Origin of the sequence: Paenarthrobacter sp. AMU7 (assembly GCF_041200195.1) — a bacterium.
Classification (GTDB): Bacteria; Actinomycetota; Actinomycetes; order Actinomycetales; family Micrococcaceae; genus Arthrobacter.
This window is the reverse complement of record NZ_CP165735.1, coordinates 57,672-112,496: the sequence shown is the minus strand read 5'-3', so window position 1 is coordinate 112,496 and position 54,825 is coordinate 57,672. Positions and strand designations below refer to the sequence as shown.

The window sequence follows — 54,825 nt, the reverse complement described above, 5'->3', positions numbered from 1 at the left end:
TGGGCAATAAGAGCATCTTGGGCCGTAGACTTCCCGACACCTGGAGGGCCCGCGAGAACGATCGCTTTTCTGTTCCTCAGGACTTCCGGTTTCGAGGCTACGAAAGCCGCCAGGATCTCATTATGCAAGGCACGTCGCTCTTGGCGCGGCTGCTGCCGCTTGACGTTGAACCATTCCGGATTTTGCGTTGTCGCGTGCCGTGAATGGGCTGTCAGTGGCCCGCCCTCGGAACACAACTCCTCGAGATGAGCGCGATGTGTAGAAGCCTGGTCGTCATTAGTCACGCTTTACAGCGTAGTCACGGCGAGTCCGGAGCATCCTCAGACGCGTCCAAGATGATGTCGTAAGCGTCACCATCAATGAGACCCTTGTCGAAGGCCTCCCCAACCTCATCAAATGTGCCAGGAGGATTCGGAGGAAGAATGGCCTTCCACTCCCTGGAAAGCTGCTCCGTGTGGTCGGGGGCCTTAACGTAGGGCCAGGCAGAAAGCTGGCGGATCATCTCGTCGCGATCTATATCGCCCGCAGCGTACCGCTCAGCAATCTCGAACGGGCTGGCCCCGCTAAACCCTTCCGGAATCGCCTGCACTCCCCTGGACGCGGCCCTCGTCAACGCCTGGCTCACCGCAGACTGAGTGATCTGAAGAGCCCTGGCTATATCCCGCTGCTGCAGCCCACTTTGCACGGCTTCCTGCAACGCTCTGAAGTAATCCAAACGACCCAAGTCTTCACGCGCCAACGCACGCCGAGCCAAGTCTATGGCGTGCTCTGGTTGAGTAATCGTCATACCCACACCTCCTATATAAGCAAGCTTATCAGGACATTAGCAATCTTATATAGCGGCTCACGGTGCCCACGATTAGCGGGATTCTAGCCCTGATCCTTTAAGAAACCTCGGCATCCCACGAGGGCAACGCGTCCTGGAACGGGGTTGCAACCGCCCTACCTGCGAAGTCATAAGCAGATGAGTACGGTGGAAGGAACCCGTGTGATTCGCCCGATTCACCGGCCGAACCTACTTCTCAAGGAGGCGCCTGTGCGATTCCGAGACTTCTTCCGGCGCTCGGCCTCATCCGGAACAGAGCCCTCTCCCATTACTGCCAGTTTTCAGCATGAGCAAGCGTCAACAGAGGAATTGGCGGAACTGGAAGAAGCTTGGGCCGATCTAAACCAAGCGGCCGACGAGGCAGGAGTGATCACGTTCCGCGCCTGCATTAGAGATGGAAGTCCATGGCAGAACGATCCGGAAGCAGTCCGCATGGTAAGTGCCATGATCCGAGATTCTCACAACCAGGACCAATCGACAGCAACTGGTTGAGACCGCACCTAGACACGTGTCATTGTCTGCGGGGCAGAACATCGACCACAGACTCCCCAGGTAGGAGATCGCAGTGACGCTTGAGCCGGACGGGACTGAGTCGAGTGAGCCGAGCCCAGGCCAAGAGTGGGCCTACAGGGTTCGTGACGACGCTCCTTCTACACGGGTTCAGGTCACTGCCCTGCAGCGTGAAGGCCGCAAATTCCGCGTAGAGATACGGCACCTAGACGGCAGCGCCGCAAACACGACGGAAAATGTGCCTCGGAATCGGCTCAAAGTGCCCTGGAACGAGGTGTCGAGCTATGACGCCGTCATGGAAGGCTGGAAGGCCCTACGCAAGCAATCCATTGACGAGATTGAATCGTCAGCCATGTGGATGATCTTCGAACTCCTCGTTCCCGAAACCGTCGCTGAACTCTACCTCACGCCCGTGGACGATGCCCTAACCATTCACAACGAGAAAGCTCTGAACTCCCTCACGGGTTGCCCATGGACCGATCTGCCCGCAGATCGCTCCTGGATCACCTACGAGTCCAAGCCCCGGCTCTCCCCCTTGGCCTCTCTCTCGATTGCCGAAATGATCTGTCACAACAACCCGGGCACGGTGCTCGACCGGATCATGGCAGAAGAAGCCGAATCCAGAGAAAAAGTGAAAAGGGGTGGAGAAACCGAAGACTGGGAAACCCGTGCAACCGTCCCGACCACCCCCGAGTACGAATACCGGTCCTACCTACGCTGGAACAAACCTCGACATGAGCTCCTGCGCCAGTGGTGCGGATATCGAGCAGTCACGACTCACGAACGACTGCTGGCAGCAGAAGCCGAAGTCAACCGCCTCGACAGCCTCCTAGCGAGGACTGTGGACTGGCTCCGCGAATACAGCAAAAGCGGCGCAGAGATCATCGACAGAGAACACGAGGAAGACCGAATCACACCCCTCAACATCCGCCCCATCCCCGACCGCCCCCTCCAGCCACACGAAATCCCCGTCATCACGGTCCACAGCCGCCGACGTTGGCGCCATTAGCCAACGGCACACAGGGAGACCGGCAACGCTTGCCTGAGTTGCCCAGTATGGATGGCAGGCTCACAAATGTAGGAAGGTAGCTATTTTGTCGGAGGCCTCCCCTAGGCTCCCTTATATGCAGGAAGCAGACGACACACAGATAGCGGCGCTTAATGCCGACGCGCGGGCCCTTGAAATTTCACTCCTAGCCCGGGCCCGGACTTGGGCCAAGGATCAAGGCGTATTTGCACGAACGTTCCTTCTCCAAGAGGCACGCCTCACCGTCGTCGGCCAAGCCGACGTGACGGAGACAATTATGGAAGAAGTCACCGCGCTAAAGAAGGAAATCCTCGCCATCGGCGATGATGTCGCGATCATGTTCGACCGCTGGAGTGAAACTGCTGACTTGGAGGATGCTAAGGCCCTGGCACAAGATCCCCGAAAGACTTACCTCGCCCTAACTCAGCAGGCCCATGCCGACTTCGCCAAAGCCTTCATAGAACGGGGGTACAACCCTGGCATAGGGGCTTCTTCCTACCAAGGGACAGCGAGCTCTAATTGGTTCTTCTACATACCCGAAACCGGGACAGCCCGTAATCCAACCATGAAGTACGACCAAGGCTCACACGAAGGTATTACGGAACTATGGCACTCTTGGCGCGAGACAGCACACAAGATCGAGACCACCAAGGAACAGATTCAGCGCAATCGCGCTGCGAGCCTCTGGGACCTTGAATAATTAGTTTTGCGTTGCAGACCGGGTGGCATAAGGCTGAGGGGATTCGAGCGAAATGGTGCATATGTCAGACCAGGGTTACCTTTTAGACCTCTTACGGCGGAGCCTTGATGCGGCCGAACGACCGGAGACGTTAGTCAGCACGTTGGTCCGGCAGGCTACTCGAATAGCGTCGTTGCGGCACGACTATGCCGCCGTTTTCGCCTTCCAACTTGAGACCGCCGATGCTTCCTCCGGAGTGAAAAACACTAGGGACACCAGTGTGGTTGACAAGCTTCGAACCTTGCTAGGACGCGAGGAAGCCAACCGAACTATGACCGAGCGAGTTGAGCGTTACCTCCACAACAGGACCATGACAGGAAAGAAAGATGACATCTATGGCGGCTCTATCGATGGTGTGGAGCAGCATCTCCAAAAGCTGAGGACAGCAGCAGGTGACCCCTCAGCTGCGCAGTACATGACCCAAATCGATGCTTACTTCTACATCGAGAAACTCGACAAAGTTGGTGCGCAGCTACTCCCCCAGGTCACGTCCTTCGAAAATATCCTCAATCGAGTCCGCCAAGGCGTCCACGACTATCTGGTAGAAGCTGAATCGGAACTCTTAACAGGTCAAACCGAGTCCTCATTGTTCACCCGGGGCGAGGCGTACGTGGTCGAGCGCCTGCAGGCTGTTTCAGCAGAGTCACTGGAAAAGTACCGCGCTGCCGAGCAACGGATCGCTGAAGGCTCACCTGAGAGTTACGCTCAGGCCCTCACCAGCTGCCGAAGGATGATCAAGTCGCTGGCCGACTCCCTGTACCCGCCGACGGATGTGGCCATCAAGGGAAGTGACGGCAAAGAACGCGTCCTTGGAGATGACCAGTTCATGAACCGACTGATGCAATTTGCCATCGACAGGCTGGGCAAAAGTACGCACGTGAAGCTAGTTGAGGAGAATATCCACAGCTTGGGGAACCGCTTGAACAAACTCAATTCCCTCGCCAATAAGGGTGTTCACCAGGAGGTCTCACTAATCGAAGCCGAGTCCTGCCTAATGTGGACATTTTTTCTAACGGCCGACTTCCTGAGGATCGAGGACGGTACCTCGAGCCTTCTGAGTGAGGATAAGGCTTCCACGGGCTCTTAGGCTGCAGAGAACGCTTGAATGAGGCTCCAGTTCCCTAAGCGCGACGTCCTGTGCCCGGGAGGCCCCCACTGATGGTCCTAATGCTGGAGGAATCCTCGGATTCAGCCGCACGGTACACGGACGGCCTTGCTTCGTAGCGCAGCCGTTCCACCTCGAACCGTTCCCCGCCTATTGGAACCCGGATCTGCCGGCCTGAATTGGCGCACGCCTCTGTCCGGCTCGGCAAAGGGTGGGAGTAGATACGGCCAGTGAGAACATTTAACCGCGTGGTAGCAGAGCATTCGGCACACACAACTGCAACAGAGTTAGGATTGCGCACTGCCAGTACCTCATTTCTTGGGGTGTAAAAGGCCTGTGACGAGAGACTATAGCGTGGCCATCCTCTCTTGCATGGTCCATGGCTAAGCCTGAATGTCGAGTCAAGAGCCGCACACTCGCAGTCGCTCAATCTCATGGTCACGTTCTAAGGCCAGTTCTCTGGGTCAGCGCGTCCCACTTCCTTAGAAGTGGAACACCCCAGATGGGTCGCTCCCCCGCCTTCCGATTCTCAGAATTCCGCGTAACATCAACGTCCCGTATGTAGTCCCAAAAGTCATGCAATAGATCCCTGTTACGGGCGCAACTTTCGGTACGGTGCTGACATGGATATCGGATACACACGTTAGTTCGGCATTAGACGTGTCAGCCCTGCTACCGGCGTCGTCCCAATGATGGCAGTCCTCCTGAAATCGTAGGACCTCCACGCCTGCCGATGTGGAGCTCTTCGGGGACAGGATCCTTCCGGCCTGCTCCTCGATGCCATCCCAGTCGTCGCCGTCACTACCGTCGTAATCCTCGTTGTTTGGATTGTCTTCAGAAACCTTGAGGTCGGCCATCATCAGTTCATGTAGGCGATTTGCTGCTTCTCTAACAGCTGACTGCTCGGCTTTGATGTGTTGTTCAATTTCACGCCGACGCTTTGGATCTTTCTTGGCTTGGTCTCGCAGTTCATCAAGCCTTCGAAACAAGGACCTATGTGTGCGGGCAGACGCCGTGTTGAGGATATTCGTCTCATCTGGAAGCTCAGGGTGAGTGTTACCGGTGCAGAAACGCTGCATCCAATTAGCCAACTCTCGACGAAGCACGCCTGTAGTCCCCGTAGCCTTCATCGCGTGAGCCGCATACTTCCCCAAGGCGTTCAACACGTCGTCAAGCGACACGTCTGGCAGGCCATGTCGAAACAAGCTACAAGCAACCGGACGTCAGCAGATTCCTCGGTGGCATCACGCATAATCACCCTTCCTCCCTTGGACCGATAATCGTATGCCTATCCATATGGATGGCAGAAGCTTTCCAAGGACCGAAACGTGCTTTGTCACTGTAATCGGACAACATTAGTACCGAGGGGTTCGCTCGAAGTGTGGGTCGGAGGCCGTTATGTACGAGCTGCCTTGTCCGCCCGTCAGCCGGGAGCTCTGCGGACGTTTCACACGGCCCTTTAGGGGATCCCTCACCGGACGTCTACTTTTCCTCGCCAGGCCAAAGCAGGGCCGGCGGCTGACAATGAGCAACGGAGCGCCGCCACGATCATCCCGCGGCGAGCGTTGATCATCGGTTCCATGGCCCAGCAGAGGATAAATATGATGACTCAGATGCAAACAAACATGCGAATACTCAACCCGTCGCGGAAGAAGAACAGGCCGGGCAGCGTGTTCGCATTGCAGATGCCCGATGGACTGTTCTCTTTTGGACGCCTCGTGAACACGGATGCGAACGCAGGATTTGGGCCAGGTGCCCAGCTGATCTACTTGTTCAAAGATCGCTCCGAGTCCAAGAACGTTGCGAACGAGCGTTAACGGACGCGGATAATCCCGCCGTCGGATATATTTCACTTTTTCACGAGCCACCCCATCTCGGTGATCCTGGATGGGCTGCCCGCACCCAGGCCAGGCCCAAGACTGATCGCCTGGACACCGCCATCATCGCCGAAGCCGCCAGAATCATGCCCCAAAAGCTGCGGACCCTGACCGAAATAGTGTGCTCTGCGGCTTTGACAACGACCACGCCGGCCGCATCGCTGTTTCGAGCCGGATCCAAGGGTGCTCAGCCAGCTCCATCCGGCACTGTAACGAACACCCGGCCCGCACCTCGATCCGCCAGCCGGGGCGGATCTCGTAGGCCCGCTATCCCGAATCGGCCACTTTGAAGACCACAGGCCGAGGACAGGCGAAGGCGCGGCTGAAGAAATATGCGCCCTGCGCCGCCAGACAACTCCTGTCCCTGCGGCACCAGCGCGACCCATTGCGGCCTACCCGAGCATGGACTTGTCGACGAACTGTTAAAGCAACTGGTGGCGACGATAGTTAGGGGCTGCACTACTCGAACCGTAACCCGGCTTCGGACAAGAGCTGGAACCGACTACCCACCGAGAAAGTCGTTGTGTGGTCCGGGCTGGATACCAGGTCGCCCGCCCGGATATGTGAGGCGGCAGAGACAATGCTGCGGCCTTCTCCGTCAACCAGTGTGGCCCTGTCACCGATAAGCTGGAGCAGTGGGAGGCCGCGACGCTCCAACCACTCCAATGTCATATCCATTCCCACAATGCCACCGAACTGTTCAGCGCCTTCCGCACGAACGGGATGGGTAAAGGTTAGTACGTATTCATCCGTACAGAGGAAGTCCACGTACGGGCCAGTGACGTAACCGCGGCCCGTCTCAATAGGAATCCGAAACCAGTCGGTCTTCACGTAACGACTAGCGGCGGTAGGGCTGAAATTAGCCAGGGCATCTACACGTTCCATGTCCGTGCCCTGCCACCACGAAATGTAGCTTCGGTCCGGGCCGAGCAGGCCAACATTTGCGATGAAGCCGGCTCCGGCAGCTGAAATGTCGGGGTCCTTGATAAGTAATTCAACTGAGGGACGGATGAACTTGTCCAGTCCAGTACCGGTGGCTTTCCCCGTAAGACCTGTTAGCCACTCACTGGTGGTGGCGGCCCATTGAGCGATGCGAGATTCGATCCCCGCAACGATGGCATCCAGTTCGGCTACGGCCTGCACTGGCGTCAGTACGGTGGGAGTTACTGCCGTGGAATTGTTCATGGCGTTCTCGGCTTTGTTCGAGGGGGTTTGTAAGGTGTTGGCGGCCGTTAGGATTGCTTAGCTTGTTCGGCTAGCAGCCAATCAATGCTTGCATCGATCAGCGCGTTGGTACAGGACTCGGCCACCTCAGGACGGTGATCGGCAATGGCATCGGCAACGGCGGCACGCAAACCGACTGACCGCAGACGGTGCTCGGAATCGGTAAAGGGCAGCAGAGTCACCGAACCGAAATCTGCTTGTATTCTCAGGAGCTCGCGTGCTAGGCGGGCCGACCGAGCAATCGCAGCGACTTCGAGCAGGAACTCGGAGTCAGCCAGCCGCCAAGCGAGTGGCCCTGCGTCCTCGTCGGGCTGGACAAAAGATCGCAGAACTTCAATGTCGCTGGCGCCAGCTCGCCGCGCGGCCAGTCGCGCACATGTTGCTGCAATGGCCGTGTAGTGAAGCCTCATGTCACCGATCTCCAGGCGCGTCAGCCGCCGAAGCCGTTCCAGTGCGCGCTCCGGGGAAGGCAGGACATCGTCTGCAATGAAACTGCCACCATTGCGGCCCCGGGCGGTGCGGATGATCCCGTATCCCCGCAACTGGCTCAGTGCCTCCCTCGCGGTAATCACGGACACACCTAGGGCACTGGCCAGCTCTGTCTCGTTCGGCAGGCGTTGGCCGCTAGCCAAGAGGCCGGTTTCCACTGCGGCCTCAACCCGTTGACAGACCTCCTCCACTAACCCACCGGATTTGATCGGGCTGAAGACCGCCGCCAGTGAACGGGAGGTGCTTTGCAGCGTGGACACTTGCACCCCTCCCTTTGCTGGCATCTGCATGGACAGGCCAGAAGATCCTTACCTGATTTCCAATCCTAACGAAATATTTCAGAACGGTCTATACATAAAACCTCTTAGATATTAGTATTTAGCGAAATCAGTGTTCCAGCTCACACCTTCGGCTTCTCACACTCCTCAGCAACCGGCAACGGGAAAGGCCCAATCATGACCGAAACGGTTCTGACCAGTACCAAGCACGAGATCTCAACCGCTATCCCCGCCATCCGCTTGCGGGGCCTAACCAAGTCCTTCGGCGATACGACAGCCGTAGGCGGCGTGGATCTCGACATACGGCAAGGGGAGTTTTTTTCCATGCTCGGCCCTTCCGGATCCGGCAAGACAACGGTGCTGCGCCTGATAGCAGGTTTCGAATTACCAACTGCCGGCATCATTGAGCTCGAAGGCAAGGACGTCACCAATACGGCGCCCTTCGAACGAGACGTGAATACGGTCTTCCAGGACTATGCGCTGTTCCCGCATATGTCACTGCTGGACAACGTCGCTTACGGACTCCGCGTCCGCGGTATCGGCCGGAAGGAACGCCGCGCCCGCGCCGAGCAGGCACTAGAAAGGGTGCAGCTTAGCCAGCTTGCCCGCCGCAGCCCCTCCCAGCTTTCAGGCGGTCAGCGCCAGCGAGTAGCCCTCGCCCGCGCCCTTGTGGTCGAACCAAAAGTCCTGTTGCTTGATGAACCGCTTGGCGCTCTTGACCTGAAGCTGCGCAAGCAGATGCAAATCGAGCTCAAGGATTTGCAGCGCTCCCTGGGTATCACCTTCATCTTCGTCACCCACGACCAGGAGGAGGCGCTGACCATGAGCGATCGGATCGGCGTCTTCAACAACGGTCGGCTGGAGCAGATCGGCAGCGCTCACGAGATCTACGAAAGGCCCAGCGGCCAGTTCGTTGCGGACTTCGTTGGCACCTCGAACCTCTTCAACTCCGCGATGGCCGAACGGCTATACGGGCGTACGGACGTGTTTTCCATCCGGCCCGAACGGCTGCGGCTCCTCTGGGACGCACCGGAGAAGCAGTACGACGGCGGTGCCACCTCCGCGGGCGGCACCACCTTCGTAGCCGGTACCGTCACGTCACTGATCTATCTCGGGCACGCAACCCAGGTGCGCGTGGCACTGGACTCCGGTTTCACAGTCGTTGTATTGGTCCACGGCGACCTCCCGGGCAGCGAAGATGAGCTCCACCAGCGGCGGGTCAACGTCGGCTGGGCAGACCGCGACGCGGTATGGCTGCCAGATACACCCTCGAGAAAGTTCTAAACCACTCACACGCAAGATGAAAGGCAAGCACCATGGAAATCAAGAAGAGGCCCTACTGGGCAATCAGCGCTGTGGCCGTAGCGGCCCTGGCGCTCACGGCCTGCGGCACCAGCGGCTCTGGCTCTACTGCCGCTGCCGCTGAAACAAAGACCGAAATCGGGGCAGGCGAAGGTAAGGTCTCGATTCTGGCTTGGCCCGGCTATGTTGAAGACGGCAGCAACGACCCGAACGTCGACTGGGTGGCCCCCTTCGAAGAGCAGACCAAGTGTGAGGTCAGTTTCAAACCGTTCGGCACCTCAGACGAGGCCGTCACACTAATGCGCACTGGCCAGTACGACGTCATCTCAGCCTCCGGTGACGCCTCTCTTCGCCTGATCGCCGGCGGCGAAGTTGACCCCGTGAACACCGCGCTCCTAGAGAACTACGCAGACGTCTATCCCTTCCTCAAGGACAAAGCATGGAACACAGTGGAGGGGAAAAACTACGGCATGCCGCACGGCTGGGGCGCCAACCTGCTGATGTACCGCACTGACAAAGTGGACCCGGCACCCACCTCCTGGGACGCCGTATTTGATGATGCCGGGAAGCACACCGGAAAGGTGACCGCCTACGATTCGCCCATCTACATCGCGGACGCAGCCCTGTACCTCATGAAGCACCAGCCAGAGCTTGGCATCACCAACCCGTATTCCCTGGACGCCGACCAGCTGACCGCCGCTGTGAACCTGCTCAAGGCACAGCGTGAACACGTTGGCGAATACTGGTCTGATGTGGTCAAGGAAGTCCAATCCTTCTCCTCGGGCAGCACCGTACTCGGCACGACCTGGCAGGTCGGTGCAAACATTGCCAAGGCCGAAGGCGCCAGCGTCGAGACTGTACTGCCGGAGGAAGGCGCCACCGGCTGGTCCGACACCTGGATGGTCGGCTCCAAGTCGAAGAACAAGAACTGCGCCTACATGTGGCTGGACTACATTGCCAGCCCCGAGGCCAATGCCGCAGTAGCCGAGCATTTCGGCGAGTCCCCAGCCAACCCGAAGGCCTGCCAACTGACGACGGATCCCAAGCACTGCGAAACCTACCACTCCGGTGACGCCTCCTACGCGGAGCAGATCTGGTATTGGACCACTCCGGTGGAGAAGTGCCTGGACGGACGCACGGACGTTAAATGCACGGACTATTCGGCTTGGACCAAGGCCTGGACCGAAGTCAAGGGCTAATCCCACTCCCGCTGATCAGCACCGCACCACAGCAAAGGCAGAAAGTCATGGCAATGCAGACGCAGCCTCGGCCCACTTCCGGGCAGGCTTCGGAATCGGGAGTACCCCGCGCAAGGGAGAACAGATTCTCCGCACAACTCCACCGTTCGCCGAGGCTGCGGCTGGCAGGACTGCTGACGGCCCCGGCCGGCTGGCTCATCCTGGTCTACATTGCGGCGCTGGCGGCCCTGCTGGTCACCGCACTCTGGACGGTGGACACCTTCACCGGGAAGGTGTCCACCACCTGGACCCTCGATAACCTAGTGGCTGTCGCCACGGACCCGGTGTACCAGATCATCACCCTTCGCACCCTGTGGATCGCCTTGGCGGTCACAGTGATCGACATGGTCATCGCCTTGCCCATCGCCTTCTTCATCGCGAAAGTGGCGACAGCACGGTGGCAGAAGCTCCTGGTGGTCGCAGTGCTGATGCCGCTGTGGGCCAGCTACCTGGTCAAGGCTTACGCGTGGCGGACTGTCCTCGCCGAGGGTGGACTGCTCGAGTGGCTCGGGGCTCCATTCGGACTAAATTCACCAGGCTACTCGGAATCAGCAGTGATCCTCACCCTGGCCTATATCTGGCTGCCGTACATGATTCTTCCCATTCATGCAGGCCTCGAACGAGTGCCTGACTCGCTGATGGAAGCGTCTGGGGACTTGGGTGCCCAGCCATGGACCACTATGCGTCTGGTGGTGCTTCCCATCCTCGTCCCATCCATTATCGCCGGGACCATTTTCACATTTTCGCTCTCACTGGGCGACTACATCACGGCACAAATCGTGGGAGGAACCACGCAAGTGCTGGGCACCGTGGTCTATGCAAATGTTGGCGCAGCCAATAACCTGCCCTTTGCTGCGGCAGTTTCCCTAATTCCAGTTCTTATCATCATGATTTACCTCTTTGTGGTCCGCCGGACCGGCGCCCTGAACAACGTCTAGGAGCGTTATATGAGACTGTCCCGCGGCGCCAAAACCTTCCTCGGCGCTACCACCGCACTCGTGCTGTTCTTTATCTACGCCCCGCTGCTACTGGTGGTCATCAACTCCTTCAATGCCGACCGCACGTTCGGCTGGCCGCCGCACGGGTTCACTTTGGAATGGTGGGCGAAGGCCTTCGACTCCGCAGGCGTTCGAGACGCCCTGATGACATCCCTTCTAGTCGCCGTGGTGTCCACAATCGTCTCGCTGGTGCTGGGCGCCCTGCTTGCCATGGCTTTACAGCGCTATAACTTCTTCGGCAGGGACGTAATCAACCTGCTGGTCATCCTGCCAATCGCGCTGCCCGGCATTATCACCGGTATCGCTTTGAACAACATGTTCACCACCATCCTGGGCGTGCCACTGAGCATCTGGACAGTTATCATCGCGCACACCACCTTCTGCATGGTCACAGTGTTCAACAACGTCATCGCCCGATTGCGCCGAGCCAACCCTCGACTTGAGGAAGCATCGGCGGACCTGGGAGCGGGCGTATTCACAACATTCCTGCTGGTCACATTCCCGCAGTTGCGTTCAGCGCTGCTGGCCGGAGGCCTGCTGGCCTTCGCTCTGAGTTTTGACGAAATCATCGTCACCACCTTCTCCGTGGGCGCGGGGGAAACGACCCTACCTATCTGGATCCTGCAGAACCTCTTCCGCCCCAACCAAGCCCCTGTAGTCAACGTGGTGGCCGTGGTATTGATAGCAATTTCCATCGTCCCCATCTGGCTCGCCCAGAAGCTCTCCGAGGATGCCAGCGCCGGGCAAAAGAGGGGAACCAAATCGTAGGGGGGCGCACATGTTAGGGCAAGCATCCCAGACCGTCCAAGATTGGCGATCCCCCAGTTTTCCGCAGGAGATATCCGCTTCACCCCAGGAGATGCCTGCGGCTCCTGGGGTGTCTTTGAGGATGAGGTGAAGAACCGATGTCAGACTCCCCTGTGGTTCTGCTCTTCTTCGACCCCTTGGCGCAGAGTGGACCACAGGAGCAGAAGCCTCTCCCCCTGATGCCAAGCGCTTTCTCGGCATCAAAGCAGAGCAAGCGCTCAAGCACCACTCTCCACCGATCCAGATCCCTGGAGCTTGTAGCGACTGACCTCATTGCCTTGATGGAACATCGCGGCGACGTCGGACCACCCAGCGCCGATCCAGCCTGAGCCCCGGCAATCCTTCAGGCGCCCGTCAACAGGTGCCGCGTCCGGGCCAATGCGACGTCTACGGATGTTTGGGTGACTGCTCGTGCTGAGGGCGAACTTCCCAGCGCGGTATGGGAAAGCCGCGCCAACTTGGTCATCTTGATCCTTAGCGCTAATTATCCGCGGAATGGTCCTCGACCCCCTACTTCCGTCGCTTGGCGGCAGAGTCTGGATGGTCAGAGGACTTGCTTGTAGACCTCCCTCCGGTCCCATCACCATCACTCGCAGAAGAGATCGAGAAGTTCACTCGAATTCGCGAGGCTGCCGCCATCATTACGCGACCGAACTACGACTGGTCGGATATGAAAAACAAACTGTCGAACCTAGCCGATGAATCCAACGGCCATTCGGCCGAAGCCGTCGTCAAGGCCGAAAGGAAGGGATCGCTCAGTAAGGGACGAGGCGTCGTTGGGCTCATCCGTGACTCGCTGCATACCTCGAACCCGAGTATCAGAAGTTTCCGCCTCACTGGCAATCAGGAAGGGTCTAAAAAGGAAATAACAGTAAGCTCCGAGAAGCATCAGGCAAGGGCGTTCTATGACTCCAATACATCAGACTCACCGGGCGAGGTGGATGCGAAGATGTTTACCGCCGCGCGTCGGCTAGTAGAAGAACGCCCGACGGAAGGTTTCACTTACACGGACGCCGAATAAGGGCCCACGAAAGTTGCAGAGGTAACCATGGGACTCCTGAAAAGTGCAGTTAAGCCACGGTGGCGAAAAATTGTCTTCCACCGCAACGCCCTCTGGTCGATAGGGGCTGCTCTGGCAGTATGGGGCGCATTTGGGAACATCCGCATTCCGGCCATCGCCCCGAGTGTCAAGGTACTTGACGCCACGGGTCCGATACTTACGTTCACGGCCATGGGATTCGCGGTGTCAGTGACAGCGCTTGCCCTTATTCTGGCCCTCCCACTCAACCGCGCAGTGGCCCTCATGCTGGTAAACACGGACACGGATGAGCCGGTCCAGATTTCGGAACTTGACGGCAAGCTCATGGCCTCCGACCCGAAGACTAACAAACCCCTTCAGTACATTCCTACGCAGACATCCACAACCGGATACTTGAACCTCGTCTTCGTTTTCGTCTGGACGGCTGTGGCCAACGTCTGGGCGTCCTTAGTGGCTATTCTCGCCGCTGTCGTTGTGGGCAACGAACTCCTGCTCAGCTCCGAGTCTCCGGTTTCCCACGCCATCGTCGCCATATTGAGCGGATCCCTCGCCTATGCGTCTCTGCAGATGTTTACCGCGCTATTGACCATCTTTGAGGTGGCCGAATTCTTCCAAGGCCTTTCCCGGCATCAGCTACAGGTGAATGCAACTGCTCAGAGCACCAAACCGGCCTAGCGCCCGTCTCGTAGGCGCAGGGCCGGTGTTGCTGGTGCCCGCGCGCCAGCGGCAGGCCAAGCCTCCATCTGGGCGCCTTCTTCGGCCGCTGGTGAGTCGGTTTCTCCCCGGCAGATCTTTGATTCGATGCGTTCGGAGAAAGAGTTTTCCACGCTGATACCTCCCGAAGTCTTTGCCCGTCTGGAGTCGGTTGTTGCGGGGTGTGGCGCGCGCTGTGGCTGCAGCTCTGACGGCACCCAGGGTGTCGCTGTCAACAAGCGGGCCGCCGGCCTTGGCTCGGCCTTGGGTTGTCTCCGGCTTCGGCCCGGCGTCCTTGTCCGCGACGCGGTAAACCTGGTATTCGCTAACGCATCCGTAGTCTGCGGCGATTGCCGCTGCGTTGGCCGCGCAGATAGATTCCGTGTCGCCTGGTTCGTTGAACAGGGAGGCCGAGAACGACTGTGGAACCCAGCGCCCTCCCAACTCGGCGTCGAGACCGGCGGCCGTTCCGTTTTCGGCCTCGAGGTAGCCTCGCTCCCAGCGGCCCATGGTGCGCGCCTCGCTGACGTTCTGCGTTGTCTCCACGTCCGCAACCAGGACGTCATAGCCGGCCGCCTGCAGCCGGTCCAGCAGAATCCTTGCCTGCTTCTCGTTGCCCACGGTGCGTCGATGATGACATTCATTCCTGACTCAAGCGCCTCGTTGCGTGCCTTCTTGGCGAGGATGGATGATTCCGTGTGGACCAGAGCTGCCAGCTCGCGCGGGTAGAACTTCTCCCCCGCTGCTTCCAGTGCGCGCACAGCCTGCGCGGTGGACTTACCGGCCCCGGGAGGGCCAGCAAGGACAATCGCCTTCTTGTCGCGGCGAACCTCGGGGCGTGACTCAATGAAGTGTGCGAGGATCTCGTTGTGCAGCCGCCGCCGGTCCTGACGCGGTTCGCCTCGACGGACATTGAACCACTCAGGGTTCTGGGTGGTCGCCGTCTTGCTCTGGGCGGTCAGCGGTCCCCCGTCTGCGCCCAGGCGTTCCAAGGTGGCACGGTGCGCTGCTGCTTGGTCTTCGGTAGTCACGCTTTACAGCGTAGTCATCAGACTTCGGGAACCTCGTCAGATGCATCCAAAATCTGGTCGTAGGCGTCGCCGTCGATCAGTCCTTCATCAAAGGCCCGGCCGACTTCCGCGAACGATCCCGGGGTGTCCATGTACGGCGTGGACTCCCATTCGGCCGCCGCCGCGGCCGCGCCTTCATTCTTCGGGTAAGGCCACGCGGACAGCTCGCGGATCATGGCATCGCGGTCGATGTCGCCGGCCGCGTAGCGCTCTGCAATCTCATAGGGGCTGGCGCCGCTGAAACCTTCAGGAACGGGCTTCACTCCCCTGGCGTCGGCTTGCGAGAGCAACCGGCTAATGGCCGGCTGGCTGACGCCCAGGGCCCGGGCGACTACGCGCTGGTCAGCAGTTTCGACGGCAGCGCGGACGTTCCTAATGTAGTCCAGGCCACCCAGCTCGCGGCGTGCGCGGGCACGGCGGGCATTGGCAATGGCAATGGCAATGGCAATGGCGTTCTCGGGGCTGATGATTGTTATGTCCAGACCTCCCTGTATATATAACCAATGTTATCATCCTTATAACAAACGTTATACAGCGGCTTTCAGACAATGTTGGGGCGGCGGGCGTAATCCACGCCGAGTGTCGTTGCAAGACTGTTCCATGCTTTGCTCCACTCAATGTTTGAAGGCGTGTCCGTACAGTCGACAGTGGAAAGCCTGCCGGTCCCCCATCGGCGGGCTTTCTTCTTGCCACTTCCATGAGCCGCATCCTCGTCTTTCCGTGGCTGTTAGCAGTGCTTGGACCTGGAAAGCCGCAGCGCCTCGCGACGACGTCATGGCCCTTCCTGCTGATACAGTGCGGGGAGGAAACGAATCGTGACGCGATACATCGAGATTCTTCACGGAAGAAGAGAACACCATGCGCGAACTCCGAGCCGGGGACGACCTCCCGGTAGACCTACTGGGCTTCACCGCAGCGGAATGTCCTGCATCGACCAGCTTGCCAGAATTCGAGACAGCGTGTGTCCTCGACGCTGGACACACCGGACGTCACGTGTCCGCAGACGCAAGCATGGTGATAACCGCGGCCTGGGACTAGGCCCACGCCTCCAAGATACTGGGGCCTGATCACCGAAGCTTAGGTTGATGACGGGGCAGCCGCTTCAACCCCTTGGCCCCTTCGAACGGGCCACGTGAGCCAGCCACTCCTCATGGATGGCTTCGTCCGTCCGACCTGAGACGAACACTAGTTCCCCCAGGGAAACGTACTCCCTACGGGCATCAAAATCGGCATCATCTGGCGTAAACACCCGGACCCACATTTCCCCTTGCCAGCCGCATTCACAGGCTCCGCACCAACCAGTGATCGTCTCATCGGAAACAATCTTCGGATCGGGTGCAAGGGCAGCAACCCAGCCTTCGTGTTCCTTGTCCCTAGAGTTCCACTCCATGATCAACGCTTCCTGTCAGGGGTTTCCTGACAGGAAGCCCGTAAGGTCTAATAGCCAGCCGGGCCGTGCTTGAGCTGAGATGACCGCACACCGGTTCCTTGAAAGGGGAACACACCTGGGTGGGGAAATAGCGTTCCCCTCAGCCGTTGGCGCAGCCGGTTTAGTCTTCGAAATGCAAGGATCCTTCAGCCGCGCCGCCTACGTGGGTGATGATGTCCGTGGCGACTTTGTGAACTTTTTCGTTCCGGTGGCTGGAGGCCTTGGTAATGAGTTTGAAGGCTTCTTCCTGGGTGCAGCGGTTCTGGGCCATGATGGCGCCGCAGGCAAGGTCGATGACTGTTCGGGTGGCCATCGCCGTTTTCAGATCCGTGTTGAGTTGTTCTACGGTTTCGATCCGGATTGCCAGGCGCAGGGCGCTGCCCGCAACATGGGCGAACGCGGCGGCTTCATTGATCACGTCAGGGGTGAAGAGTCCGGGTTTGGGCGCGAAGAAGTTCAGGACCGCTTCGGACGTTTCACCCAGGTCCATGGGAACACCCAAAGCACTGTGGCATCCCTCGGCGGCCAGCGCGCGGCTGTACTCGGGCCAGGACACGTCCGTGGCGACGTCGTCCAACAACAGTGGCCTGCCCTGATCCAGGGCGTCCAGGCATGGCCCCTGCCCTAGGTCTTGTTCGATGTGGTCCAGGAGTATTGCTTTGTCGCTGCTGCCCGCAACGGTTGCGGTGCGTTTGCGTCGGCGCAGGGTCAGCGCGCAGTCGATCTGCTCCCCCGCGGCCCGGCTCATCGCCGTGGACGCGAAGCCCGTCACGCCTTGCAGGATGGCATTGATGTCGGCCGTGCCGGTCACCAGTTCGTGCAGACTCAGGATGTGCTCTGCGTGTACGGGGGTTTCCATGAGCTAATAGTAGGGCTCATGGCGTCCTCCCCCACCTGGTTGTTCGGGAAAGCATCTTCCCTGTAACTTAATTAGTAAGCAAGCTGATCATTCAGCATGCGTGCAGGAGGCCCGTCAATAGCACTGGGATATATGAGATGCCTGACCCACGCGAAAGAGCACGAGACCTGCTGGAGCAGGACAGCATCACCCTTGAACGGTTGTGGATCAAATACTGGGGCGAAGGCGGCACCGCCGACCCCTTGGAGCTGGACGCCTATGTGCACGAGGCGTTGAGGCCGCATCCTTTCGAACTTGCCCTTATTGCCTGGGCCATGGAAGATCTGTAGAGCGGACCGCGCTACTAGGTGCCCTCAGGTCGCTTTTCTTGCCCTCAGTGAACCCTCTCCGCATCCTGTTGGACCGGTTGTTTATGAGTCCCGATTCCGTCCACGAGTGTCTGGGCGAGGTCGCGCAGTTTTTGATTCCGGTCGTTCGAAGCTTTCCGCAGGATTCTGAACGCTTCAGCGTGGGTGCACCGGTTCTGTGAAATGATCACCCCGCACGCCGTATCAATGACGGACCTGCTCTTACTCGCGGCGTCGAGGTCTTCCGCGGCCTCGTTCAACGCCGTAATCCTGATCGCCACCCGTAACGCTTTGCCGGCGATCCCCGCGAAGGTCAGTGCATCGGCGACAGCGTTACGGGTGAACGTCCCCGGCGTGGGAGCGAAGAAATTCAGCACAGCCGCGGAATCCTCCTCGAGCTCCATCGGCACACCTAAGGTGCTGCGCATCCCGGCAGCATTCAACGCCCCGCAATAATCACCCCACTGAGGTGATGACAGGGCATCATCCAAAAGGACGGGACGTCCACTGTCCAAGGCGTCGATACACGGCCCCTGCTCCAGGGTCTGCTCGATCCGGTCCAGCAACATCGCCTGATCGCTGCTCCCGCCAATCGTCGCGGTACGCTTCCGTCGCCCCAACGTCACAGCACACTCAATACGTATACCGGTCGACCGGGACATCACCGCCGCCCCGAGACCGGCCATCCCATCGAGGAACGCCCTAATGTCCTCAGAGCCAACGATCAAATCCGCCAGCTGCTCAACATCCTCCGACCAATCCTCTACAGCCAAAGTGTCCAAGCCAACACCAACCTTTATAGGCACACCATTCGATACGGCCTCCCTGTTGAAGCCGAGGACACCTCAGACAGGTCGCTCCAGGTATTCGATTTCCGGGACTACCGGCGTCAGGAAGCGTCCGCCAATAATGTAGCAAGGAAGTCTAGCAATCTTTAAGAAGCGGTTCCTGCCTGACATTGGAAGCGGCGACTCCAGTTACTTCCCAACTCCTGCCCGCCCACCAATCACCCCTTGGAACCGGAACAGCATCGACTGGGCAACCCGTCCGCACTGACACTGGGCCAGCGGCGAAACAGTATGAAGCTCAGGCTGTAGCAGCAGTTATCGAGAGACTGGCCAAGAAGTTTGCGGACAGTCTCCGAACCCGGGTTGAGGAGATCGTCAGTGAGGAATACACAGCGCTCAATGACGGGCCGATCGGGATCACATGCCTGTGCTGATCGAACGCGCGGCCAAGCTCCGGCTCCGTAGCAAGCAGCCCGAGTCCCTGAGACAGTCACAGGTCCTCCGCGTAAAAGAAGGAGCCCCCGGCCTAGGGCGTAGGTGCTCCTTCTCGCTGTGTTGTTGGATAGCGGCCAACACTGACAGTATGCTCGGTTTTCCCCGAGACCTGTACGGCGGCCGCTATTCGGTCTCCCTAAGCCAAGCAAGAGCGTCCGCTTTCGAGTTGAAGAATCTGGTGGGGCACGGGGGCGAACCTGTGTTGAGCTGGTAATCAACCAGCATGCGGTCCACTGGCCCAGCGCCTAGCAATGCGATCCTGGAAGCGGCGCACGGCTGAGCGAAGACACCGCGGGCTCCATGGCTAAGAAAGCTCGCTTCGGCCATCTCAACCAACAACGGGTATCTTTTACCACCGGCGACAGTATCAACCGCTTCCAGGGCAATGCGGGCATTCTCCGCTTCGATGCGCGTGCCGACATTCCAGATCAGGTGCAGGACACTTCCGCCCTCCAACCGGACGGCACAATCACTTAGATCAATCTGAACCATCCAGCACCCCTCCCGTTTTAGTCATCGGGAAAGCATAACTACACGGGGAGTGGAATCTGGGTGACGGCCCACTGCAAGACCTGCCACCCAGCACGCCTATGCTTCCGCCCAGACAATTAAAAAATGGCGGCGGCCCCTCAAGAATCGCTAAGGAAAACCTCAAGATTGCCTCAAGATCAAAGTGCTCTTCATGAGGCGAAGGCAAAGTGTCGGTTCTCCACTCGATGTTCAACTCCACATAGATCCATGCTCGCTGGGGCTCCGCCGGATGCGCCACGTCTTGTTCAATCCGAGCCGGGTGGAACGCCTACCGCAAAAGATGCTGACAAACATTGCTAAGGAGCCTTATGATTCCCGTATATCGGCACCGCCCGAGCCGCCATCCGGATACGAGCACTGCGACTGAGGAGAACAAATGACCCCCACCCATAACCCCGCCCGGAGCCATACAACAATCCAGCGAGCAGCGCAGATTGTAGGAGCGGTCTTTCTCCTTGTAGGGGTCCTTGGCTTCATCCCCGGGATCACCTCAAACTACGAGACCCTCTCGTTCGCCGGCCACACATCCGACGCCCTCCTGCTCGGGATATTCCAAGTCTCAATCCTGCATAACATCGTGCACCTGCTCTTCGGCGTAGCGGGCATCCTGATGGCCCGCACCTCCGGCCAAGCCCGAAACTACCTCATCGGTGGCGGGGCCGTTTACCTGGTGCTGTGGATCTATGGCCTGCTCATCGACCAGGAATCCACCGCCAACTTCGTACCGGTCAACAACGCCGACAACTGGCTTCATCTCATCCTGGGCGTCGGAATGCTTGCCCTTGGCTTCGCCCTGAGCCGACGGACAACTACAGAACGACCTGCAACCACAACCGGCCGGTGAGATCCATCCTTCAGCAGAGACTCCGAAGCCAGCGGGCACGGCGGCCCGTGCCCCGCAGTGCTGGGACGACTCTTACAGGTTTCCGGCAGCGCGGATGCCTGATGTAAAACACTGGCCCACCAGCCGATTGCTCTCTACTGCTGCCCGGCTCATCGAGCAAGGATGGAACGAAAAGCTACGCAGCCTGGGACTAACGTACCCGGCAGTCATTGCCCTCGACGCGGTGGCGGCCACGGGCCCCATCACCCAAACCGCCCTCGCCGAAGTAATCCACGTGCGAGGCCAGACCCTCGGCCCGACCCTCCACAGACTCGAGTCCCAAGGCTACATAAATCGCTTACATGCCCCCGGGGACCGTCGCAGCCAATACGTTTCCATCACCGACGCAGGCAACGGGATGCTCCGGGAGGCCCACGCCTTGGAACGCGCTGTTCTGGAAGACTTTGACGTCGATCCCGGCGGACTGTGGGAAGAGCTTGAAAGCATCGTGCTCAAGGCACCAAAAGATCGCTGAACAACCGCAATCCCCCGCTCCGGCCGTAGCCGCTCGACCGCGAGGACTAAGGGGTTGCAACAGGCGGGGGCTGACGTTGCGGCGTCGAGACGTGACCTCACGAGACGTCGGCTGCTCATACCCCTGGCGGTCACGCAAGCGTGCATCGGCATTTCTCAGAGGGAATGCCGGGCCGACCCAGGATCGGGACTACACGCATGCACGACCCAGCCTGTCATAAACTGATGACCATCGCCCTCACCCGGGTCCATTTCAAAGCCCTGGACGATCTTGCGCACGGGAGCACCTACCAGGACGCGAACGCTGCACTTGAACGCACCATTTCGGAAGGGTGCAGGTTGATCATTGCGCTAAAATAATAAGTACGCTGATGAATATCGGTTGGCAGGATCAAGACTTAAGGAGTTTCACATGAACTTGGGAAGCATGATCAGGAATGCCGCTGGAAAATTCGCAGGCAGGTCCGGCACCGGCGGAACGGTCCGCGGCACTGGAATGAACGCCCCCGGGCGTACGCCCAACACCACAGGTGCAATGGGCGGACGCTCCGGCACGGGCGGCATGGTCAGCAAAATCATGGGCATGCTCAATAAGCGGCGATGACCCGGCAGTCATCAGGACCGACCGCTCCTAAGCCCAAAGCCACTAACACGACGAAGTCCCGAACAGCGTTCCTGCTGCACGGGGCTTCCTTGTACGTGAAGTGCAGGGAGGTTAGCGCCCGTAGTCCGATTCCTGTTGCCGGCGCTCCACTACCGCAACCTGCTGGGTTGCCGTCGCAGTGTTTGCCGCGGCACGAGTGCCTGGCTGTTGGGGAAACGAGGCGTTCATTAGACGTTCGGCTTACGGGCACCAAGGGCAACATTTAGCGTCGCGAAAATGCCACCACTTATCGCTGCGATTCACAATCTATAGAGTAACCATGCCCGCGTCCGGTAAAGGATCCATGAGCGGGACAGCTCCTGAGGCTGGGTGTTGCAGTCCAGGAGCCACCGCCGACAATCGCTGTCAGGTGATAATCACACGGTGATCCATTCGATATTTTGGCGGGATTTTGTCCCAGGTCCGCTGTGGGAGCAAGAAAACCTGCGGATCTGCGATCTCTGGGCTTTACTTGCGAGTTCGCAGTAGCTTGGAGCTGATCTTGACGTCCTTTGACCAAGACGGCACCACCCCCCGACTCAGCCGGGGGCCTTCGAAACGGTCGTAGACTGGGCACAAGGACGGCAGGGGGACCATGACTTCGCGCGGTATTTGCCTCGCTATCGAAGATGATGAGGACATTAGCGGCTTGCTGGAGGTAATTCTCACGGCGGCAGGTTTTGACGTCCGTGCCGAAGAAACAGGCGCGACCGGCCTGTTGGCGGCAGATGATCTGGATCTGGCGCTGATTACCCTCGATCTGGGCTTGCCCGATATGGACGGCCGGGACGTCGCGCGGAAACTGCGAGAGGTTACCGGAGCCCCGATTCTGATGATCACAGCCCACACTCAACCCGGTGATGAGCTCGAAGGCATGGCAGCCGGCGCCAGTGCATATTTGGCCAAACCTTTCCGGCCCGCCCAGCTCAGAGCACTCGTCCAAGAACTCTGCCCACAATCCTCACACGGCGTACGGCCCGGAACGACCTAACTGGCCACGAGCCGGGTAAGTTCTGGATAGGGAGGCGGGCCGCAGATTTGATCTACCCCCTGTGCGATCCTTGGGGAAACCCGCGCAAAGGAGTAGCAACAGATGAGTGACATCGTTGTTGGCGATCAACTCGCCGTCGAACAGCTGAGTTTCACCGCCGATGGCTGCCGAGCCCTGAGCACCCACCTCGGTGCTGACGTCACCTGTGCCCTGGACGCCGGACATCCGGGAGTACACGCTGCTGCAAACTCCCACCTCACTGTCGTAGCCACTTGGGCATAACCTGGTCTCCCCCGAGACGGAAAACGGGGTCTGTAGCGATACCGCCAGTACGAAGGGAAGACGTGAAACTAAAAGTCATCATTCGGAAGGCAACAGATGGCCGCATGGAGCTTCAGGTGGCGGAACTCCCACAACTTGTCGTCTTTGCGAAACGGGTTGGTGAGATCCCTGAAGTTGTCAGCGAAGCAGCTTCCACCCTTACAGGCCGCCCCAGGAGCGATTTCGAAGTCGAAGTTGGTTACTGACGTCCAAGGACCGCTTCCCGGAGGCGGCACCCTTTCTACCGGTTCGCCCGTAAGCCGGTAGCTCTCCGATCGCTTCAAAGCGTCCGGTAAAGGACCCTCTTCCGGACGGTAGCGCCGAAGCAACTATGGAGGTGCCAGCGCGAGTGGAAGAGTTCCGTTAGGCCACAAACGCAGGTGGATGGTTTGTATGGATAAGGGCGACGTCTTGGATTTCTGGTCTCCAAAGTAGTGCGTGCCTTTGTCCATCGGCGATTATGCTCAACTCCACGCTATCTCCCTTGCGTACGGGTCCAACAGGGCTAGCGAATCGATAGAAAATGCCAAAGGTGCTTGGTTCTCCTGACACGCCGTCGGCCTTTAGCCAGAGGATAACGCCAGCGCGGCCACCGGACTTACTTACAACCGTGGCTCTAATTTTCCGCCATTGAACACCGGAGGCGACGAGTTTGCGGGCTGCGCCAAAATCGGTGAGTTCCGTCCACAGCGCGAAAGCGAACGCGAGCGGTGCCACCACAAGAAACACCGCAAAGAGTATGGGGTTTGGATGGCCCGCATCATCGATCCCGTCGAGCCAAATATCGTGAGGATCAGATGAGGCGACGTTGATCCTCGCGTGCGATCCAACCGGTGGCAGGGTGTTGCAGTAAGCATTAGTTTTGGCGACGCCGTGCAGCTCTTGCCCATCTACGATGTAGCTCATGTCGAGTTGGCAGGAGGCAGTGCGGCTACGCGGACTTTCCGTTTGTGCCGTAACGGTTCCTTCGATGGTGGTGTAGGTGGCCGTTGCATGATTGAAGCCGGCAATTACGCTCCAACCTAGCAATGCGGTGACGGTTCCGATGACAAGTATGGCTGCGGAGCGCTTTATCAAAAGCTTTCTGCGAAGTCGACTGCCTTCCCAGACTGGCTGTTCGCGGTCGGGCAGGGGGGACGCTTGAAGGCGTGTCTGCTCAGTTATCTGTACCCAGTGGCTCCTTGAACCTTGGGATTCGGAGTTGATCAAGGTGTCCGGTTCTTCCCGTCGATGCACAGCTTTTCCTCCAATGGAGTGCGTCCTGGATGCATCAGTGCGCGCACAGCACAGGCCCCTTGAATGAAATCACCATACCGGGAGCGCGTGCGAGCGGGGCTATTGCACGCTCCAACATGGCTGCCCGTAAGCCGGTCGTCCACCGGACGTGCTGGCACTGACCTTCGGCTCTCTCCAAATCCGCGCGTTTCCGCCATTGCTGGATTCCCGTATAGCCCGCCCGAATTAATGCCCGGTAAAGGTGCCTTATACGCTACAGTCCGAAGCATGCTCATTGGTTATGCTCGCTGCTCGACCAGCAACCAGGACCTCACGGCACAGCGACATGCCCTCCACGCCCTGGGAGTCGACGCCGATATGGTCCACGTCGATCACGGATTTACGGGCACCAAACGAGATCGGCCCGGGCTGGAAAAGGCCTTGGCCGTGTGCCGCAACGGCGACACCTTCGTTGTGACCAAGCTTGACCGACTGGCAAGGTCCCTGCCGGACGCTAGGGATATTGCCGACGAACTCACGCGCAAGGGCGTAATCCTCAACATCGGTGGCAGTATCTACGATCCCCATGACCCAGTTGGAAAGCTGCTGTTCAACGTCCTGGGTATGGTCGCGGAATTTGAATCCGACCTTATTCGCACACGGACCCGTGAAGGCATGGCGGTGGCGAAGTCGAAAGGCAAGCTTCGCGGCCGACAGCCCAAGCTCTCCAAAAAGCAGGAGGCCCACCTCCTGAGCCTTCATCAGGGTGGCACACACACCACAACGGAGATCGCTGAACTCTTCGGTGTCGCTCGCTCCACCGTCTACCGGGCCATCCAGCGCGCCGCGCCGACCAAGTGATCGCTTCCCGGCAGTGACCGCACGGCCGCAGAGCTTTGGTGCAGAGGACTCTCGACCAAAGTGACGCCTCGTGCAGGGGACTTCGGACACTTCGATTTCCATACCCGACTGCACAAGTCCCGTACTTTCGGGGCAGCGTGTGCAGACGACTTCGGAAAATGACAGGAAGATCGCGGGTAGTAGCCCATCGGGACTCCTCCGGCCTCTTTGATAGCGGCCCTGGGTGCTGGGTACTTGTGCCTGTGCCAGGTCCGCCCCGATTCCACAGTGTGTCGTCCCGGCTGAAAGGAACTGTTCCCCCGCGGGTGGTGGGTCGGCGGTGATTGGCCTGGACCATGGGGATGTGGCCGGTCGTTCTGCTCTGGTAGCGAACTGATCCTGGTTGTGTGGGGCGGGCCGCTAGCGTTGGGTTTATCGACAGAAAGGTTCCTTGATGTTCTATCTTGTTCGCCCTGATATGAGGCTTCAGTGGGTTGATCTTCCGGTGAGGACGACCTTGGAAATTATTGAGGAGCACGGTGGTGATCTAGGCAAGGTCGAGTGGTTGGACGCTGAGCGGCCGATTGATCAGTACACGGTGCCGTTGGCGTTGCGGCATGGGTATGCGTGCTCCGCTGGCATTGCCGTCCCGGGCGTGGTTTTCACGACAGTTGATCGTCCTGCAGATTTGGCGAAGACGTACCAGGATCGCTTGCGGGCGGAAGCAGCTGTGGCTGGCCAGGACGAGATTATGGAGGCGTTGATGCCCGGGTGGAAGGCGTCCGGGGAGGAACTTGCCGGGGAGGTGCACCGCAGCACGGAGGCTTCGATCAAGAAGGCGCAGGCTGATGCGGACGCTCTGCTGGCCGCTGACGCTAAGCCGGAGTTGGTTGAGCATTGGGCGCGGATGGGTGGATTCATCAGCTGATGTTTCCGGGTTAAAGGGTGAAGGGCCGGCACTGTAAGTGCCGGCCCTTCGTTTTCCCTCTGCAAAAGGAAATCTGTGGTTCAGTCTACAAGACTGAAGTCTTGCGCGTCAGCGCGTGCTACGTGGGTGTGTTGCGCGGTGCCGACGCAGGAAAGGTATGCGCCCAGGGCAAGGATGACTCCGATCGCTGCGCCGAGGACCAGCCCGGTTATGGTGCGCATGTTGTTCAGCAGGATCACAAAGATTTCTTAACTGATAGTGAAGCGGTCCTAGTGAACGTGACGGCGCGGCACTTTGTTTGTGTGTGCCTGGTGGCGTTGAACGGCGGTCCGCCGCTGGTGATTGGCTGCTGTGGTTCGCCCTGGGCGGCGGACCGCCCGACGTTTGGGAGGTTCCCGGCCCTTCCGTGGTGAGTGGCCGGGGGCCTTGCCGGGCGGTGGGGGTTCCGCCCGGCAAGGGGTCTAGGCGGCCTCGGGTTCGTCCGCGCTTTCCGTGGTTTCCTCGGTTTCTGTCTCGGGGGCGGTGAGGATGATCTTTTCAACGTCGCTGGCTTCGTATCCCCATGCCGTGAGCTGGGTGAGGTAGTAGCGGGTGTCGCTGTGGCGGCTCCGCCAGCTCGTGCGATCGATGTTTGCCTCGTACGCGGTGATCATGGTGGCGAGGGTGACCGTTTCGGGTTTGGTGGTGGGCTTGTCCACGTAGGCCGTGAACTCGCCGTACCCTGTACCCGTGCCCAGCAGTTCGGCCGTGAGTTCGGTCTTGTTCAAGGCCTTGGTCAGGATGTAGCTGGAATGGGCGATCGTGTGGGCGATGAACTTCTGGGCGTTCTTTGGCAGGGCTTTGCGAGCCAGCAGGGTTTTGACGAACTCCCTCCGTACTACCTCGGCCGAGTCCATGGCTTTGTTGTTTTCAATGACCTCCCGGCGTGCGGCCTTTTCCTCGTCGGTCATGCCTCCTGCCGGGGCCTTGCCGTCCTTCCGCAGTCCACGTTCCTTCCAGTCCGCGACGGCGAACCTTGTCACCAACCCGCTGTATCCGATGCCGATGTAAACGGCGTCGGCGTCCGCCTCGCTGAGGCGTTCGCCCTCGGCGGTGGTCAGTGCAGAGATCATCGCGGCGGCTCCCTTGTAGTCGTAGTAGCTGGGGTCTTCTTCCAACACGGTGAGACCTTTAGCGGCTGCCTCGGCGCAGGCTTCGGCGAGCAGGGCGTTGTTCTTGCGCTCGTCGCGGAGCCGCTGCGCCCGGTGGGCGAAGTTGCCGGGGTTCTCGGTGGCGAGGCGTTCGAGCGTGGCCACGGCGTCGGCGTCGTCTGCGAATTCCTCGATCACGGCGGACTGTTCAAGCGTCAGGCCTTGGTCCAGTGCCTGGGCGGCGGTGGCGTTCGCTTTGACCTTCAGCGCGGTTTCCACCACTGCTTTCTTGGCTCCCATCTTCCGGGCGATGACGCTGGCGCTCACTCCCAGCAGTGCCATTTGGTGGAACGCTTCGGCGCGGTCGCCGTCGGTGAGTGCGCTGCGGTGATCATTCTCCACTACCTGCGTGGCGAGTCGTTCCGCTTCCTCAGGGCTGGCCCCGACGAGCACGGGAATCGTCGCGGCTCCTGCCTCAACGGCTCCAAGGGTGCGGCGCTGCCCCATCAGGACGTGCACGGTTCCGTCCTCAGTTCGATGGGCGACGGCCGGCACGAGTACGCCGTGTTCTTTGATGCTGGCCACGAACTCCTTGGTGAGTCCGGCCTCCTTGCGGACGTTGGTGTCCACGGTCAGGGTGGTGGGGTCAAGCATTTCGAGCGTGGGTGTTGCGTTCATTGGTTTTGTGTCCTTTACAGAGGATTGGTGAGGGAGCGGTGTGACCCGGCCAGCTACTTTCTTTCCTCTCCCGTTGTTTTTTGGCTGCTGGCGAAGCTTGCGGAGCTGTGGCCGACGGAGGCCTGTCTACCCTTGGGCAAGGTGTGGGAAATTCCCGGAGGAAATAAGCGACGCAGGAGCGCCGTAGGGAAATTCCTGCACCGCAGGCCCCGGAGCCTGCGGAGGGGCTAGACGGGGTGGAGCGGACACATAGAATCCGAAGGACAGCAGCCAAAAAACGTCGTAGACACAACAGGACCGGGCACGGCGGAGCTCTGCGACGTCGGGACCGGGCCCAACAGCCGGCCACGGAGCGAAGCGCAGTGGACGCCCAATAACTGGTTGGAGCGCAGCGGAAACCAAGGCGAGCCCCGCGAGCATGCTTGTTCCCTGGCCACCGGGGATCCGACCAGGTCAATGGCAGCTCGGGCTTGCCGCACGCACCAGGTGAGTAGTGCCGGCCCTGGGCGGGAACGGCGGTCCGTCGCCGGCAACCACCCACCAGAGCCGGCCACCTGCGGCGGACCGCCCGCCCACACAAGGCGAACGGCCCACCCCGCTTACGTGGCGCTGTCGATCTTGCTGAGGATCGCGTTGGTGGCTTCCTCGGTCTGGCGCTGTAGATCCTTGATTTCCTCGTCGGCCGGGGCAGCTTCTATTTTCTCGAGCTGGACCTGCCACGTATCCAACGCCGTGAGCAGTTCGGGCGTGAAGGTTGAATCCGGTTTGCCCTGCAGGCCGAAGTAGTAGAAGGCATCCGCCATCCCCGGGTAGCCGATCCTTGCGGCGGTCTCGGCTGCTTGGTCGCGTTGGCCTGCCTCGTGGTGGGCTTCGTAGTCGAAATCGCCGTCTTCATCCCAGAAGTTCGTCATGTTTTGTCTCCTCAAAGACTTGGGAGGGTGGCCAGGAGCTGGTCCCGGCCACCCTATTGGTTTAGGCCGCTGGCTGGGTCAGCCGGGTGTCGAAGAGTGCTTCCGCGCGGTGGATCAAGTACTCCGGAACGTCGATGTCTTGGCTGAGACCTTCGCGTCCCAGGAACACAGCATTTCCGGTGACCGGCAGATCAAGCCCGGTTTCGTGGAGCAGCTGCGCGGCCCGGACGTTCGATGGTCCGGTGGTTTGCGTTTCCGCGTTCAGGTAGACCTGCCAGTCGCCTCGGGCGATGCATTCCAGTGCGCCGCCGACGATGATCTGAAGGCTCGTGTGCCGTGCGTCGAGGCTGGCGACTGTGACGTTCTCGCTGAGTCGCGACGGGATGTACAGGGCAATCAGGTGATTAAGCATGGTTTTGTGTCCTTTGCAGAGGATTGGTGAGGGAGCGGTGTGACCCGGCCAGCTACTTTCGTTCCTCCCCCGTTGTTTTTTGGTTGCTGGCAAGCTTGCTTGCTTGGCGGCCAGCGGAGCCCTGTCTACCCGTAGGGCAAGGTGCTGGAAATCTTCGAAAGGAAATAAGCGAAGCGCCGTCGAAGAATTCCAGTGCCGCAGGCCCCGACTGCTTTTGGAGGGGCTAGACGGGGTGGAGTGGACGCCTACAAGCCGGGGGACAGCAACCAGAAAACGTCGTAGACAAACAGGTGATGACGGGCAGGAGCTCTGCGACGGACCGGCAGCACCCAACAGCCGGCCACGGAGCGAAGCGCAGTGGGGTGCGAGCCCTGCGAGCATGCTTCTCCCCTGGCCACCAGGAATCCGCCCAGGTCAATCCCCGCCCATGCGTGTCGCACGCACCAGGTGAGTAGTGCCGGCCCCGTTGCGGGAACGGCGGTCCGTCGCCGGCAACCACCCACCCAGGCGGCCACCTGCGGCGGACCGCCCGCCCACACAAGGCGAACGGCCCACCCGGCTTACGTGGCCCTGTCGGTCGGGTGCGTGTTGAATCGGCGGAAGTTCACGGCGATTTCATGGGCGATGTCCGCCATCGGTGTTCCCGGCGTGATGGTCTTCTCATCGTCGGCGGAGAACTCCACCGGTTCGCCGTCGTCGTCGTAGTGGTCCGGGCCGTAGTAGAGCTCTGCCGTGGTGAACCGGGATTCCAGTGGGTTCTTCCAGCTGAATGATCCGGGGCCGATCGTGAATGTGTGGCTGCCTTCGCTCTGAAGGAAAAAGGTGGCGGTGCCTCCGCCGGTTTGTTCGACGTGAAGTTCCAGGCCTTCGGCTTTCATCGCGTCCACCAGTTCACGCGCGGGAAACCATGCGTTCTCTTCGGTGGTCTGTTGTGCTTCGGGGCTTTCAGTCATGGTTCTGTCTCCTTTACGAAATGGGGTGGTGGCCGGGACGGGCGTCCCGGCCACCGGCTGGTCTAGCTGGCGAGTAGTTCGGCCAGTTCTGCGGCGTCGGAAACCAGTGCTGCCGTGCCTTCTTTCAGGAGCCTGTGGCAGCCTGCCGAGTTCGCGCTGTGCACGCTTCCGGGTACTGCCGCCACGTGCCGGGCAATGGTTTCGGCGTGGTGCGCGGCGTTCAGCGCGCCGGAACGCCACCGGGCTTCGACAACACAGGTGACCCCGGCTAGGGCGGCAATGATGCGGTTCCGCTGCAAAAAGCGGTGACGCGTAGGCGCGTTTCCCGGGGGCTGCTCTGAGACGACCAAACCGTTGGCCCTGATCGCGGCCGCGAGGTCGGCGTTGCCGGAGGGGTAAACCCGGTCAAGGCCTCCGGCTGCAACCGCGATGGTCGCCGGTCCGGTGCCGGCAAAGCCAGCAAGCGCGCCACGGTGGGCGTGGGCGTCGATGCCGTAGGCCAGGCCGGAGACAATGCAGATTCCACGCTGGGCCAGTCCATGGGCCATCTCACCGGTGACAGCTGCGCCGTAGCTGGTGGAATCGCGGGAACCGGTCAACGCTGCCGCGCGCTGTACCGCGGGGATCCCGTTGGTGATGTTCCCGACGTACCAGAGCCCATACGGGGCATCAGGCAAATCATCGAGGCCGATGGGCCAGTGTTCATCACCGGGGATAAGGAAACCACCGCCCAGCCGTTCGATGGTGGCAAGATCCCTTTCTGCGTCCACGTCAGGGATCCGCTGCGCCCAGCGGCGCAGCCCTTCAGTCAACTCCGCTTCCGTGATGTGGCGGAACGTGTGGGGCGATTGCGCCCCGGTTGCTACTCTCAGGGCCGCGTAGGCGCCCAAGGCGTGGACAAGCGCCCGGCCAGTGGAGTCCTGGGGATCGAAAAGACGAGTCAGGGCGGCGCGTGCAATGCGGTCGTTCATGGTTTTGTGTCCTTTGCAGAGGATTGGTGAGGGAGCGGTGTGACCCGGCCAGCTACTTTCTTTCCTCTCCCGTTGTTTTTTGGCTGCTGGCGAAGCTTGCGGAGCTGTGGCCGACGGAGGCCTGTCTACCCTTGGGCAAGGTGTGGGAAATTCCCGGAGGAAATAAGCGACGCAGGAGCGCCGTAGGGAAATTCCTGCACCGCAGGCCCCGGAGCCTGCGGAGGGGCTAGACGGGGTGGAGCGGACACATAGAATCCGAAGGACAGCAGCCAAAAAACGTCGTAGACACAACAGGACCGGGCACGGCGGAGCTCTGCGACGTCGGGACCGGGCCCAACAGCCGGCCACGGAGCGAAGCGCAGTGGACGCCCAATAACTGGTTGGAGCGCAGCGGAAACCAAGGCGAGCCCCGCGAGCATGCTTGTTCCCTGGCCACCGGGGATCCGACCAGGTCAATGGCAGCTCGGGCTTGCCGCACGCACCAGGTGAGTAGTGCCGGCCCTGGGCGGGAACGGCGGTCCGTCGCCGGCAACCACCCACCAGAGCCGGCCACCTGCGGCGGACCGCCCGCCCACACAAGGCGAACGGCCCACCCTCGGTCTACTCGCGGCGGTCGTGGAGCGGGATGGCTCCGTACTGTCCGGCTGCGCGTCGGAATCGTGAGTCGCTGCTGAAGATGAACGTGCCGCCGAACATGTACCACGGGGCTGTTTCGTCGTCTGGGGCGACTGGCTCGGCGTGGGTCACGGTTTCGCGGTGGAAGCTCTCGTTTTTGACGAGCCGGACGGCGGGCCGTTCCTCGGTGGCTTCGAAAACGGGGTCGATACCCTCGCCGATGACGGTTACCTCCATGACGCGGGCGGAAATGCCCTGATTGGAGAAGTCCGCGCCCAGGGCGTCGCGGTAGATCAGGGCGGTGACGCCTTTGGGGGCTGTGGTGGCGTTGCTCATGTGCTGGCTCCTTTGAAGTGGTGGGGGCTGTACTGCCCGGCTCTGGCCGGGCAGTACAGCGGTTCTCAGTTCCTGCTAGTGGAAGGTTGGGCGGTGTTCTGTAGCGAACAGGACGGCTATGGCTTCGGTGTGCCAGTCCAGTGCCGCGTATTGCCGGGTGGTGTCCAGTACGGCTGGGTTCACGTGGGCCTCGGCGTTGACGGCTTCCGCCATGCCCCGGATATGTGCGGCGAGTTCTTCGGCTGCGCTGGCGCTGTAGGCCACGGGAGACTTCTCCACGATTGCGGCGAGGGTTTCAAGGAAGACCACGGCTTGGGCCGGGCTGTTGGCGATGCTGCGCTTTTCGGTCATTGTCATTTGTCCTTTGCTGGTTTGGTGCCTTGCCGGGCGGCGGGGGTCCGCCCGGCAAGGAGTCGAGGGCTGTTAGGCGGCGGCTGCTGGTTGGAACGTGGGCGGGATGCGGTAGCGGCTGGGAAGCTCCGCGGCAGCTTCGGGCAGGTCTGCCGGGCCTTGGGCTTGCCCGTTCTTCCAGTGGGAAAAAGCCTCTTCGGTGATCGCGTCCCAGAATCGGGCCTTCGTCCGGTAGAACGTCGTTTTCACGTCGCCTTCGCAGTAGGTGGCCATGCCGAACAGGTTTCCGATCGCGTCGGCGGTGCGGGTTCCAGCAACCATGACGTAGGGCCACTGGCCGAGGTCCCAGCCGTCAGATCCCCAGCTGGGGATCACGACCCAGCCGTGTTCTGAGATGACGTCCATCCAGTCGTAGCCGTCGTTCATGTGGTAATCCACGAGTACGGGCACGTCGTGGATGGTTTCTCCGGTGTCCTCGGTGGTGATCGTCTGGACGCTTGCGTTCATGGTTTTGTGTCCTTTGCAGAGGATTGGTGAGGGAGCGGTGTGACCCGGCCAGCTACTTTCTTTCCTCTCCCGTTGTTTTTTGGCTGCTGGCGAAGCTTGCGGAGCTGTGGCCGACGGAGGCCTGTCTACCCTTGGGCAAGGTGTGGGAAATTCCCGGAGGAAATAAGCGACGCAGGAGCGCCGGAGGGAAATTCCTGCACCGCAGGCCCCGGAGCCTGCGGAGGGGCTAGACGGGGTGGAGCGGACACATAGAATCCGAAGGACAGCAGCCAAAAAACGTCGTAGACACAACAGGACCGGGCACGGCGGAGCTCTGCGACGTCGGGACCGGGCCCAACAGCCGGCCACGGAGCGAAGCGCAGTGGACGCCCAAAAGGAGTGCGAGCCCCGCGAGCATGCTTGTTCCCTGAGCTTTGTCAGGGCTGGGTTGGTACGGTGGGCATGTCCCGCCTGGTTTCCCCCAATCCCAGGCGGGACACTTGTGTCGGAGGGGGAGGTAGATAGTGGGACTGCGAAACATTCTGAACAGGCGCCGCAGAGCAGCGGAGTCTTCCGTGGCGGTGCCTGAGCTCAAAGAGCTGAAGTCGTTGTCGTCCGAGGAATCGACGGACCTGGAAGCGGCGTGGGTTGAGCTGCGGCAGACCATCGACGAGTCCAAGGTGACGTCGTTCCGTGCTTGCAGCCGTGACGGGCGCTCTTGGGCGGAGGACCCGGAGGCGGTGCGGGCGATGGCGCATCGTGAAGGACACGGCTGAAGGTCCGAAGGACAGCCCGGCCCGGTAGGGCGGGCCGCGCTGTGGCAGGCCCGCCCCGGATCCGGCTAGCTTTCGTCTTCCTTGGGGACTTTTGTGTTGGCGCGGTACGCCATGATCGAGGCTCCCAGTGCTGTGAGCGAGAGAACGAAGTTCACGATGGTTAGCGGTTCCATGAGGTTTCCTTATCGGTGAGTAGGACTTAGTCTGAGAAGGAGCCGGTGGCCGCAACCAAAGCGGTCACGACCACCGGGTTTCGTAGCTACACCTACTTCCTTGCTTTACGCTTACGCTTCCGAGTTGCAGCTCGGGAGCGTTTGCTTGTTAAGCGCGCGTTCCGCAGGGAGAGTAGAGCGATGACAGCTGTCATCAAGCTCACGACCGAAGTCGCGAGCTTGATCGCTTCGTCGATGCTCATGTAGCCACCTCCTTCCTGCCCCGCCGTGCGAGGCCCCCACTGGTCCAGCCGGTCGAGGGTGGGCCGTCAACCCCGAAGAGTGACCGGGGAATCCCGCGAAATAAGGGAGCGCAGCGACCGCGTGGGGTTGCCCGGTTGCGTGGGTTGACGGGTCGGGCCCCCGGACGGCTACGATCAGTGGCCTTGTACGGAGAACAACCCAGCCACATGTAAGGCAAGAAGATGCTTTTACAGGCCGAAGCGCAGCGAAGGTCCGTTCTGGTCTTGGTCCTCTAGGCTGAGCTCATGGACGAGTCCATCCCACGGGCACTGCAACCACCGGTTGCTGTTGCCCTGGCGAAACTCGTCAGGACATTCCCCGGCCCCGCTGCCCTGCCTGGCAGGATCTACGCCGAACCCAAATGGGACGGCTACCGGGCCATCGTTTTGAGTGATTCTGACGGGGTGACGCTTTGGAGTCGGCAGGGCAAAGAACTTTCCCGCATCTTTCCTGAGCTACGCGCAGCTGTACGGGCCCAGGTCCCGCCCGGGGTGGTCCTCGACGGTGAAGCAGTCGTATGGAACCGGGATCGGCTGGACTTCGAGGCGCTGCAGCGCCGTATGGTCAGCTCCAGGGCCGTTCTGCTGGCACTGATCCATGATCTGCCGGCGTCCTTCGCGGCCTTCGACGTTCTGGCTGTTGCCGGGCAGGACATCAGGAGCGTGCCGTTCACGGGCCGCCGGCAGCTGCTCGAGGAGCTTGCCCGGGAATGGACCGCCCCGTTGAACCTCTCCCCCACCACCACCGACATGGAACTGGCGAAGACCTGGTTGAAGGATCTGCCGTCCACCGGAGTGGAGGGGCTGGTGTTCAAGGGAGGAACGCAGCCATATGACGGCTCGCGCTCCTGGTTGAAGCTGAAGACAAAAAGCACTTTGGATGCGGTCTGCGCGGCCGTTATCGGCCCCCTGAGGCAGCCGCAGGCGATCATCGCCGGTTTGCCGGTCGATGGGCAGCTGCGGATCGTCGGCCGCTCCACGGTTCTTTCCACGCGGGTAGGGCGTGAGCTGGGCCGTCAGCTCCGCCCGGCACGGCCAGGGCACCCGTGGCCCGAAGAGATCACCGAAACTTCTCTGAACAGATTCAGCAAAGACAAGGGTCCGGTTCACCTGACGCTGGTCGAGCCGATAGTTGTTGAGATATCGGCCGACGTCGCGTGGACCGGTAAATCCTTCAGACATCCTGTCGGGTACGTTCGGGTACGTCCGGAGTTGGATCCCGATGAGGTAGAACTCCCGCCGCATCTGAAGAGGTAGTTCCTACCAGCCTTCGGCAGTTACTTGGCTGCTCCGTTGTTCGGGCGGCACGACGGACTTGGTTCGACGGCAGACTCCGAACGGAAGCCAAGTAGGGGGCTTGGGTGGGACCCTTGAAAACGAGTACCAACTACTCGTGTGCAGGACCAAGGAGAGGTCTTCAATTGAGTCAGCGGATTAGTGGCAGACGGCGATAATCCCCCATTTCGTCGATCAATGCCTTAGTAATCTGCCGGCAAGGCCGGATAGCGGTAACCAGAAGCCTGTCCGGCCTTTCGCCTGTCCTGGCTCACCTTCGTGACCGTGGGAACGCGGCACGCTTCCGGAGACCTCGGACCGAACTCTTCAGAGAACCCCGGGCCTTCTTTCTGGCCAGGTTCCATTCCGTGTCTCTACGTGCGTCCCTACGGGCGGCCCGCTGGGCTCTTCTCTGGGCTCGATCGAGGCGGAACAGCATGAAGAAAACGAAGCCAATCCACAGAACGGCGGCCCCCAGAACGATGCCCATCAGAACCATCGATCGCATACCAGCAACGTACCCCGGCCGGGGTGGCCGAACCGCCCGTAATGCCCCGTCGTGGACGGGTTGTGCCCACTGGGGGCAGGTGGAGCCCTCCGCACAGCTCAAAGCTGTCCCCTATTGGCGTGCAAGCCGTCCACGCCGCCCCTAGGGCGGCTATCCTGTCGGTCCCCCTGGAGTACAGTTAACCCGAACATATATTCGAATAAAGGGTGTGTTGTGGGCGTGATAGTTGGCCCCCGTGTGGTAGCTGCGGGACTCTCTCTGGTGACGGTTCAGCTGTCACCGCCCAGCTCGGCGTCGGGGCCGGTGGCCGTTCCGTTTTCGGCATCGAGGTAGCCACGCTCCCAGCGACCCATCGTGCGCGCCTCGCTGACGTTCTGCGTTGTTTCGACGTCGGCAACCAGGACGTCGTAGCCGGCCGCCTGCAGCCGGTCCAACAGAATCCTGGCCTGCTTCTCGTTGCCCAGGGTACCGTCGATGATGACATTCATCCCTGCCTCCAGCGCCTCGTTGCGTGCCTTCTTGGCAAGGATGGATGACTCCGTGTGGACCAGAGCTGCCAGTTCGCGCGGGTAAAACTTCTCCCCCGCTGCTTCCAATGCTCGCACTTCGTCCGGCACCAGGTAACTGTCGTAGCTTCCATCCTGGCGAGCCTGCTGCAGCAGCTCGTCTTTGAAATCGTCGGCGTTGATCGGCAGCCAGTGCTCGGGCTGCGTTCGGGTTGCCTGGATGAGGGCGGCCTGCGCGGTGGACTTGCCGGCACCGGGAGGACCGGCGAGAACAATTGCCTTCTTGTCGCGGCGGACCTCGGTGCGTGACTCAATGAAACGGGCCAGGATCTCGTTGTGCAGCCGCCGGCGGTCCTGGCGTGGCTCGCCTCGGCGTACGTTGAACCACTCAGGGTTCTGGGCGGTCGCGGTCTTGCTCTGTGCGGTCAGTGGTCCCCCGTCTGCGCCCAGGCGCTCCAAGGTGGCGCGGTGCGTTGCTGCGTGGTCTTCGGTAGTCACGCTTTACAGCGTAGTCAGTAGACTTCGGGAACCTCGTCAGAGGCATCCAGAATCTGGTCATAGGCGTCGCCGTCAATCAGTCCTTCATCAAAGGCCCGGCCGACTTCCGCGAACGATCCCGGGGTGTCCAGGTACGGCGTGGATGCCCATTCAGCGGCCGCTGCGGCCGCGCCTTCGTTCTTCGGGTAAGGCCACGCGGACAGCTCGCGGATCATGGCGTCGCGGTCGATGTCGCCGGCCGCGTAGCGCTCTGCGATCTCGTAAGGGCTGGCACCGCTGAAACCTTCGGGAACGGGCTTCACTCCCCTAGCATCGGCCTGCGAGAGCAGCCGGCTAATGGCCGGCTGGCTGACGCCCAAGGCACGGGCAACTACACGCTGATCCGCGGTTTCCACGGCCGCACGGACGTTCCTGATGTAGTCCAAGCCGCCCAACTCACGGCGCGCACGAGCGCGCCGGGCATTGGCAATGGCATTCTCGGGGCTGGTGATTGTCATATCCAAACCCCCTTCGATATAACTAATGTTATCACCGTTATAACAAACGTTATAGGGACACCCTCAGTTGCGACCTATCAGCGATCTATGAACCGCTGCCTAGCATCCCTACGCGCGGGGCCGTCATCCGCGCTTCTGTCCGTCGTCGATGAGTCAGGCGGGCGTGGCCCCTTGTCCACTTTCGGGCCAGTGTTTCTCGCCGGCGTGACCCAGCTCAGGGTGCGCCGGCCCTGTAATGCTCGGCGTTTTCCTGAGCTGTCATGCCGGTGTCAATCCAAAGTTCGTCTGGCAGGAACCCTGCTCCCACCCGGTTTCCTCCGACGTTAAGTCGTTTCCAAGTCAGCTCGTTGGCAATGTGCCCTGCGAACGAGCTCACTCCACGGATTGCGTCGGCTAGCTCGTGCGCATTTGGTCCCAGCTCCGCCCGGACCAGGGGATGCGCATTACCCTGGGCATTAAGTTCTTTGATGATTTGCTGAGCAACTGGGACATGCCACCGTTCGTTTAGGCGCCTATCCACGGCGTACAGATGTACGCTCCAAATGTCGGCCATCTGGCCAATCCATTGCAGTCTTTCATCTCGTGTTCTCAGCGTCTCTGCTTGCACCGCGCCGACGTCGCTGTGCTCGAAGCCAAGATCACTTTCCACCTCCGAGAGCGCTGCCAACGCATCAGGGAACTTCTTGTTGGCCATTACAATTTTGGCGTTTCGAAGTACTTCAAACTGCTGCCAAGCATCCTCCAGAGCTTCGGAGCTGATGGCTAGAGCTTCGAAAAGTATTGGACGGAGAAATTGGTAGAGTCGCGGAGACGCGTTTTCCAGAGCCCGATCCGTGCCCAAAATGCGTGCCAGCAGCTCATCCTCATTCCTTTGATCGCTCGGCACCTCCCGCGATAGTAAGCGTCGTAGCAGGACATAGCGCCTGGAAGCGACGGCTGCGATACCAGCGGCGTAATACAGGATAGAGCCTGCTATGCGGTTCATTCGAGTAGTTTTACAAGGCCGGATGCTTTCTGTTGATGTGAGAATCGATCAAGCTCTTCGACCCACCAGCCGTCCGTGTCATCGCCTCCCCAATATGCAAGGGTTGCAATCAAAGCAGCCGGTACTTTGCAGGCTTCTTCTACCCTGCCGACCATAGCCAGGTAACCATCTTCCGCTTCGGTTGGATTGTCCCCCAAATTGAGCTCGGGGACGCGGCGAAGCCTGTCGAACTCTCGAGACAGCGTGTCGTGTAAACGGATTGCAACCCAGCGTCCGGACAGTTCTCTCTTGGCTGTCTCCGCAGCTACGGAGACAGTAAGGGGGTGACGCGAAGCACGATTCGTTAGGGCGGCAAGGGAATCTGCGATGCGCCCGAAAGCCGTGTCGGCATCAAGGGGCACCAGGTAGCCGTTCATTAGCTGCCGGAATTCTGCCGCTAGTGGGGACTGATAGCCGGGCTCAACCCACATCATGGTGTACCGGGAAGGATAATTCGCTTTGATGGCGTCCACTAGCGCAGGATCGTAGGTCGCTGACCAGCCGGCGATAATCAGTCCGTAGTCGCGAAGGATGCGCCGGAGGAGCTCGAACATTTCCGGTTCATAGACATCAAGCTCTGCTGTCGTATTCAGCATGGACGTGGGGTTGAGGTAGTCACCATGGAGATGGACGATGCAGCATTCCAAGGTATGAAGTGGAGCCAACCCCGCGACGTCGCCCGCTGACGAAACGATTGTTGGTTCAATGCCTTCTTCTCTGATGGCCTGCTCTAGAAGCCTGTCGAAGTTAAGTGTGACCAGCACCCGCAGGGTCCCGGCTTTGACTAGCTTGGCGATCGACCTGTGTGCCAACGTTGGCCTTCTAGCCTCTGATTCATCGTCAGGATCGGCCGGTTCGAAGTATTCACGCAACAGCCGTTGTCGCTCAAGCTGTGAGGGCGCCAATTTTTCCAATAAATTCTCGTACCGGGCTTCTTCACCAAAACGAGCTTCGTACCAAGCTGCAGGATCCTCAGGTTCGTCTTCTCCTATAAGGACGGCAACCCTAGAAATCAGATCGGTCACTACACCCCAGGCAGTGAGGATTCCGCTCGGGGCAGAAACTCCAGCGCCGAGGAGCACTGCGTATGCCCCTGGGTTTGCTTTCAGGGAAAAGGCAAGTGACAGCAGTATGTCCTCGTCGATGGTGGTAGTCGTCATGGAATCACCATAACTAGGCATAGTCAGCGCGGAACCACACGAACAAAACGTGTCCCACACCTGCACCCTCATATCCTTGGGGAATGGACTTCACTTCTCTCCACCGGGCCATAGGCGTCGGTCCACAGCCCCTGACCGATGCACTGTTGGATACGGCAGCGGAGTTGGGGGCAGTGGAGTCGCATGACCTCGACTGGAAGTCACAACTACCGGCTAAGAAGGCATTGCCGCAAAGTGACTTCCCAAAAGATGTGGCCGCTATGGCCAATAACGGTGGTGGCTTGATCGTCTACGGCATGAACGAGACTCAGAAAGCTGCAACTGACCGCACCGATGTAGGGGACTTTGATGAGGGCTACGAAAGAGCCTTACGTAGCCCTGCCATAACCGCAATCACACCGCCGATGTTCGGTTTGAAGATCTACCGCCTCGGAACTGAATCCGCGAAGAACCGTGCCGTAGTCGTTGAAGTTTCCGCCAGCACTGACGGCCCTCATCTGATCTACAGGAACGACCTTTTTGGTGCTCCAATCCGCAATGACGCGGACACGGTATGGATGAAGGAACGACAGATCGAAGCGATGTACCGGGCACGGTTCGATGAGCGGCGGCACGCATCCGAGGCCTTGGATGCGCTGTTCGACGAAGCGGCGGCCGGAAGGAAAACCACTGGAAGGGCCTGGATCATAGCCGTCGCCCACCCACGCGTTCCCAGGTTCTTAGGACGAATGGATCTCGAAGATGCCCGCCTCATCCTCAAGAACGCCGAACCACTCGCCCTAAGTTACGCGGGCAGCACCGGCGTCCATCCATTAGAAAGCGTTGATCGCCTGAACCCCCGCCCAGGACTCCGCAGGTGGGTCGCGGTTAACACGGCAACCGGTGATCGCGTGTGGAAACAGGCGTGGATCAGCATCCACCATGACGGATCAGTGACTCTGGCAGCCACAGTTGGAGGGCACCGGATGACCAGCGACGACTACTTCGAGGGTCACCAAGTCGAAGGCCGCGGCATAGAAGCATCCATCGCAGATTTCATGGCGCTCACCAGGGCGACAGCAGATTCAACGGGAAACGACGAGTACGACGTTAGAGTCGGGATCGAATGGGCAGGATCCAAACCGCTGGAAATCCTCACCCGCGACAACTCAGGTTTCATCTACGCTGATGCGTCTATCCCGTTGCACCGATTCACCCCAGTAGAGACCACGGTAGCCGCACGGGAACCGGACAACGACTTTCACGAACATACCTATGAGCTCGCCAGGGACTGCGTCAACCAAGGCGGAATTTCCAATCTCCACTTGATCGAGCGGCCAGGATCTTAGCCTGCCCTTTATTAAGTGGTGATGTGCAGCGCGCGGCGTTGGAGTTCGCGGTATACGGTGGTCCGGGAAATGCCGAAGAGTTCCGCCAACTCGGCTTGGGTGTGCTCCCCCGCATCATGAAGCGTCAGAAGGTGTTTCCGCTGCGTCTTGGACAGTTTCGGCTGCTTGCCCTTCAACCGGCCCTTGGCCCTGGCAACAGCCATCCCCTCTCGGGTACGCATACGGATCAGGTCCGCCTCGAATTCCGCAACCATGCCCAGGACGTTGAACAGCAACTTACCGACCGGATCCTTCGGATCATGAGTGCTGCCGCCAAGGCTAAGAACAACGCCCTTGGCCGTCAGCTCATCAGCGATGTCCCTGGCATCGGCAAGGGACCGCGCCAGGCGGTCGAGTTTGGTTACTACCAGAGTGTCACCGGCTCGGCACGCTGCCATCGCTTCCCGTAACCCGGGCCGCACCCGGCTCGTACCCGTCAGTCCGTGATCAACGAAGATCTGCTTCTCTCCCGCCCCCAACACAAGGAGTGCATTTCGTTGGGCCGACAGGTCCTGATCACTCGTTGACACCCGGGCGTAGCCGATCTTCATTCCACTCACCCCCACATTGTTGCAGTAGTCCCCCCATCACCGTGCATATCACCGTACTGGTCTTACGTACATGCCTGAGACCTGTGGCTGTTAGCGGTAAATGGCGGTCTTTTTGCGGCGCTGAATGTCGCCCTGCTAGTCGGCAAGCGCTCGTGACCGCCTGTAAAACGTCGCTCGGGACATACCGAGGTCCCGGGCAACCTGTGCTGCGGGCTCACCACCTTTGACCAGGCTAACAGCGCTTCTGATCTGACTATCAGTGACCCGGCGGGGCCGGCCGCCCAGGTCCTTGCCAGCTTCTCTTCGCTTGATTATGGAATCCGTGACGCGTTCGCGCTTGATCTCGTGTTCCATCTGCGCCAGGGCGGCCATGATCGTGAACAACATAGAGCCCATAGGTGTTGCTGTGTCGACGTCGCCTCCGCCAAGGTTCAGGACGCGCAGGCCGGCGCCCCGGCTGCGGAGTTCGTCGGCGAAGGCAAGCATGTTCTGGGTCGATCGCCCGAGCCGGTCCAAAGTCGCGATTACGAGGGTGTCACCCTCCATGAGCGCGTCGAGTGCTCGATCAAACTGGGGCCGCGACGCGCGCGCTCCGGAGACGCCCTGGTCGATGTAGATGTCATCGCGTCGAACACCGGCAGCCAGTAGATCCGCCCGCTGCCGATCCGTGGACTGCTGCCGCGTCGAAACCCGTGCATAGCCAATAAGTTTCGACATACCTGCCTCCGATGTGTCTCACAACTAATGATTAGTACGCCGATTTCAGCATAAGGTTTCGAGACATAGTTATGAGAATCGCCGGACGCAGAGAAAATCGCGAGATTTCACAGGAGTCAGGACAGAGCCAGTGAGACGTCTCGTATCCCAAGGGTTTCGAGACAACGTGGAGGATAGCGTCTAGGGCATCTTCACCGTGTATTTCATCGTGCCGGGTAAGCGTGCGTCTGGAGGGAGGCCACTGGATCGATGCAGATAGCATGCTTGCCTGCACGCCTGATGCCCAGTTTACGGGCGCCGGCTATAAGGCTTGGTCGGCGGCATAAGTGCAACATCAAGCGGACCGGACTGATCGCGGCTCGCATCGGTCGGCAGGACGAGAAGCGCAGCTTTGGCTCCGACTGGAAACTGAAGCCAAGATGGGAGACCTGAAGCCCCTCATTGGATTGAGGTCATTCCCCGCTTATGGCATCAAGGGCGGATTTGAGGGCCGGGCTAACTCGAGCCACCAGACGTCCTTCCTCGGATATTTCTGTTACTTGCTCGTAGTTCGTACCATCCCACCAAAAGACGTGCGGGCTCAGAGGCGCGGGTGCGTCGTTATATCCCATGGCTGTGAAGCGTGCCATCTCGGTGATCACTGATGCAGAGCCAGCGTCTTCGATGACATGCCAGACCAGTTGATGACGGTTTGGGACGCTCATGAGCCATCCGAGCTCGTCTCCGACGGATTTGCCGGTCAGTTCTGCGGCCAGGTGAGGAAGGAGAAGAGCGCGGCTCGCCGTATACACAGAGTCTCCCAAGAGGACATGGAATGAGCTGCCACTTGGTGTGGGCACAGTTGCGAGTTCTTCTACTTCCAATCCGTTCAGGTTAGCGATCCCATGAGTTCTGAGGGCTTCCCACCCGCCAAACCTTCTGCAGTTTTCGTGACTGAAAATGGCGACCGTGTCTGGGAGGTCCAGAGCGAGCATTTCAACGATGCCAGGAGCGAATTCGCTGTAGGGGTACCCGGTAATTCCTGACAAGCTGGCTTCGTCGTATAGCCGTGCGAAGGTCCGTCCCTTACTTGGGCCGAGGTAAGGCCGTCAAAGGGGTTTGGACCATCGACGCTTGTCAACGCGCGTTGAAGATGCTGGCGGATGGCATCGCGCCATCCATGCTTCGGCTGGTTGTAGCAAGCGATGCCCATGTTCCAGAATCCGAACTCCCGTCCAGAGTCATCTACAGCGTGACCAGGGTAAACGTGAACTTCAAGTCCCCTCTCGGCGAAAACCTCGCGGGCAATCGCCCGGAATTCGTTTGCCTCGGAAACTTTGAAGAATGTCAGTTCAGGGTCGCTTGCATCCGGTTCCGAAGACTTCTTCTTGAAGAGACTCACATTTACTCGCTTTCACTGTGACGATTCCGTCGATGCAGTTGCCTGACCCAGTTGAGAGCCAAGAGTTCTTCACTCTAAGCACCATGGAGCTGTCTCCTATTGATCCGACTAGCCTCTATCCGGCGGCGTCATTCACAGAACCACCAGCCATCCAGGACTCTCTGGACACTGCCTACGAGCACTCAACGCAGAGTGAACCCTTTAGCCTGACGATTACCTACGCAACCCGTTCAATGTCTCGTCACGATTTGCTTTGTCCTGTTGACGAGGTATCGGATTCCCTAGACCAGAAACCACGTGCATCTGAGCCGACCACGTCGTAGCTTCTCAGGCCCCGCACGTTCTCTGTGGAGTCCTCGCTGTCTTCTGCCGCTGCTTGTTTCCGGACTTTAAGGTCTCGGCGTTTCTTAGATAGGTCCCTGGGACGCCCCTCATATACGTAGACGGCCGCTAGCGCGATCGCTTTGTCAATGAGCATGCTTGCCCCGCTGGCCTGGACTGGACCATGGTATAGCACCCATTCAGCAACAGTCAGGGTGTTTTGCAGTTGTTCCATCGAAGCTTTTCGCGCCCATTCCGCCGCACTCTCCTCCCCAAAGGAGAGGAGAGCCGCCACAATCAGCCCGCGTCTGGTACTAATCAAAAGCACATCCCTTCACCCGTTCCTTCAGGACTGCGCCTGCCAGAGGAAACATGTTAGTCAAAGACTTCAACATCTATCCAGCGGCACGGCCAATATCCGCCCAGGAAGCGCCTGCAGCTTTGGCGGCCGCGACGGTTTTATCCAGACGGTGCGCGGCCTGACGGTGTTCCTTCGCCGCAGCCTCCACGCCAAGGATCGCTTCAGACGGTGCGATGTGGATCATCCACTCGTCCTGAACGGCATCCTCAACGCGTTCGGAAACATAAGCTCCGCCTCCTGGAGGGCAGTATTCTCTGCGGGAGGCGAAATCAGCCTCTTCAGGCGTGAGCACCCTTTGCCACAGCTCGCCCTGCCACCCACAGGTGCAGGCACCACGCCAGCTCATAATGAGGTCATGAGGAACGATCTCCTCATCGGGGTGGAATTCCCCTGCAGGTTGGTAGTTTCCGGTGATCCCGTGGAAGAGTATTCCCGCACCGGTTGAGCTGCCTGAGAGCCGTCCGTCGGGTGCGATTTCAGCCACCCAGCCTTCGTGTTGGTAGTCGTTGGATGTCCAGCCCATGGCTTCATGCCTTCCTGTCAGGGTTTCCTGACAGGAAGTCTCTCAGGGACCTCTGACAATAACCAGAGCCGCCCAAGCGTAGGACAGCCCGAGGACGTTCCTGCCCTGGCGGGGCTTAGTGTTTGGTGTCCTTGGCTGGCGACTCGTTCTTGGATCCCGAGTCGCTGTCGCTGAACTTCCCGTCCTTGTTCTGGATGCGGACTTCCCCGTGGCCGCCGCCGGTGTTCTCAACGATTTCCTTGGCCCTCTTCTCGGCGGCCTTCTTCGTGGGTTCATGGGCAGAGACCCGTTTGGCGTCTTCTTTCTTGACGTCCCAGCCGCCACGATCGTTGTTGGGGACTACGTACCGGTCGTTGTCGTTGCCTTTGGCCATTTCGATCCGCTCCTTGCCGACGTGAACTGATTTTTGGGCCCAGCTTAACGGCGAATGACTGGACCGCCCCTCTATATGTGCCCGTTTATTGGCAATCGTGACGGGAAAATTGAAATCGGTGCCGATCACTCAGCCGCTTCAATAAGCTCAGGGCCATTATTGCGGACGCTGTTGACGCGGGTGCTGACAACCCGGGGCGTCAGGGTTGGTTCCGGCAGGGAATCGAGCAGGTGTTGGACGTCTGCTTTGTCGGTCAGGTCAGGGTCGAGCCATTCCGCGAAGCGGTCCTGCGGGATGATGACCGGCGACCGCTCGTGGACGTGTCCCAGCGCGTCCTGGGTGACTGTGGTCAGGACCGTGCAGGTGAGCAGCCACCGTTCTGGATCATCCTCGGGCAACGCGGGATCAGGCCAGAACTCGTACAGGCCGGCGAAGCCGAGCAATGGTTCCTTCTCGGAGAACAGATAGTTCGGGATCTTCTTTCCGTCGTCGGTCTTTTGCCATTCGTAGTAGCCCTCGGCCGGAACAATCGCCCGGCGCTTCACTGCGGCCGACCTAAACGAGGGCTTCTCCAAGATGCTCTCACTCCTGGCATTGATGAGCTTGGAGCCGATCTTCACATCCTTGGCCCAGGACGGCACCAGACCCCACTTGGCGATCAACAGGCGCCGGTCAAGGGTGCCCTCATCCAGGCGTTCGGCCACGATCGGCACGTTCTGGGTCGGGGCGACGTTCCAGCTCGGCCCCGGCGGGCTGCCTTCAACTTCCTTCGCCTCGAAGTGGCTCAGAAGGTCGCTCGCTGCTTTGGACATCACGTATCTGCCGCACATGAGCTCATTCTGCCCGTAAAACCTCCAAAGCCAAGGTCGTCTCGGCTCTGCTGCCGGTCAGTAGCCCACTTCGACGTCGAAATGATCAGCTGGGCGGCCGGTAAGTCGTGCCGCGGCAGCTTTGACCGTTTCGGGGATCTCCCGGACGCCTTGCACGGAGACCTCAAGATCGGGCAGCTCCTGTATTTGAAGGTCCATCCGACCATCAGTGGCTTTCTTTATTCTTACCGTCAGCCTCACGCCCGACCCTTCCATGTCCGTTTTCAGGGCACCCACCACCTGCCAAGGGATGGCGCATTTCTTCCCTTAGTATCAAGCCCATGTTCCGGTTACGTTTCCTGTGCTTGTTGGTGGGCGGGGACCCCGGCTACCAGGATTCGGGCCAGGTCGTGCAGCTTCTGGTTCCGGTCGTTGGAAGCTTTGCGGAGGATATCGAACGCTTCCTGGGGTGTGCACCGGTTTTGGGAGATGATCACCCCGCATGCGGTATCGATAACTGACCTGTTGGTCATGGCAGCATCAAGGTCGGCCGCGTTCTCGTTCAATACGGTGATGCGGACCGCCAGCCGGAGCGCCTTGCCGGCAACTCCCGCGAAGGTCAACGCACTCGCGACGGCCCGTGATGAGAAAGAGCCCGGGATTGGCGCGAAGAAGTTCAGCACGGCGGAGGCACCCTGTTCCAGTTCCATCGGGACGCCCAGAGTGCTGCGCATACCGGCCGCGCTCAAGGCTTGGCAGTACTCGCTCCACTGCGGTGATAACAGAGCATCTTCAAGAAGGACCGCGCGATCGCGAGTCAGCGCCTCCACGCAGGGCCCCTCCCCCAACGTCTGCTCGATCCTGTCCAGGACCATCGCTGTGTCGCTGCTCCCGCCGATCGTTGAGGTTCGCTTGCGCCGCTCCAGCGTCACTGCGCACTCGATACGGGTATCGGTAACCCGCGACATCACCGAAGCGCCTAAGACCGCGAGCCCATCGAGGAACACTTTGATGTCTTCTGCAGCAACAAGCAGATCAGCCAATCGTTCCGAATCGGCGGACCAATCCTCCACGACACCAGAATCCAACCCGAACACCGCCGTTCACAACAGATACCCATAATCGAAAGGACTTCCCCGCTGAAGTTCAGGACGCCCTGACGCATATCGCCACAAACGGCGGCCGGCAGCAGCAGCTGGGAGAACACTGCGAATAATTTAGCAAGGAAGTCTAGCAATGCCATAACAACGGCGGGGTCGTCCGCCAGACTCCTGGCTGGTGGCGGGTTATCCGTCGGGCGTTACCGAGGTGTTCTTGGCGCGGAGCCGCTGTTCCAGCTTGGCTTCGGCGGCCTCCCGTCGCTTCCCTACAATGAGCATTTGCTGGGTAGCGGGGTTATGCAACGGAAGCCTCTGCATGTCCTGCGGAACCGCAGCCGGGCGCTCCCGCGGCAAGGGCTTCCGTGATGATTGCTGGACCATGTCTCCATGATCCCACCGCTCACCGGTCCAGAACATGGGTGCCGATGCTCAGTCGACGGTCCTTGTGACTAAGCCGTGGCACGGTAGCTGGGGTGGCCTGCCCACTGCAAGACCGACCACCCAGTACGCCTACGCTTCCGCCAGACGCTTCAAGCATGGCCGCTGCATCTCAAAGAGAGAGCAATGAACACCTCAAGATTCCATCAAGAATCAACGCCGAATCGGCTGACTTCAAATAGATGCCGGCATTCCGGGTCGAAAGGGCGACCGAGAATCCCATTTCCTTGGAAGTGGAACGCCCGAACCGATGGGCCGTCCGTCGAGGAAACAGCCAGCCCGTGTGACCGCCGTCCGCCGCTGCTGAGGAGCCGGACAATCACTGTTGAGTCGCCGACTTCGCGAGCTGGCTTGTTGGTTGCGCTGCCCTGCTGCTCCCGCGACGGCACGTACGGAGACTCGTTCTACGTGCTGTTCACTCTCATGCCTCTACGGCGGTGATGGCGTAGTGGGCGATGCGGAGGAGGTCCTCTTTGCTGGCGCCGTCGCGGGCCTGCTGGCTCATACCTTGTAGCGTCGCTCCGACGAAGGCCGCCAATGCATGAGTGTCTGTGATTTGGAGATCCCGCCTGCTTCGCGGTCCCGGGTCAGTGCTTCTGCCATGGCCAGGATGTTGTCGTTGCGCATTTTGGACAGCCGCTCTGCGACGTGGCGGTTCGCGGAGGTCATCGCCACGGCGGAGCTGATCACCAGCCGAGCCCGACAGATTGATCCGGCAAGTACTTGATGCAGGCGGCAATCTCGTCCCGCCGAAAGACTTAGTCCTTGAGAAGAAGTATGAAAAGTTGGTGTCCATTGCGACTTGGCACCCTTTTCGAAGCCCTGGTCCCCGCGCTCACACTGCGATAGACCGACCAGGCGAAGATAACTAGTAAAAATTGCTAAGGAGCCTTATGGTAAGCCTATGGCCGGGGAATGTCCCGTGGCGCTATTGATACTCGGATTTGCGACTGAGGAGAACAAATGACACCCACCCATAACCCGGCCCGGAACCGAACAACGATTCAGCGGGCAGCGCAGATAGTCGGAGCCGTGTTCCTGCTTGTAGGGGTCCTGGGCTTCATCCCGGGGATCACTTCGAACTACGAGACCCTGTCGTTCGCCGGCCATACCTCCGACGCTCTCCTGCTGGGAATCTTCCAGGTCTCAATCCTGCACAACATTGTGCACCTGCTCTTCGGAGTGGCCGGCATCCTGATGTCCCGCACCTCCGGCCAAGCCCGCAACTACCTTATCGGCGGCGGAGCCGTCTACTTGGTCCTGTGGATCTACGGCTTGGTCATCGACCAGGAATCCTCCGCTAACTTCGTCCCGGTCAACAACGCCGACAACTGGCTCCACCTGATCCTGGGGATCGGCATGCTCGCCCTGGGCCTGGCCCTCAGCCGCCGGACCTCCACCGGCCACACGGCCACAACCGGCCACTAAGACACCGATACCACCTGCGCATGAACCGGAACCACCCTGCGCAGCCAACCGCCTCGACCATCCAGCAGGATGGCATGACCATTTCCCGCCGCGCCGATGCCTGAACTCGAACACTGGCCCACCAGTCGCCTGCTCTCCACAGCTGCCCGGCTTGTTGAGCAGGGATGGAATGAACAGCTGCGGAGCCTGGATCTGACATATCCGGCTGTGATCGCGCTCGAGGCGCTGGCAGCCACGGGCCCCATCACGCAAACCCGCCTTGCCCACGTCATTCGCGTACAGGGTCAAACCATAGGACCGACACTGCACAAGCTCGAATCCCAAGGCTACATAAGTCGCCGACACGCCCCCGGGGACCGTCGCAGTCAATACGTCTCCATCACCGACGAGGGCAAGGACCTGCTGGAGAGGGCCCGCAGTCTGGAACGCATCATGCTGGCAAACTTTTCCATCGACCCCAGCGAACTGCGTGACCCGCTGGAGAACATCGTGCACAACGCAGGCAACAGAATCGGCACGGCAGAAACATTCCCCACATCAAACCCCAACGGATAGAACCGGCCTCGCCCTCAACCTCATAGCGGAGAGGAGCACCTGTCCGATTCAGAAAGAAAGGATTTGGCTGCACAGATCGACTCTCTGTCATCTGCTGCTGCGAAGAGCGATGCCGGGAAGGACAGCGGGACCCAGCGGCCTCCCAGCTCGGCGTCACGACCTACGGCCGTGCCGTTCTCGGCGGCAAGGTAACCGCGTTCCCACCGACCAAGGGTTCGGGCCTCGCTCAATGCCTGGGTGGTCTCCACATCGGCCACCTTCACGTCGTAACCAGCAGCCTGCAGAACATCCATCTGCGCACGAGCGTTCTTTTCCCCCGACAACGTGCCATCAATGACAATGTTGTCCCCTCGGCCAATGGCATCCCGAATCGCCTTCTTCGCCAGGATGGAGGATTCATTGTGGACCAAAGCAGCCAGTTCGCGGGGGTAAAATTCTTCCCCTTTTGATTCCAGCTCTCGTACCTCATCGGGAACCATGTAGCTCTCATAGCTACCGTCCGCGAGAGCCTGCATCAGCAAGTCGTCTTTGAAGTCGTCAGGGTTGATTGACAACCATTGGTCCGGGCGCGTCCGGGTTTGGGCAATGAGAGCACTCTGCGCAGTAGACTTCCCGACGCCTGGAGGCCCCGCAAGAACGATCGCTTTCCTGTTCCTCAGCACTTCCGGTTTCGACGCCACAAAAGCAGCCAGGATCTCGTTGTGCAGGGCACGTCGCTCTTGGCGTGGCTGCTGCCGCCTGACGTTAAACCATTCCGGATTTTGCGTTGTCGCGTGCCGGGAATGAGCCGTCAGCGGCCCACCCTCGGCACACAGTTCTTCCAGGTGGGCGCGGTGCTCGGAAGCCTGGGCGTTAGTAGTCACGCATTACAGCGTAGTCACAGCGAGTCCGGAGCGTCCTCCGCCGCGTCCAAGATGGTGTCGTACGCGTCCCCGTCAATCAACCCTTTATCGAAGGCCTCCCCAACCTCGTCAAATGTGCCAGGAGGATTCGGGGGAAGAATGGCCTTCCATTCCCTGGCCAACTGGTCCGCGTGGTCAGGGGCCTTCACGTATGGCCATGCAGAAAGTTGGCGAACCATCTCGTCGCGATCGATGTCACCGGCAGCGTACCGCTCCGCAATTTCATAGGGGCTAGCTCCGCTAAACCCTTCCGGGATCGCCTTCACCCCCCGGGACGCAGCCCTCGTCAGCGCCTGACTCACCGCAGACTGAGTGATCTGCAGAGCCCTCGCTATATCCCGCTGCGGAAGGCCGCTTTGCACGGCATCCTGCAACGCCCTGAAGTAATCCAAACGGCCCAAATCTTCACGCGCCAACGCGCGCCGAGCCAGGTCTATGGCGTGGCCTGGTTGAGTAATCGTCATATCCACACCTCCTATATAAGAAAGCTTATCAGAGGGTATTAGCGACCTTATATGAGCTCGCAAGCGTGGAGATGCAAGTGGTTGTGTCCCACTTTCCTGGGAGCGGAACGCCAGGTCCCTCGCCACGTTCCGAAGACGGCCCGGTTAGTCTTCTTGCGCAGGCAGTTAACCCCAGTTAAGATCACCTGCCCGCGCGGGCTCCGGCCACGGCTGACACCGTTCCTGGCGCCCAGGGGTGGGCGAGCGACAGACATGAGACATCCAAGCGAACCGCCACCCCTAAACCTGGCCCCAAGACACCAAAGGTCCTACGTATGCGCAGCAGCCTCGCGCTCGTACGCCTGGCGTAAAACATCCCCCGCCCGGGACGTCACCTCGGGAACCAAGCCAGCATGAACGCCGGTGAACGGGGCGGCCTCCTCATGAGCTCGCCCCAGGACCTCCACTTGCCACAAGGCAACCTGCCACTGCACCGGCAGGGACTGCATGGCTGCAAGGAGCCGGCCAAATTCGAACGTTCCCAAAGATCTGCCTCCAGGCGGGTTCGCATCAGACCCGACGTCCCCGCCATCGAGCAACTGTGCAACCCCGGACGCATCCATGTCCCCGCCCCTCCACGAGTGATTAGCGCTAGTGTGCGCCTGGATGTGCGCGCTAACAACTGGAATATCTTCCAACCTCGCAGAGACACTCGCTAGGCGTCCCACTTCCTTGGAACCGGAACACCTTCAGAGTGCGGCCTCTGTGGCAAGAAAGCGACTGAGTAAAACCCGTCGGAACAGAACCTACGGCGTGCAGCCGACGGCCCTGCCGATGGGCTCGTTCAACTACTGTCCTGTGCCATTCAAAAACCCGGGGCTATTCCACCCTGAAGCTGGCAAGGCTTACGTAGGCCAGTGGGCGGAGTACGTAATGGGCTCCTATAACAAACCTAAGACTAAGATTTGGTTTAAAGACGCCCAAGGGAACAACCTTCGCTACTACCTTCCCGACAACACAACGGGCCTAAATGGCGACGAATATAAGAATGTTGCCAAGTTGTCCCTTACCAGACAACTCAGAGAAACGCGTGCGGCTATCAACGCTCAAGGTGGCGTCTACACCTTGTACGTGCGGCGTAACACTTACCTCTCGGGGCCCCTGCAGGCAGCAATTGATGGGAAGACCTTCAAGCTTGACTATCTGCCTGACACACTTTGAACGGTACCGCAGTACCGGCTTCCTGAATGTGAGAGCCGGTGACCATACTAAGGAATACTCGAACACATGTCGGTTGCACTCTCCATCTACAGCACGACCCGTATAGGCCCAGATGAGGTCGCGGCTTTAGTGCGCTCGGTTCCAAAGCTGGATCCTACGCTGTCAGGCGTGATTGAACACGGTGCGGGGCTAGTGCACGTTAGCAAAGGCCCCGGGCGGCCCCCCGAATTTACGGTGGACGGCCCGTTCGCTGTTGAGAAGGAAGACATACCGTCCGAGGTGACTGCACGCGTTCTCGGAGCTAAGTGGCTTTACCAGGTTCATCTTGAGGGGAGTACCGACGAGACCTTCACCGATGCGGATAAGGTCTCGAGGAAACTCACAAAAGCATCTAAGGGGGTCCTCATCGATGAGCAAACGGGCGAAGCGTGGCCAAAGACGAGCCAACGCCGGATGCCACGTCCAAAATCGCAAGGTTTAGTTGATGAAGTAAAGCTGCGTTGGTTTTACATCTTGGACGAAGCCCCCGACGACCTCGCGGCCCGTTACCTCAAGCTCTCGAGACAATTCTTTCCGGAAGCACTGCCCCGGCGTTATGGGAGCTACGAACCGCTGCAAGGAAACCTTGAACGCGACGGCGACGCCGGTTTCGTCGATTCCCTAGCTAGGGATGAGAAGTATCAAACTCACCTGTCGGGCCGGTTTCCTGTCAAGGGTGGGACGTTCACAGGAAGGTTGCAGTTCCCTGGTCGAGTGCGGGACATCTCATTGAGTGTCGACCGAACGGCCGTCGAGGATCCCATGTGGAGGGCGGATTTGCAGCACCTCTTTAAAGCAATAGCGTCTGAGCTCAGGTGTTTTTATGCTTCGGCAGAAGTACTAAGACCAGGGCTGACGCGTCGCGGCATTACATCTTTCAATATGTATGAGGATTTCGATTTTCCGCTCAGTTTTGGACGATGGCTGGGACTTCCCAGCTATCCAGTGTGGTGGTCATGGTATGACCAGCCTTACGCCGACCTTGTGCAGCCCCATTTGTCCGGTGCCGCTGTTAATCCGGACGGTTCGCTGTTTCACTCCTGGCATGAAGCACCTATGGACCGCGACTATCTCCGAAGTATGCTTCCGGACCGCGGGTCTCCATGGATTCCAGTTGAATTTTCAATGCAGGGTGGCGATTCTTCGCAACATGCAGCTGTGATACCTCCGGAATATGCGTAGGTGAGCAGGCATGAGTCACAAGTCGTGCTGCTTTCGATATGGCCCGCGCCCCAGGCGACCACAGCAGATGACCTTCTCATAACAGGCGTTCGCTGTTGTATCTGTGGTCATCGCCCACTCGGGTTCGCGTGTCGAGGAAGCGTGATGCCGCTCCTTCCAGGTCTCCTTGAAGTGGAGTGAGTGGAGCCTCTTCCGGGAACGGCTCGGCTTCTCCACTCTCGGGCTCTCCCGCCACGGTGGTTCGACGTGCCATTCGAGCGTCAGCCCGCGCAACGATCACCACAGGTTTCCATGCAGGCATACTGCAACTACACAAGGATATTCCAGCGACCATCCCTTAGTTTTGGACCTTACGATGGGATCCCCAGCAAGCCATATGGCTGATCGCCGTCGAGTGATTGGAAAAGTTCGTGTCGTATGACCTAACGGTATATTCCTCTGCACCCCTCGGCCAAGAGGGCCTTGCTGAACTGCTCCGCTCAGCTGGTTTGGACGTCAAGCGTCCCACCGCTCAGGGTATGGATCCCGGGCAGTTGGTCATAGTACGTGGGAAGAAGTCCCAGTATTGCTTCACCCTCGATGGTCCATTCCCCTTGGAAGATGAGGACATCCCAGAGGAGATTACGGCGGTGATCCTAGCGCCGAAGTTTCTCTACCAAGTAGCCGTAGAAGGAAGCGATCGAACATCGATCCCCTCAGCTGTACGTTTCTCAAAGAAGCTCGCAGAGGCAACCACGGGCGCTGCCTATGACATCCAGACTGGTGACATTTGGCCACGGAAGTCCCTTAGAACACCGTCCAAACCCGCAAAGAACACCCAGGTCCGGGCGGTCCAGATTGAGTGGTATTACTTAGTCAACGAAGCGCCTATTGATATCCCCGAGATCTACTGCAGATTGGCTAGGAAGTATCTGCCCGAAGCGCTCCCCCGGCGCTTCGGAACCTACGAACCGTTCGCAGGCAACTTTGAACGAGACGGCGCAGAGGGGGTGGCAAGGATGTTGAGAGAAGAACCTAACGGCATGCTCCAGTTCTACGGAACCTACCCGGTAGGCTTGGGTTTCATTCTCGGCATCGATTACAACACCCGAGGCGACGTGAGCAGCGTCGGACTAACCATGGATTGCTCCGTGCTGCAGACGAATCCTGGGTGGCTGGAGAACCTGCATCGCTTCTTCGTTCACTTCGCGCGAGAAACCCATAGTTTCTTCTCGTCCGCTGAGGTTATTCGCGGCTTCGTCTATAATGGCAAGACTGTGAGTAGTCGATGGGAGAGTGAATCGCCCGGTAGGCTGCAGGATTTAGGTAAGTGGTCCGGGCTTGCGAATTATCCGCAGTGGTGGACTTGGTATTCGGACATCTACTCCGAGCTCGCACTGCCGCACCTGACCAGTCGAATTGAGAAGTATGAGAACGGCATCTTCCACGCATGGGACGAAAAACCCCTAGATCGCGACGCCATCCAGCTCTTACTCGGAGACCCTCAGAAGCCATGGATTCCTGCCGAATTTAGTCCGACGTACAATGAGCATGGCCACATCATGGCGGTAGCTTCCAATGTACCCCAGCGGTTAGCATCATGAACTCGGCAGCGGTCCAGCGCCGTC

66 protein-coding genes (1 of these 66 cut by a window edge) are annotated in these 54,825 nt (G+C 59.7%); 30 read left to right on the top strand and 36 right to left on the bottom strand.

The features are described 5' to 3' along the window. Window positions 1–284: the beginning of a zeta toxin family protein gene (locus ABQM86_RS00570; protein WP_369745682.1), read on the bottom strand. The gene continues 739 nt to the left of window position 1, outside the view; only the first 284 of its 1,023 coding nucleotides appear in the window; it begins with the start codon at window positions 282–284; its stop codon lies beyond the left edge, outside the window. Window positions 285–298: 14 nt separating this feature from the next. Then, complete coding sequence (locus ABQM86_RS00565; protein WP_369745681.1) at window positions 299–787, bottom strand: hypothetical protein; 489 nt, start codon at window positions 785–787, stop codon at window positions 299–301. Between the two features lie 604 nt (window positions 788–1,391). On the opposite strand from ABQM86_RS00565, the gene ABQM86_RS00560 reads away from it, so the two are divergent. From ABQM86_RS00560 to ABQM86_RS00550, 3 genes are all read left to right on the top strand, one after another. Further along, entirely contained in the window at window positions 1,392–2,345 is a 954-nt protein-coding gene (locus ABQM86_RS00560; RefSeq protein ID WP_369745680.1) for a hypothetical protein, read from the top strand. Between the two features lie 115 nt (window positions 2,346–2,460). After that, complete coding sequence (locus tag ABQM86_RS00555) at window positions 2,461–3,063, top strand: hypothetical protein (protein WP_369745679.1); 603 nt, start codon at window positions 2,461–2,463, stop codon at window positions 3,061–3,063. Between the two features lie 310 nt (window positions 3,064–3,373). After that, window positions 3,374–4,189: a hypothetical protein gene (locus ABQM86_RS00550; RefSeq protein ID WP_369745678.1), complete on the top strand. Its 816-nt coding sequence runs from the start codon at window positions 3,374–3,376 to the stop codon at window positions 4,187–4,189. A gap of 500 nt (window positions 4,190–4,689) precedes the next feature. Here ABQM86_RS00550 and ABQM86_RS00545 read toward each other — a convergent pair whose 3' ends face one another. Beyond that, on the bottom strand, window positions 4,690–5,388 hold the full coding sequence (locus ABQM86_RS00545; protein ID WP_369745677.1) for a hypothetical protein: 699 nt from the start codon (window positions 5,386–5,388) through the stop codon (window positions 4,690–4,692). A gap of 432 nt (window positions 5,389–5,820) precedes the next feature. On the opposite strand from ABQM86_RS00545, the gene ABQM86_RS00540 reads away from it, so the two are divergent. Then, a complete protein-coding gene (locus ABQM86_RS00540; RefSeq protein ID WP_369745676.1) occupies window positions 5,821–6,024 on the top strand; it encodes a hypothetical protein in 204 nt (67 codons plus the stop codon). A gap of 519 nt (window positions 6,025–6,543) precedes the next feature. Here the strand turns inward: ABQM86_RS00540 and ABQM86_RS00535 are convergent. Both ABQM86_RS00535 and ABQM86_RS00530 read right to left on the bottom strand, forming a co-directional pair. Next, window positions 6,544–7,269, bottom strand: a complete 726-nt coding sequence (locus tag ABQM86_RS00535; RefSeq protein WP_369745675.1) for a cache domain-containing protein — start codon at window positions 7,267–7,269, stop codon at window positions 6,544–6,546. Window positions 7,270–7,316: 47 nt separating this feature from the next. After that, window positions 7,317–8,057, bottom strand: coding sequence for a FadR/GntR family transcriptional regulator (locus tag ABQM86_RS00530; protein ID WP_369745674.1), 741 nt, complete (start codon window positions 8,055–8,057; stop codon window positions 7,317–7,319). A gap of 195 nt (window positions 8,058–8,252) precedes the next feature. Between ABQM86_RS00530 and ABQM86_RS00525 the strand changes: the two genes are divergently transcribed. The 7 genes from ABQM86_RS00525 to ABQM86_RS00495 all read left to right on the top strand — a co-directional run bounded on the left by ABQM86_RS00525 (window position 8,253) and on the right by ABQM86_RS00495 (window position 14,134). Beyond that, the gene (locus ABQM86_RS00525) at window positions 8,253–9,359 is read left to right on the top strand and encodes an ABC transporter ATP-binding protein (RefSeq protein WP_369745673.1); all 1,107 of its coding nucleotides are present in this window, start codon (window positions 8,253–8,255) and stop codon (window positions 9,357–9,359) included. A 32-nt stretch (window positions 9,360–9,391) separates the two neighbouring features. Then, entirely contained in the window at window positions 9,392–10,576 is a 1,185-nt protein-coding gene (locus ABQM86_RS00520; RefSeq protein ID WP_369745672.1) for an ABC transporter substrate-binding protein, read from the top strand. 47 nt (window positions 10,577–10,623) lie between these two features. Then, window positions 10,624–11,553 carry an ABC transporter permease gene (locus ABQM86_RS00515; protein WP_369745671.1) on the top strand — a complete coding sequence of 310 codons (930 nt, stop codon included), beginning with the start codon at window positions 10,624–10,626 and terminating at the stop codon, window positions 11,551–11,553. 9 nt (window positions 11,554–11,562) lie between these two features. After that, a complete protein-coding gene (locus tag ABQM86_RS00510) occupies window positions 11,563–12,381 on the top strand; it encodes an ABC transporter permease (RefSeq protein ID WP_369745670.1) in 819 nt (272 codons plus the stop codon). 137 nt (window positions 12,382–12,518) lie between these two features. Next, window positions 12,519–12,749: a hypothetical protein gene (locus tag ABQM86_RS00505; RefSeq protein ID WP_369745668.1), complete on the top strand. Its 231-nt coding sequence runs from the start codon at window positions 12,519–12,521 to the stop codon at window positions 12,747–12,749. 224 nt (window positions 12,750–12,973) lie between these two features. Then, on the top strand, window positions 12,974–13,441 hold the full coding sequence (locus tag ABQM86_RS00500; protein WP_369745667.1) for a hypothetical protein: 468 nt from the start codon (window positions 12,974–12,976) through the stop codon (window positions 13,439–13,441). Between the two features lie 27 nt (window positions 13,442–13,468). Next, window positions 13,469–14,134, top strand: coding sequence for a hypothetical protein (locus ABQM86_RS00495; protein WP_369745666.1), 666 nt, complete (start codon window positions 13,469–13,471; stop codon window positions 14,132–14,134). Here the strand turns inward: ABQM86_RS00495 and ABQM86_RS00490 are convergent. Both ABQM86_RS00490 and ABQM86_RS00485 read right to left on the bottom strand, forming a co-directional pair. Further along, entirely contained in the window at window positions 14,093–14,773 is a 681-nt protein-coding gene (locus ABQM86_RS00490; RefSeq protein ID WP_369745665.1) for a hypothetical protein, read from the bottom strand. The genes ABQM86_RS00495 and ABQM86_RS00490 overlap by 42 nt on opposite strands. 427 nt (window positions 14,774–15,200) lie before the next feature. Beyond that, window positions 15,201–15,485, bottom strand: a complete 285-nt coding sequence (locus ABQM86_RS00485) for a hypothetical protein (protein WP_369745664.1) — start codon at window positions 15,483–15,485, stop codon at window positions 15,201–15,203. Between the two features lie 15 nt (window positions 15,486–15,500). Here ABQM86_RS00485 and ABQM86_RS00480 point away from each other — a divergent pair, with 15 nt between their 5' ends. Beyond that, on the top strand, window positions 15,501–15,722 hold the full coding sequence (locus tag ABQM86_RS00480) for a hypothetical protein (protein ID WP_369745663.1): 222 nt from the start codon (window positions 15,501–15,503) through the stop codon (window positions 15,720–15,722). Between the two features lie 1,050 nt (window positions 15,723–16,772). Here the strand turns inward: ABQM86_RS00480 and ABQM86_RS00475 are convergent. After that, window positions 16,773–17,510, bottom strand: a complete 738-nt coding sequence (locus ABQM86_RS00475) for a GAF and ANTAR domain-containing protein (protein ID WP_369745662.1) — start codon at window positions 17,508–17,510, stop codon at window positions 16,773–16,775. A gap of 137 nt (window positions 17,511–17,647) precedes the next feature. On the opposite strand from ABQM86_RS00475, the gene ABQM86_RS00470 reads away from it, so the two are divergent. Further along, entirely contained in the window at window positions 17,648–17,839 is a 192-nt protein-coding gene (locus ABQM86_RS00470; RefSeq protein ID WP_369745661.1) for a hypothetical protein, read from the top strand. 44 nt (window positions 17,840–17,883) lie between these two features. On the opposite strand, the gene ABQM86_RS00465 is transcribed toward ABQM86_RS00470, so the two are convergent. Then, window positions 17,884–18,639, bottom strand: coding sequence for a GAF and ANTAR domain-containing protein (locus ABQM86_RS00465; protein WP_369745660.1), 756 nt, complete (start codon window positions 18,637–18,639; stop codon window positions 17,884–17,886). A gap of 176 nt (window positions 18,640–18,815) precedes the next feature. On the opposite strand from ABQM86_RS00465, the gene ABQM86_RS00460 reads away from it, so the two are divergent. The 7 genes from ABQM86_RS00460 (at window position 18,816) to ABQM86_RS00430 (ending at window position 22,944) form a co-directional block, all read left to right on the top strand. Then, window positions 18,816–19,079 (top strand): three-helix bundle dimerization domain-containing protein, encoded by a 264-nt coding sequence (locus tag ABQM86_RS00460; RefSeq protein WP_369745659.1) that lies wholly within the window; start codon window positions 18,816–18,818, stop codon window positions 19,077–19,079. A gap of 361 nt (window positions 19,080–19,440) precedes the next feature. After that, on the top strand, window positions 19,441–19,617 hold the full coding sequence (locus tag ABQM86_RS00455; RefSeq protein ID WP_369745658.1) for a hypothetical protein: 177 nt from the start codon (window positions 19,441–19,443) through the stop codon (window positions 19,615–19,617). A gap of 430 nt (window positions 19,618–20,047) precedes the next feature. Next, window positions 20,048–20,515, top strand: a complete 468-nt coding sequence (locus ABQM86_RS00450) for a DUF4383 domain-containing protein (RefSeq protein ID WP_369745657.1) — start codon at window positions 20,048–20,050, stop codon at window positions 20,513–20,515. Between the two features lie 94 nt (window positions 20,516–20,609). Next, window positions 20,610–21,029, top strand: a complete 420-nt coding sequence (locus tag ABQM86_RS00445) for a MarR family winged helix-turn-helix transcriptional regulator (protein WP_369745656.1) — start codon at window positions 20,610–20,612, stop codon at window positions 21,027–21,029. Window positions 21,030–21,440: 411 nt separating this feature from the next. Continuing rightward, entirely contained in the window at window positions 21,441–21,632 is a 192-nt protein-coding gene (locus ABQM86_RS00440) for a hypothetical protein (protein ID WP_369745655.1), read from the top strand. Window positions 21,633–22,266: 634 nt separating this feature from the next. Further along, complete coding sequence (locus tag ABQM86_RS00435; RefSeq protein ID WP_369745654.1) at window positions 22,267–22,662, top strand: response regulator transcription factor; 396 nt, start codon at window positions 22,267–22,269, stop codon at window positions 22,660–22,662. 102 nt (window positions 22,663–22,764) lie between these two features. Continuing rightward, window positions 22,765–22,944: a hypothetical protein gene (locus ABQM86_RS00430; RefSeq protein ID WP_369745653.1), complete on the top strand. Its 180-nt coding sequence runs from the start codon at window positions 22,765–22,767 to the stop codon at window positions 22,942–22,944. A 402-nt stretch (window positions 22,945–23,346) separates the two neighbouring features. Here the strand turns inward: ABQM86_RS00430 and ABQM86_RS00425 are convergent, their stop codons facing one another. Further along, entirely contained in the window at window positions 23,347–24,192 is an 846-nt protein-coding gene (locus ABQM86_RS00425; RefSeq protein WP_369745652.1) for a hypothetical protein, read from the bottom strand. A gap of 294 nt (window positions 24,193–24,486) precedes the next feature. Between ABQM86_RS00425 and ABQM86_RS00420 the strand changes: the two genes are divergently transcribed. Further along, window positions 24,487–25,059, top strand: coding sequence for a recombinase family protein (locus ABQM86_RS00420; protein WP_369745651.1), 573 nt, complete (start codon window positions 24,487–24,489; stop codon window positions 25,057–25,059). 496 nt (window positions 25,060–25,555) lie between these two features. Then, window positions 25,556–25,966, top strand: coding sequence for a hypothetical protein (locus ABQM86_RS00415; RefSeq protein ID WP_369745650.1), 411 nt, complete (start codon window positions 25,556–25,558; stop codon window positions 25,964–25,966). Window positions 25,967–26,046: 80 nt separating this feature from the next. Here ABQM86_RS00415 and ABQM86_RS00410 read toward each other — a convergent pair whose 3' ends face one another. The 9 genes from ABQM86_RS00410 to ABQM86_RS00370 all read right to left on the bottom strand — a co-directional run bounded on the left by ABQM86_RS00410 (window position 26,047) and on the right by ABQM86_RS00370 (window position 32,830). Beyond that, on the bottom strand, window positions 26,047–26,187 hold the full coding sequence (locus ABQM86_RS00410; RefSeq protein WP_369745649.1) for a hypothetical protein: 141 nt from the start codon (window positions 26,185–26,187) through the stop codon (window positions 26,047–26,049). Window positions 26,188–26,427: 240 nt separating this feature from the next. Then, window positions 26,428–27,774 carry a ParB/RepB/Spo0J family partition protein gene (locus ABQM86_RS00405; RefSeq protein WP_369745648.1) on the bottom strand — a complete coding sequence of 449 codons (1,347 nt, stop codon included), beginning with the start codon at window positions 27,772–27,774 and terminating at the stop codon, window positions 26,428–26,430. A gap of 599 nt (window positions 27,775–28,373) precedes the next feature. Further along, window positions 28,374–28,685 (bottom strand): hypothetical protein, encoded by a 312-nt coding sequence (locus tag ABQM86_RS00400; RefSeq protein ID WP_142940437.1) that lies wholly within the window; start codon window positions 28,683–28,685, stop codon window positions 28,374–28,376. A 61-nt stretch (window positions 28,686–28,746) separates the two neighbouring features. Then, the gene (locus ABQM86_RS00395; RefSeq protein WP_369745647.1) at window positions 28,747–29,097 is read right to left on the bottom strand and encodes a hypothetical protein; all 351 of its coding nucleotides are present in this window, start codon (window positions 29,095–29,097) and stop codon (window positions 28,747–28,749) included. Between the two features lie 560 nt (window positions 29,098–29,657). Further along, on the bottom strand, window positions 29,658–30,050 hold the full coding sequence (locus ABQM86_RS00390) for a hypothetical protein (protein WP_369745646.1): 393 nt from the start codon (window positions 30,048–30,050) through the stop codon (window positions 29,658–29,660). A gap of 62 nt (window positions 30,051–30,112) precedes the next feature. Further along, window positions 30,113–31,021: a DNA-processing protein DprA gene (gene dprA, locus ABQM86_RS00385; RefSeq protein WP_369745645.1), complete on the bottom strand. Its 909-nt coding sequence runs from the start codon at window positions 31,019–31,021 to the stop codon at window positions 30,113–30,115. A gap of 600 nt (window positions 31,022–31,621) precedes the next feature. Continuing rightward, window positions 31,622–31,972, bottom strand: a complete 351-nt coding sequence (locus ABQM86_RS00380; RefSeq protein ID WP_369745644.1) for a hypothetical protein — start codon at window positions 31,970–31,972, stop codon at window positions 31,622–31,624. Window positions 31,973–32,047: 75 nt separating this feature from the next. Further along, window positions 32,048–32,329 carry a hypothetical protein gene (locus ABQM86_RS00375; protein ID WP_369745643.1) on the bottom strand — a complete coding sequence of 94 codons (282 nt, stop codon included), beginning with the start codon at window positions 32,327–32,329 and terminating at the stop codon, window positions 32,048–32,050. 66 nt (window positions 32,330–32,395) lie between these two features. Continuing rightward, on the bottom strand, window positions 32,396–32,830 hold the full coding sequence (locus tag ABQM86_RS00370) for a hypothetical protein (protein ID WP_369745642.1): 435 nt from the start codon (window positions 32,828–32,830) through the stop codon (window positions 32,396–32,398). A 554-nt stretch (window positions 32,831–33,384) separates the two neighbouring features. Here ABQM86_RS00370 and ABQM86_RS00365 point away from each other — a divergent pair. Both ABQM86_RS00365 and ABQM86_RS00360 read left to right on the top strand, forming a co-directional pair. After that, the gene (locus tag ABQM86_RS00365; RefSeq protein ID WP_369745641.1) at window positions 33,385–33,585 is read left to right on the top strand and encodes a hypothetical protein; all 201 of its coding nucleotides are present in this window, start codon (window positions 33,385–33,387) and stop codon (window positions 33,583–33,585) included. Window positions 33,586–34,285: 700 nt separating this feature from the next. Then, entirely contained in the window at window positions 34,286–35,296 is a 1,011-nt protein-coding gene (locus ABQM86_RS00360) for an ATP-dependent DNA ligase (protein ID WP_369745640.1), read from the top strand. Between the two features lie 795 nt (window positions 35,297–36,091). On the opposite strand, the gene ABQM86_RS00355 is transcribed toward ABQM86_RS00360, so the two are convergent. The 4 genes from ABQM86_RS00355 to ABQM86_RS00340 all read right to left on the bottom strand — a co-directional run bounded on the left by ABQM86_RS00355 (window position 36,092) and on the right by ABQM86_RS00340 (window position 39,507). Then, window positions 36,092–36,826: a zeta toxin family protein gene (locus tag ABQM86_RS00355; protein WP_369745639.1), complete on the bottom strand. Its 735-nt coding sequence runs from the start codon at window positions 36,824–36,826 to the stop codon at window positions 36,092–36,094. A gap of 14 nt (window positions 36,827–36,840) precedes the next feature. Next, complete coding sequence (locus ABQM86_RS00350; protein ID WP_369745638.1) at window positions 36,841–37,323, bottom strand: LysR family transcriptional regulator; 483 nt, start codon at window positions 37,321–37,323, stop codon at window positions 36,841–36,843. Window positions 37,324–37,537: 214 nt separating this feature from the next. Further along, a complete protein-coding gene (locus ABQM86_RS00345; protein ID WP_369745637.1) occupies window positions 37,538–38,308 on the bottom strand; it encodes a hypothetical protein in 771 nt (256 codons plus the stop codon). Then, window positions 38,305–39,507 carry an SIR2 family protein gene (locus ABQM86_RS00340; protein WP_369745636.1) on the bottom strand — a complete coding sequence of 401 codons (1,203 nt, stop codon included), beginning with the start codon at window positions 39,505–39,507 and terminating at the stop codon, window positions 38,305–38,307. Before ABQM86_RS00340 ends, ABQM86_RS00345 begins: the two co-directional genes overlap by 4 nt. Window positions 39,508–39,680: 173 nt before the next feature. Here ABQM86_RS00340 and ABQM86_RS00335 point away from each other — a divergent pair, with 173 nt between their 5' ends. Beyond that, window positions 39,681–40,835 (top strand): helix-turn-helix domain-containing protein, encoded by a 1,155-nt coding sequence (locus ABQM86_RS00335; protein WP_369745635.1) that lies wholly within the window; start codon window positions 39,681–39,683, stop codon window positions 40,833–40,835. A gap of 11 nt (window positions 40,836–40,846) precedes the next feature. Here ABQM86_RS00335 and ABQM86_RS00330 read toward each other — a convergent pair whose 3' ends face one another. The 10 genes from ABQM86_RS00330 to ABQM86_RS00285 all read right to left on the bottom strand — a co-directional run bounded on the left by ABQM86_RS00330 (window position 40,847) and on the right by ABQM86_RS00285 (window position 48,138). Then, window positions 40,847–41,425: a recombinase family protein gene (locus ABQM86_RS00330; RefSeq protein WP_369746703.1), complete on the bottom strand. Its 579-nt coding sequence runs from the start codon at window positions 41,423–41,425 to the stop codon at window positions 40,847–40,849. Window positions 41,426–41,560: 135 nt separating this feature from the next. Continuing rightward, window positions 41,561–42,142: a recombinase family protein gene (locus ABQM86_RS00325; protein ID WP_369745634.1), complete on the bottom strand. Its 582-nt coding sequence runs from the start codon at window positions 42,140–42,142 to the stop codon at window positions 41,561–41,563. A gap of 452 nt (window positions 42,143–42,594) precedes the next feature. Beyond that, window positions 42,595–43,170, bottom strand: coding sequence for a hypothetical protein (locus ABQM86_RS00320; RefSeq protein WP_369745633.1), 576 nt, complete (start codon window positions 43,168–43,170; stop codon window positions 42,595–42,597). Window positions 43,171–44,239: 1,069 nt separating this feature from the next. Beyond that, window positions 44,240–44,728: a hypothetical protein gene (locus tag ABQM86_RS00315; protein ID WP_369745632.1), complete on the bottom strand. Its 489-nt coding sequence runs from the start codon at window positions 44,726–44,728 to the stop codon at window positions 44,240–44,242. Window positions 44,729–44,843: 115 nt separating this feature from the next. Beyond that, a complete protein-coding gene (locus ABQM86_RS00310; protein WP_369745631.1) occupies window positions 44,844–45,101 on the bottom strand; it encodes a DUF2188 domain-containing protein in 258 nt (85 codons plus the stop codon). Window positions 45,102–45,226: 125 nt separating this feature from the next. Further along, complete coding sequence (locus ABQM86_RS00305) at window positions 45,227–45,931, bottom strand: SOS response-associated peptidase (protein ID WP_369745630.1); 705 nt, start codon at window positions 45,929–45,931, stop codon at window positions 45,227–45,229. Window positions 45,932–45,988: 57 nt separating this feature from the next. Continuing rightward, window positions 45,989–46,129: a hypothetical protein gene (locus tag ABQM86_RS00300; protein ID WP_369745629.1), complete on the bottom strand. Its 141-nt coding sequence runs from the start codon at window positions 46,127–46,129 to the stop codon at window positions 45,989–45,991. Between the two features lie 131 nt (window positions 46,130–46,260). After that, window positions 46,261–46,983 carry a GAF and ANTAR domain-containing protein gene (locus ABQM86_RS00295; protein WP_369745628.1) on the bottom strand — a complete coding sequence of 241 codons (723 nt, stop codon included), beginning with the start codon at window positions 46,981–46,983 and terminating at the stop codon, window positions 46,261–46,263. A 213-nt stretch (window positions 46,984–47,196) separates the two neighbouring features. Further along, on the bottom strand, window positions 47,197–47,391 hold the full coding sequence (locus tag ABQM86_RS00290) for a hypothetical protein (RefSeq protein ID WP_369745627.1): 195 nt from the start codon (window positions 47,389–47,391) through the stop codon (window positions 47,197–47,199). 558 nt (window positions 47,392–47,949) lie between these two features. Beyond that, a complete protein-coding gene (locus ABQM86_RS00285) occupies window positions 47,950–48,138 on the bottom strand; it encodes a hypothetical protein (protein WP_369745626.1) in 189 nt (62 codons plus the stop codon). 273 nt (window positions 48,139–48,411) lie between these two features. Between ABQM86_RS00285 and ABQM86_RS00280 the strand changes: the two genes are divergently transcribed. Both ABQM86_RS00280 and ABQM86_RS00275 read left to right on the top strand, forming a co-directional pair. Continuing rightward, complete coding sequence (locus ABQM86_RS00280) at window positions 48,412–48,876, top strand: DUF4383 domain-containing protein (protein WP_369745625.1); 465 nt, start codon at window positions 48,412–48,414, stop codon at window positions 48,874–48,876. Between the two features lie 96 nt (window positions 48,877–48,972). After that, window positions 48,973–49,431 carry a MarR family transcriptional regulator gene (locus tag ABQM86_RS00275; RefSeq protein ID WP_280628106.1) on the top strand — a complete coding sequence of 153 codons (459 nt, stop codon included), beginning with the start codon at window positions 48,973–48,975 and terminating at the stop codon, window positions 49,429–49,431. Between the two features lie 20 nt (window positions 49,432–49,451). Here the strand turns inward: ABQM86_RS00275 and ABQM86_RS00270 are convergent, their stop codons facing one another. From ABQM86_RS00270 to ABQM86_RS00260, 3 genes are all read right to left on the bottom strand, one after another. Continuing rightward, window positions 49,452–50,294 (bottom strand): zeta toxin family protein, encoded by an 843-nt coding sequence (locus ABQM86_RS00270; RefSeq protein ID WP_369745623.1) that lies wholly within the window; start codon window positions 50,292–50,294, stop codon window positions 49,452–49,454. Between the two features lie 14 nt (window positions 50,295–50,308). After that, the gene (locus ABQM86_RS00265; protein WP_369745622.1) at window positions 50,309–50,797 is read right to left on the bottom strand and encodes a hypothetical protein; all 489 of its coding nucleotides are present in this window, start codon (window positions 50,795–50,797) and stop codon (window positions 50,309–50,311) included. A 308-nt stretch (window positions 50,798–51,105) separates the two neighbouring features. Further along, entirely contained in the window at window positions 51,106–51,399 is a 294-nt protein-coding gene (locus ABQM86_RS00260; RefSeq protein WP_369745621.1) for a hypothetical protein, read from the bottom strand. 190 nt (window positions 51,400–51,589) lie between these two features. On the opposite strand from ABQM86_RS00260, the gene ABQM86_RS00255 reads away from it, so the two are divergent. The 3 genes from ABQM86_RS00255 (at window position 51,590) to ABQM86_RS00245 (ending at window position 54,801) form a co-directional block, all read left to right on the top strand. After that, the gene (locus ABQM86_RS00255) at window positions 51,590–51,997 is read left to right on the top strand and encodes a putative toxin (RefSeq protein WP_369745620.1); all 408 of its coding nucleotides are present in this window, start codon (window positions 51,590–51,592) and stop codon (window positions 51,995–51,997) included. A 66-nt stretch (window positions 51,998–52,063) separates the two neighbouring features. Next, window positions 52,064–53,218, top strand: a complete 1,155-nt coding sequence (locus tag ABQM86_RS00250; RefSeq protein ID WP_369745619.1) for a hypothetical protein — start codon at window positions 52,064–52,066, stop codon at window positions 53,216–53,218. 410 nt (window positions 53,219–53,628) lie between these two features. Next, complete coding sequence (locus ABQM86_RS00245; protein ID WP_369745618.1) at window positions 53,629–54,801, top strand: hypothetical protein; 1,173 nt, start codon at window positions 53,629–53,631, stop codon at window positions 54,799–54,801. Window positions 54,802–54,825: the final 24 nt, after the last annotated feature.

Bases quoted from the DNA above. Each gene is read 5' to 3' on its own strand.
- ABQM86_RS00565 (WP_369745681.1), bottom strand. From the start codon at position 787: ATGACGATTACTCAACCAGAGCACGCCATAGACTTGGCTCGGCGTGCG.
- ABQM86_RS00555 (WP_369745679.1), top strand. From the start codon at position 2,461: ATGCAGGAAGCAGACGACACACAGATAGCGGCGCTTAATGCCGACGCG.
- ABQM86_RS00550 (WP_369745678.1), top strand. From the start codon at position 3,374: ATGACCGAGCGAGTTGAGCGTTACCTCCACAACAGGACCATGACAGGA.
- ABQM86_RS00540 (WP_369745676.1), top strand. From the start codon at position 5,821: ATGCAAACAAACATGCGAATACTCAACCCGTCGCGGAAGAAGAACAGG.
- ABQM86_RS00535 (WP_369745675.1), bottom strand. From the start codon at position 7,269: ATGAACAATTCCACGGCAGTAACTCCCACCGTACTGACGCCAGTGCAG.
- ABQM86_RS00525 (WP_369745673.1), top strand. From the start codon at position 8,253: ATGACCGAAACGGTTCTGACCAGTACCAAGCACGAGATCTCAACCGCT.
- ABQM86_RS00520 (WP_369745672.1), top strand. From the start codon at position 9,392: ATGGAAATCAAGAAGAGGCCCTACTGGGCAATCAGCGCTGTGGCCGTA.
- ABQM86_RS00515 (WP_369745671.1), top strand. From the start codon at position 10,624: ATGGCAATGCAGACGCAGCCTCGGCCCACTTCCGGGCAGGCTTCGGAA.
- ABQM86_RS00510 (WP_369745670.1), top strand. From the start codon at position 11,563: ATGAGACTGTCCCGCGGCGCCAAAACCTTCCTCGGCGCTACCACCGCA.
- ABQM86_RS00505 (WP_369745668.1), top strand. From the start codon at position 12,519: ATGTCAGACTCCCCTGTGGTTCTGCTCTTCTTCGACCCCTTGGCGCAG.
- ABQM86_RS00495 (WP_369745666.1), top strand. From the start codon at position 13,469: ATGGGACTCCTGAAAAGTGCAGTTAAGCCACGGTGGCGAAAAATTGTC.
- ABQM86_RS00475 (WP_369745662.1), bottom strand. From the start codon at position 17,510: ATGGAAACCCCCGTACACGCAGAGCACATCCTGAGTCTGCACGAACTG.
- ABQM86_RS00470 (WP_369745661.1), top strand. From the start codon at position 17,648: ATGCCTGACCCACGCGAAAGAGCACGAGACCTGCTGGAGCAGGACAGC.
- ABQM86_RS00455 (WP_369745658.1), top strand. From the start codon at position 19,441: ATGGCTAAGAAAGCTCGCTTCGGCCATCTCAACCAACAACGGGTATCT.
- ABQM86_RS00450 (WP_369745657.1), top strand. From the start codon at position 20,048: ATGACCCCCACCCATAACCCCGCCCGGAGCCATACAACAATCCAGCGA.
- ABQM86_RS00445 (WP_369745656.1), top strand. From the start codon at position 20,610: ATGCCTGATGTAAAACACTGGCCCACCAGCCGATTGCTCTCTACTGCT.
- ABQM86_RS00440 (WP_369745655.1), top strand. From the start codon at position 21,441: ATGAACTTGGGAAGCATGATCAGGAATGCCGCTGGAAAATTCGCAGGC.
- ABQM86_RS00435 (WP_369745654.1), top strand. From the start codon at position 22,267: ATGACTTCGCGCGGTATTTGCCTCGCTATCGAAGATGATGAGGACATT.
- ABQM86_RS00430 (WP_369745653.1), top strand. From the start codon at position 22,765: ATGAGTGACATCGTTGTTGGCGATCAACTCGCCGTCGAACAGCTGAGT.
- ABQM86_RS00420 (WP_369745651.1), top strand. From the start codon at position 24,487: ATGCTCATTGGTTATGCTCGCTGCTCGACCAGCAACCAGGACCTCACG.
- ABQM86_RS00410 (WP_369745649.1), bottom strand. From the start codon at position 26,187: ATGCGCACCATAACCGGGCTGGTCCTCGGCGCAGCGATCGGAGTCATC.
- ABQM86_RS00405 (WP_369745648.1), bottom strand. From the start codon at position 27,774: ATGAACGCAACACCCACGCTCGAAATGCTTGACCCCACCACCCTGACC.
- ABQM86_RS00400 (WP_142940437.1), bottom strand. From the start codon at position 28,685: ATGACGAACTTCTGGGATGAAGACGGCGATTTCGACTACGAAGCCCAC.
- ABQM86_RS00395 (WP_369745647.1), bottom strand. From the start codon at position 29,097: ATGCTTAATCACCTGATTGCCCTGTACATCCCGTCGCGACTCAGCGAG.
- ABQM86_RS00390 (WP_369745646.1), bottom strand. From the start codon at position 30,050: ATGACTGAAAGCCCCGAAGCACAACAGACCACCGAAGAGAACGCATGG.
- dprA (WP_369745645.1), bottom strand. From the start codon at position 31,021: ATGAACGACCGCATTGCACGCGCCGCCCTGACTCGTCTTTTCGATCCC.
- ABQM86_RS00380 (WP_369745644.1), bottom strand. From the start codon at position 31,972: ATGAGCAACGCCACCACAGCCCCCAAAGGCGTCACCGCCCTGATCTAC.
- ABQM86_RS00375 (WP_369745643.1), bottom strand. From the start codon at position 32,329: ATGACAATGACCGAAAAGCGCAGCATCGCCAACAGCCCGGCCCAAGCC.
- ABQM86_RS00370 (WP_369745642.1), bottom strand. From the start codon at position 32,830: ATGAACGCAAGCGTCCAGACGATCACCACCGAGGACACCGGAGAAACC.
- ABQM86_RS00360 (WP_369745640.1), top strand. From the start codon at position 34,286: ATGGACGAGTCCATCCCACGGGCACTGCAACCACCGGTTGCTGTTGCC.
- ABQM86_RS00350 (WP_369745638.1), bottom strand. From the start codon at position 37,323: ATGACAATCACCAGCCCCGAGAATGCCATTGCCAATGCCCGGCGCGCT.
- ABQM86_RS00345 (WP_369745637.1), bottom strand. From the start codon at position 38,308: ATGAACCGCATAGCAGGCTCTATCCTGTATTACGCCGCTGGTATCGCA.
- ABQM86_RS00340 (WP_369745636.1), bottom strand. From the start codon at position 39,507: ATGACGACTACCACCATCGACGAGGACATACTGCTGTCACTTGCCTTT.
- ABQM86_RS00330 (WP_369746703.1), bottom strand. From the start codon at position 41,425: ATGAAGATCGGCTACGCCCGGGTGTCAACGAGTGATCAGGACCTGTCG.
- ABQM86_RS00325 (WP_369745634.1), bottom strand. From the start codon at position 42,142: ATGTCGAAACTTATTGGCTATGCACGGGTTTCGACGCGGCAGCAGTCC.
- ABQM86_RS00315 (WP_369745632.1), bottom strand. From the start codon at position 44,728: ATGGGCTGGACATCCAACGACTACCAACACGAAGGCTGGGTGGCTGAA.
- ABQM86_RS00310 (WP_369745631.1), bottom strand. From the start codon at position 45,101: ATGGCCAAAGGCAACGACAACGACCGGTACGTAGTCCCCAACAACGAT.
- ABQM86_RS00305 (WP_369745630.1), bottom strand. From the start codon at position 45,931: ATGTGCGGCAGATACGTGATGTCCAAAGCAGCGAGCGACCTTCTGAGC.
- ABQM86_RS00300 (WP_369745629.1), bottom strand. From the start codon at position 46,129: ATGGACCTTCAAATACAGGAGCTGCCCGATCTTGAGGTCTCCGTGCAA.
- ABQM86_RS00290 (WP_369745627.1), bottom strand. From the start codon at position 47,391: ATGGTCCAGCAATCATCACGGAAGCCCTTGCCGCGGGAGCGCCCGGCT.
- ABQM86_RS00280 (WP_369745625.1), top strand. From the start codon at position 48,412: ATGACACCCACCCATAACCCGGCCCGGAACCGAACAACGATTCAGCGG.
- ABQM86_RS00275 (WP_280628106.1), top strand. From the start codon at position 48,973: ATGCCTGAACTCGAACACTGGCCCACCAGTCGCCTGCTCTCCACAGCT.
- ABQM86_RS00265 (WP_369745622.1), bottom strand. From the start codon at position 50,797: ATGACGATTACTCAACCAGGCCACGCCATAGACCTGGCTCGGCGCGCG.
- ABQM86_RS00260 (WP_369745621.1), bottom strand. From the start codon at position 51,399: ATGGATGCGTCCGGGGTTGCACAGTTGCTCGATGGCGGGGACGTCGGG.
- ABQM86_RS00250 (WP_369745619.1), top strand. From the start codon at position 52,064: ATGTCGGTTGCACTCTCCATCTACAGCACGACCCGTATAGGCCCAGAT.